Origin of the sequence: Pseudomonas sp. BN505, from assembly GCF_029873175.1 — a bacterium.
Classification (GTDB): Bacteria; Pseudomonadota; Gammaproteobacteria; order Pseudomonadales; family Pseudomonadaceae; genus Aquipseudomonas; species Aquipseudomonas putida.
Map to the genome: position 1 here is coordinate 54,840 of NZ_SSOI01000042.1, position 56,837 is coordinate 111,676.

The following is a 56,837-nucleotide window of genomic DNA, read 5'->3' on the forward strand; positions in this document are numbered from 1 at the left end:
GGCCAGACGGTGACTGCGCCAGTGAAATATCAGTGAGTGCACCGCTCCCACAGAAATCACGCAGCTGCGGCTCTGTGAAGTTTCTGTGGGAGCGGGCGTGCCCGCGAAGGGCTGCACACCATCGAGGACCCTATCATGCCTGGCTCATGGCGTTTCCTGCTGGTACTCGCGGTATTTGCCGCCAGCATCCCGTTCTGGCCACTGCAGCCGCAACAACCTGTGGCCGAAAAAACCGCAAGCCCATGGGGCGCTGACTACTTTCCCAACATCCCCCTGCTCACCCAGGACGGCGAGAAGCTGCATTTCTTCGACGACCTGATCAAGGACAAGGTGGTCGCCATCAACTTCATCTTCACCGGCTGCACTGACTCATGCCCGGTGGAAACCGCGCGGTTGCGCCAGGTGCAAAAGATTCTGGGTGACCGGGTTGGCAAGGACATATTCCTCTACTCCATCAGCATCGACCCCTACAACGACACCCCCGCCACCCTGAAACGCTACGCCGAAAAGTTCGGCATCGGCCCTGGCTGGACGCTGCTCACCGGCGAGCCCGACGACATCGAGCAATTGCGCCGTAGCCTGGGTTTGTGGATAGACGGCCTGGAAAACGGCCGCTCCAAAGACCACAACCTGAGCCTTATCATCGGCAACCAGGCCACCGGTCGCTGGATGAAGGCCTCGCCTTTCGAAAGCCCGTACATCCTCGCTGACCGGCTGGGCAACAGCTTGCACAACTGGAAGCAGGCCAGCGCCATGAACAATGATTATGCCCAGGCCCCCGAGATACGTTCGCCCAGCAGTGGCGAGCAGATTTTCCGTACGCGTTGTTCTTCCTGCCATACCTTGGGCAACATCGAGCCAGGCCAGCCAGGTATCGGCCCCGACCTCCTGGGCGTAACCCGCCAGCGTGACGCCAGCTGGCTGACCCGCTGGCTGAAGGAGCCCGACCAGATGCTGGCCGAGAAAGACCCGCTGGCCATGCTGCTGTATGAGCAATACAACCGCCTGGCCATGCCCAACATGCGCTTGGGCGATGCCGAAGTCAGCGCATTGATGAGCTATATCGAGGAAGAAACCGCGCGCCTGCAAACACCCTTCGCGAATAGGGAAAACCCTTAGAGGCGATTAGCCATTAGTCATCAGCCTGTCATCTCCTTGTCGTATTTTTTGAGCATCACCCAGGGTCGGGAACTGTCAGCAGTGATACGCCGTTCGCTTTCATCCGCCAGCCTCCTGCGACTGCTGATCCTGATGCTCTGTGCGGCCACCCTGGCCTTTCTCTGGGGGCTGCACATCACGCAGAAAGCCGCCGCCCGCCAGGACGCGTTGTCGGCCAAGGCCGCCGAGCACCTGAACCTCGCCAGCATCGTCGGTGAAAGCCTGCGCCAGCTGGTCGACCGCGCCCAGGCCGTTGGCCGGGTCACCCAGGACGACATGAAGGTGCTACGCCAGGGCAACTTCAGCCTGGCGCGGATACTGGCCGAGGACCCGGTGTTCAAACGCATGAGCCTGTACGACCGAAAAGGCCGGCTGTTGTCAGCCAGCCATACCGACGAAACTTCCGCACTGCCCGATGACTGGTTACGCCAGCTGCAACGGCACGTTGCCCGCTATGGTTTCAAGCCCTTTCTGCCCAGCGTGCAGGCGGCGGACCAGCAGGCCGCCCTGCCCAACTGGCGCCTGCCGTTTCTGCTGCCGTTGACCGACCTGCCAGGCCGCGAAATCGAAAACATCCTGGTGGTGCAACTGGACATCGGCTACCTCGCGGTACTGTTCCAGCATATCGACCTGGGCAGCAGCGGGCTGGTGCGCCTGCTGCAGGATGACGGGCTGGAGCGGCTGCGCATAGATACCAGCGGCGTGGTGGTGGCCGGCGACGGGTTGCAGCCTGAACTGCCGGATACCGGCAGCGACGCGGGCATGCTGACCCAATACGCGGCCGGCGACGCGTACCAGAGCCTGTACCGACATGTGCCAGAGCGCGGGTTCAGCGTAGTGGTCAGCCAGCGCCAGGATGAAATCCTCGCGCCTTCGACCCTGGCCTATTCCCGGCAATTCTGGTTGAACCTGAGCATGACGCTGATGATCATCGCCAGCCTGCTGTGGACCTTGCGTCTGCTGCGCAAGCGGCAAGAGGCCTTCAGCGCCCTGGAACATGCCCAGCAGGTCAATCAGCAGCTTATCGGCCGCCTTGAGGACGAACACCGGCGCAGCAGCCATGCCGCCGCCACCGATCACCTCAGCGGGCTGCACAACCGCCGCCAGTTCGTCGAGGTGGCCGCCCAGGCGCTGACCCGCCAGCGTGGCAAGCGCCGGTTGATGGCGATTCTGTTCATCGACATGGACCGCTTCAAGTCGATCAACGATTCGCTCGGGCACAAGATCGGCGACCTGCTGCTGCAGGCCGTAGCCGGCCGCATCCAGCGTTTGCTGGAGCTCGGTGACGAGGCTTCGCGCTTTGGCGGCGACGAATTCGTGGTGCTGCTGGCGGGCGAGCGCAGCGAAGACCAGATCAATGCCTGGGTCCGTGAACTGGTCCAACGCTTGTCGGCCACCTATGCCCTTGACGGCCAGGAGGTCAACACCAGCCCGAGTGTGGGCGTGAGCATCTGCCCGCGCGACGGCCAGGACATCGACAGCCTGATCCGCAGTGCCGATGCCGCAATGTATTCGGCCAAGCAGGCCGGCCGGGCCCAGTACCGCTTCTTCGACCCCTCGCTGAACCTGGCCGACATCCAGGCCTTTACCCTTGAACAGGCGTTCGGCAGCGCCTTGGCCGAGCGCCAGTTCGTGCTGCACTACCAGCCGCAGATCCGCCTCGACACTCAGCAGGTACTGGGCTACGAAGCGCTGGTGCGCTGGGACCACCCCGAGTTCGGCCTGCTGTACCCGGACCGCTTCATCGACCTGGCAGAGCGCAGCGGCTTCATTGTCGATCTGGGCTGGGAGGTGTTGCGCCTGGCCTGTGAAGCCTTGGCCGGCTGGGACGTGCAGGGCCGGGAAACGCGGTTGGCCGTGAATGTATCCGCCCTGCAACTGCGCCAAGGGGACTTCGCCATGCGGCTGCTGAACGAACTGCAAAGGTATGCCATCGCCCCGCAGCGGCTGGAGCTGGAAATTACCGAAACCACCATCCTCGACCCCGAAGGCACGGCCGTGGAGCACCTGCATACCCTGCGCGGCGCTGGCCTGGGCATCAGCCTGGATGATTTCGGCCGTGGCTACGCCGGCTTCGCCCATCTGCATTCGCTGCCATTGAGCAAGCTGAAGATCGACCGCTCGCTGATCGCCCCGCTGTCCAACAGCCCTGATGACAGCCCGATCGTGTCCTCCACCATCATCCTGGCAAAGCGCCTGGGCCTGGAAGTGGTTGCCGAAGGCGTGGAAACCCGCGAACAGGTGGTGTGCCTGAAGCTTGCCGGTTGTGATATCGCCCAGGGCTACCACTTCAGTCGGCCACTGTCGCCGGCGCAGTTACGCGAGTACCCGCCGTTCAATGGTGTCGAGGAGAAAGCATGCGTGTAATGCGAACACTGGCGCTGCCCCACTGCCCCCCAGCTGACAACCTGGGCCCGATTCGCGCGCCATCGCGACACAAGGCCGCTCTACAGAGACCGCGCTGGCATGCAATATCCCTTGATTCGGTTTATGGTGTGCCCATTACCCATCGACACCCGTACCATGACCGATATCGAGCGCTACCTTCGCGCCGCCACCCGTGACAACACCCGGCGCAGCTACCAGGCTGCCATCGAGCACTTCGAAACCCACTGGGGCGGTTTTCTCCCGGCCACTGCCGAGAGCATTGCCCGCTACCTGGCCGACCACGCCGACCAGCATGCCGTCAGCACCCTGCGCCAGCGCCTGGCTGCGCTCAGCCAATGGCACGTCGCCCAAGGCTTCCCCGACCCGACCAAGGCGCCCCTGGTGCGGCAGGTGCTCCGCGGTATCCGCACCCTGCACCCGACGCCGCCCAAGCAGGCAGCCCCGCTGTTGTTGCAGCACCTGCAAACTGCGGTGACCTGTTTTGAAGAGGAGGCCCGCCAGGCACGTGAACATCACGACCTGGCCGCCCTGCGCCGGGCCCGCCGTGACAGTGCGCTGCTGTTGCTGGGTTTCTGGCGTGGCTTTCGTGGTGATGAACTGGCGCGCCTGCGCATCGAACATATCAAGGCCGAAGCGGGTGTCGGTATCACGTTGTTCCTGCCGCGCAGCAAGGGCGACCGAGAAGCCCTGGGCGTGCAACATCGCACCCCTGCGCTGAAAGCCTTGTGCCCGGTCACGGCCTACCTGCAATGGCTGGAGGTTGCCGGCATTGCCCATGGGCCGGTGTTCCGCAAGCTCGACCGCTGGGGCAACCTCGGTGACAGCGCGCTCAACAGCAACAGCCTGGTCGGCCTGCTGCGGCGCATGCTGGAGCGTGCCGGGGTACCGGCGGCGCTGTATACCGGCCATTCGCTACGGCGTGGCTTCGCCACCTGGGCAACCGCCAATGGCTGGGAACTGAAATCGCTGATGAGCTACGTGGGTTGGAAAGACGCCAAGTCGGCCTTGCGCTATATCGATTCGGCACAGCGCTTTGGCGAATTGGCCGTTTTACCGGCCAGCCAGATGCAACGGCTTATTCCTTGAAGCTGTGCCTGGCAACGCCGCCAGTTTCCGGGCGGATGGCATACAGGTCGCCAGCATCGGGGTAATGGTGCAGCTCTTCAGGGCTCATGTCGAAGCGCGCGGTGCTGATGTACAAGGTGTTCCAACCCGGCCCACCAAAGCAGCAACTGGTGGGGCACGGTACCGGCATCAACACCTGGTCGGTCAGGTGGCCGTGGCGGTCGTAACGCAGCAGACAGCTGCCATGGTACTGGCACACCCACAGCCCGCCTTCGCGGTCCAGCGCCAAGCCATCCGGCCGCCCCAGTTCGGCGGGGGTTTCGGCAAACAGCGTCACCGCACCCAGTCGGCCTTCGACGAGGTACTCGGCGCGGTAGATGGCGCGCGCCGCCGAATCGACGAAGTACACCGTATGGCCGTCCTGCGACCAGGCAAGCCCGGTGGGCAAGGCCATGTCGTCGTGGATCACCTGGTCGTTCAACTGCCCGTCGAAGCGGAACAGCGCCCCGGTATTGCCGCTCAAGGCTTCGTCCATCAGCCCGGTAACGAAGCGTCCTTGCGGGTCGCAAGCGCCGTCGTTGAAGCGGTAGGTTGAACGCGGGTGGACAGATGCAGAATGCTGGAGCACCTTGCGCGCCGGCACATCGAAGATGGCCACGCTGGCATCTTCTGTGAAAATCAGGTTGCCCCGGTCGGTCAGCGCCAAGGCGCCAATGCGCGCGGCTGACGCGTAAAGGCTGTGAACTTCGCCATCCGGCGTCAGGCAGTTGATGCGCCCGCCAGAAATATCGACGAAGTACAACGCGCCGCTGCGCTCATCCCAGACCAGGCTTTCACCCAGGTCCGCGCGCGTGTTGGCGACTTTGACCGGCACGTAGTTGCATTCCTTGATGCGGTTCCAGCGCTCGGCCACTTCGGCCAGGTCGGCGGCCTGCACACGGCCCAGGTCACGGGGGTAGCTGACGCCGCTGTTTTCGTTGAAGCGGGTGGCGGTGAACTGGCCGTTGCTGGCGCGCAAGATGTAGCCGGTGTCATGGCACAGGGCACTGGCCAGGTACAGCACGCCAGGCGTAACCCACTCGGGCTTCAGCTCTTCTGGCGGTTGGCTGATGCCCCACATGCGGGTCTTGGCCACCGGCGATATGGCATTGACCAGGATGCCGTGCTCCTGGCCCTCCATGCTCAGGGCGTTCATGATGCCGACCTGGGCCATCTTGCCGGCGGCATAGGCCACCAGCCCAGGCTGCGCATAGCGCTGGTACATGGCACGGTCCGAGGTGGTCAGCACTACCCGTGGCGCTGCGGAGCGCTTGAGGTGGGGCCAGGCATGCTTGGCCAGCCACACGGGCGCATGCACATTGATGCCCAGCGCGCGTTGCAGGAAGGCGGATTCATGATCTTCGATGCGCTGGTAATCGACCCAGCCGGCATTGTGGATGAGGATATCCAGCGCGCCAAACTGCTCGATGGCCAACTCGACCAGTTGCTTGCAGGCACCCTCGTCCTCCAGTTGCCCGGCGTGCCCAACCACCGCAAAGCCTTTGCCACGCATGGCCGTCAGTGCGTGTTCGAGTGTCGAAGCGTCCTGCCCTTGCCCCGATCGGTCGGTGCCCAGGTCGCTGATGACGACCTGCGCACCACGTTCGGCCAACGCCATGGCATAGGCCAGGCCCAGGCCTTGTGCGGCACCGGTGATGACCGCAACTTTATTGTGAAAAGGGTCTGTAACGGGCATTTCTGGCTACCTTCAATTCTCCTTTTTACGATATCAACAAACAAATCTATGACTTAATATTAAAAGCATGCACCTTTGATATCTCATGGATATCACCGACGAGTAGCCACGCTGCAGGAATAGTGGATGATCGAAACACGTTTGCTCAGGCAGTTCATCGCTGTGGCCGAAGAATTGCACTTTCACAAGGCCGCCGAGCGCCTGCACATGGCGCAACCACCGCTGAGCCAGGCGATCAACCGCCTTGAAGAAAAACTGGGCTTCAGCCTGCTGCTGCGCAACAAGCGCGGGGTGCGCCTGACCGCAGCGGGTGCGACGTTTCTCGACACGGCCTACCGCACGCTGGCTGAGCTGGAACAGGGGATCGAGTACGCCCGCAGTGTGTCTGCGGGGGTCAGCGGCAAGCTGACCATCACGGCCATTTCCATCGCCTATTACGATTCGCTGCTCAGCAGCTTGCGCCGTTTTCGCGAGACTTATCCGAACGTGCAGTTAACCATCCGCGAGATGCCATCGGCGTCACAGGCCAAGGCTTTGCTGGCCGGTGAGGCAGATATCGGTTTCATGCGCAGGCTGCCGCTGCCGGCTGGCACCCTTGAAGCACGGTTGTTGCTTGATGAACAGATCGTCATGGCCTTGCCCGCCAGCCACGCGAAAGCGCAACAGGGGGAAGTCGACCTGCGCGAGTTTGCCGATGAGGATTTCGTATTCACCCCGCAAGCCTTGGGCGGTGGCTATCACGCGCAGTTGCTTGCGCTGTGTGAGGCGGCGGGTTTTTACCCCCGGGTGGTGCAGGAAGCTGCGCAGATTCACACTTTGCTGGGCCTGGTGGCATGCGGTTTTGGCGTGGCCCTGGTGCCGGCCTCGTTCGTCGGTTCCACTGCGCGTGAGCGGGTGCAGTTTTGCCCGATCCGGCCGATCGATAAGCAACCCGCACCCGGGATCGGCCTGTACATGAAATGGAACGCCCAGAACGCTTCGCCAGCACTGGCCAACTTCATTGCCATGTTCGAGACGCAGGAGTGAAGCTTTTGTAAGAGCGGCCTTGTGTCGCAAAAAGGTTGCATAGCAGCCCCTGGATTTCTGCATTGACGCCAATACGCCTGGGTCTGCTACGCAGCCCTTTCGCGACACAAGTCCGCTCCTACACGATGTTCAGGCTCGCTTTGCAACGCACCACAGCCGACCAATGTCACAAGCCCGCGCCTGCAGCAACTGCGCAGCATTGGCACAAGCCTGCTGCAGGCTCATCGGCCCGCTGGCCAACGCAAATGCAGCATCGACCCCATGGGCATACAACTGCTGATAACCCTCACCCAAGGTCCCGGCCAGCACCACCACCGGCACGCCATGACGCTTGGCTACCCGGGCCACACCCATCGGTGTCTTGCCACGCAGTGTCTGGGCATCGAAACGGCCTTCACCAGTCACCACCAGATCTGCCCCCTGCACCAATTCATCGAGGCCGGCCAACTCGGCCACTACCTCCACCCCAGGGCGGAACTGTGCGCCCATGAAGGCCCGGGCAGCGAAGCCCATGCCACCGGCAGCGCCGCAACCTGGGTAGTCGCGCACATCCTTAGCCAGCACCTGTGCACAGATATCGGCAAAATGCCCCAGTGCCTGGTCCAGCGCCTGCACTTGCTGCGGGTTGGCCCCCTTCTGCGGGCCGAAGATCGCCGAAGCACCATTGGCGCCACACAGCGGGTTGTCGACGTCAGCCGCCACTTCAAATTGCACTTCGGCGAGCCGTGGGTCGAGGTCGCTGGCGTCGATGCGGGCCAGCTTGGCCAGGGCCAGGCCGCCCTCCTCCAGCGCTTGCCCGTCAGCGTCCAGCAGGCGCAGGCCAAGTGCGCGCAACATGCCGCTGCCGGCATCGTTGGTGGCGCTGCCACCGATGGCCAGTACTACCCGCTGCGCACCGGCGGCCAAGGCGGCTGCAATCAGCTCGCCTGTGCCCCAGGTGCTGCTGCGGCAAGCGTCGCGCTGGCCGGTCGGTACCAGTTGCAGGCCACTGGCCTGGGCCATTTCGATGATTGCCGTACGGCTTTGTGGCAACCAGCCCCACCCGGCCTCCACGCTCTGCCCCAGCGGCCCGCGCACGGTCTGGCGGCGCAATTCGCCGTGGCTGGCGGCAAGGATCGCCTCCATGGTGCCTTCGCCGCCGTCGGCCATCGGGCACTCGACCAGTTCAGCGTCCGGCCACGCCTCGCGCAGGCCCACGGCGATAGCGCGGGCGACACCGGCAGCGTCGAGGCTGTCCTTGAACGAGTCGGGGGCAATGACGATCTTCATGGGGATTCTCCTGTCCTGATGAGCGGCATGCTGACAGCTGTTCGCCAACGGGGCCTCAGTCAAATGCACAAAACGCCGGACGGGTTGTTTGGGCGGATGCCTTCTTGCCTGCACTGGCCCTATCGCCGGCAAGCCAGCTCCCACAGATGCGACACAGCCCTGAGGGCAGCATGCATCCTGTGGGAGCTGGCTTGCCGGCGATAGGGCCAGTGCAGGTGAATACTTCAGGCTGCTGGCAACAGCTGTAACCCTAGATACAAGCTAAGCATCCCTTCCATGCGTAGCGGGTCGACCTCGCCCAGTTCGGCAATCCGCTCCAGGCGATAGCGCAGGCTGTTGCGGTGGATGCCCAGGGCATCGGCACAGGCCTGGCTCTGGCCGTCATGGGCACACCAGGCGCGCAGGGTGGTGAGCAGCTGGCCGCTGTTGTCCCTGGCGCGAATGCGCTGCAGCGGCTCCAGCAGCTCATCCAGCGCATCATCATTGCGGTGGCGCCACAGCAGCGCCGGCAGCCGGCAGCGCTGCAGGCTGAGCAAGCGTTCGGCAGGCAATACCTCGCGGCCATAGGCCAGCAAATCGCGTACCCGGCGGTAACCCCGGCGCAACTGCTCCAGGCTCTGCGCGGCACTGCCCAAGGCCAGCCGCTCCACGTCCCAACCGTGACGTTGCAGGCGCTCCAGCAGGCGCGGTTCATCCAGTGCCACGCTGGCCGGCCGGCACCACAGCAATGACTGGCGTGCCGGGCTGACACACCAGCTGTCCGGGTACCGGCTCATCAACCACGCCGACAACGCCTCGGCGGGTGGCCCCGAGGCCAGTTCAAACAGGCAAGGTACCCGCGGCAGCTGAGGCTTGAGGCCCAATTGCCGGGCTTCGTCGAGCAGCCGAGGTGAATCACCGCTGCCGCCCAGCAACAGTGCCAGCAAATCATCACAGCGCTGCCGTCGCCATTGCTGGTCGGCCTGTAGATGGCGCTGGGCCAGCAGCATCTCGGCAGTCATGCGTACCAGCTCACCATAGGTGCGCACCTGCTGCGGGTCCCCGGTCAGGCCCAGTACACCCATCAGCCGGCCATCAAGCATCAGTGGCAGGTTCACCCCGGGCTGCACACCCTTCAGGCACTTGGCCGCGTCAGTGTCCAGTTCGACGATCCGGCCATTGGCCAAAACCAGTTGCGCCCCCTCGTGACGGGTGTTGATGCGCTCCGGCTCGCCGCTGCCCAGGATCAAGCCCTGGCTGTCCATGACATTGACGTTGCACGGCAGAATGGCCATGGCCCGGTCAACGATATCCTGTGCCAGGTCATGGTCGAGTTCGAACATTGCGTGGTCCTTTAGGTGTTAGGCTTTTGGGCTCGGGCACAGCAGCCCGGGCCGAGCGCTGTGCAAAAGCACAAAGACAGGCTAGCCGCAGTCCCCGAGACTCGTCAGGGCGAGCGCCGGAACAGGCGACGCGGCAAAAACCATAACAAAAGAGAACCCGATCATGGCACACAGCCCCGCCCCTGACCAAGGCTCGGACACCACCCGCAACGCGTTGTACCGGCGCATCACCCTGCGGCTGATTCCGTTCATTTTCATCTGCTACCTGTTCAACTACCTGGACCGCGTCAACGTCGGCTTTGCCAAGCTGCAGATGCTCGACGCCCTGAAATTCAGCGAAACGGTGTACGGCCTTGGTGCCGGCATCTTCTTCATCGGTTACGTGCTCTGCGGCCTGCCGAGCAACCTGGCACTTAACCGCTTCGGCCCGCGGCGCTGGATTGCGCTGATGATGATTGCCTGGGGCAGCCTCTCCACCTGCCTGCTGTTCGTCACAACCCCCATCGAGTTCTACGCCCTGCGGCTGCTTACCGGCGCTGCCGAAGCCGGCTTCTTTCCGGGCGTGGTGCTGTACCTTTCGCGCTGGTTCCCGGCCGCCCGTCGCGGCCGCATCATGGCCCTGTTCATGTCGGCAATCCCGGTGTCGGGCCTGCTCGGCGGGCCGTTCTCCGGCTGGATCCTCCAGCACTTCGCCGCTGGCCAGCACGGCCTGGCCGGCTGGCAATGGATGTTCCTGATCCAGGGCCTGCCCACCGTTGCCTTGGGTGTGCTGGCGGTGTTCCTGCTCAGCGACGGTTACCAGAAAGCCGCCTGGCTGAGCCCGGCCGAACGCCAGCTGATCGCCCACGACCTCGAAGCCGACGCTGCGGGTAAGCCGAAAACCACGGGCGATGGCGTGCTCGCCGTGTTGACCAACCCGCTTATCTGGACCTTTGGCTTCATCTACTTCTGCATCCAGAGTGGCGTGTACGCGATCAACTTCTGGTTGCCGTCGATCATCAAGAACATGGGCTTCGACAACCCGCTGCTGATCGGCTGGCTCAGCGCCATCCCGTACCTGCTGGCCGGTGTGTTCATGATCCTTTGCGGCCGCTCGGCAGACCTGCGCAACGAGCGCCGCTGGCACCTTGTGGTGCCGATGCTGATGGGCGCCGTTGGCCTGCTGATTGCGGTGAACTTCGCCGGCAACCCAGCCATTGCCATTCTGGGCCTGTCGATTGCCACCATGGGCGCGCTGACCGGGCTGCCGATGTTCTGGCCAATGCCAACCGCCCTGCTCAGCGCCGGTACAGCAGTTGCCGGGCTGGCGATCATCAACTCCGTGGGCCAGATGGCCGGTTTCCTCAGCCCGTACCTGGTGGGGTTCATCAAGGACCAGACCGGTTCCACCGATGCCGCGCTGTATTCGCTGGCGGCGTTGATCGTGCTGGGTAGCCTGGTGGCCCTGCGTGTCACTCGGTCGGGTGCGCTGAGTTCTGCACGTGCCAGTTGAGCCTGTTCGCGGGTAAGCCCGCTCCCACAGGCGTGCCACAGCCTTCGAGGCTGTGGTGATCCTGTGGGAGCGGTTTCACCCGCGAAGAGGCCCGCCAGGCCACCCTACATTTCCCTCCTCCACCGATCGTCGGTTCAACGCATCCCCTCCCTACCCCAGGCGTCAAATGGTTCCAAAGGCCCCTTTGGAGAACCCCATGACCCAGCACGCCGTGGCCCGTCTGGCCCAGCTCGACGAACATCGCCCCTTGCGCGTCCAGGCCGGCAATGAAGAGCTCATCCTCATTCGCCAGGGCGATCAGGTGCATGCCTACCAAGGCAACTGCCCCCACGCAGGTGCCCCACTGGATGAAGGCCTGGTCTGCGGCGGCCTGCTGGTTTGCCCTTGGCACAAGGCTGCATTTGCCGTCGATGACGGAGTGGTCTGCGAACCCCCGGCGCTGGCTGACCTGCGCCGCTACAAGGCCTGGGTGAAGGACGATGAAGTCTGGGTCGACGACCAACCGCTGCCCGCCATCGCACCCCCCAGGCACAGCGATGCCCGCTGCTTCGTTGTGGTCGGCGCTGGTGCGGCCGGCAGCGCCGCGGTAGCCACCTTGCTGGCCCATGGCTTCGCTGGCCGGCTGGTGTGGATCGACCAGGAGCGCCAGCCGGCCTACGACCGCACCGCGCTGAGCAAATTCGTGATTGCAGGGCAGATGACGCCCGATGAAGTACCGGCGTTGCTCGAACCCGACGCCCTGCGCAAGGGCCAGTTGGAGCGCAAGCACGGCAAGGTGCGCACCCTGAACAGCCAGAAACGCCAGATTACGCTGGTCGATGGCCAGCAGATCGGTTACGACGCCTGCCTGCTGGCCAGCGGCGGCAAGGCACTACGCCCTGATATCCCCGGCGCCGACTTGCCCGGCGTGTTCACCTTGCGCTCGCGGGAGGATGCCGCACAGCTGCTCGACGCAGCCGAACCCGGCCAGCCGGCGGTGATCGTAGGCGACGGCTTCATCGGCCTGGAGGCGGCCTCGGCCCTGCGCAGGTACGGCGTTGAGGTGCACGTGGTGACTCGCCATGAAGTCCCGCTTGCCAGGCAGTTAGGTGATCGCATCGGGCGCAGTATCCGCGAACTGCATGAGCGCAAAGGGGTCACCTTCCACGGCCCTACGCAAGTCCAGCGGTTCGAAGGCCGGGACAAGGTCGAAGCGGTGCTGCTGGCCAACGGTGAACGCCTGGAGACGCCACTGGTATTGCTGGGCACCGGCGTGATACCGGCCACCGCTTTCCTGCAGGGCGTGCAGTTGAACGAGGAAAAGTCGCTGCGGGTCGATGCAGAAATGCGCGCCGCTGACGGTTTGTGGGCTGCAGGCGACATCGCCACGTTCCCGCTCTCGGGTCGCCCTGTACGCATCGAGCACTGGCGCCTGGCCCAGCAACACGGGGTGATCGCTGCCGCCAACATGCTCGGCGAGCAGCGCCGCTACGCCGATGTGCCATTCTTCTGGACCTACCAGCACGGCCGAACCTATGAAGTGCTCGGCCAAGCACGGGAGTGGAACCGGATCGAGTTTGTCGGTGAGCCGGAAAAAGGCGATTTCATTGCCTTTCAGTGTGTGGGTGAACAGGTCGAGGCCGTCATCGCCAAAGGTTACTCCGGTGCCATGGCGGCGCTGTCGCAGCGCCTGAAACGCCCATTGAACCTGCAGGAGGCGATCACGCTGCTTGACTGACAGCCGCCTTTCAAAGCGCCCCGGTTGTGTGTAAAACAGGTGGATCAGCCGACTGCAAAAGGACCCACGCGCATGATCTACCGCCCTCTCGGCCACAGTGGCCTGCAGGTTTCCGCCCTTACCCTGGGCAGCATGATGTTCGGCGAGCAGACCAGCACCGAGGACGCCCTGCGCATCATCGACAAGGCCTGGGACCAGGGCATCAACTTCATCGACACCGCCGACGTGTACAACGCCGGGCGCTCGGAAGAAATCGTCGGAGAAGCAGTGGCGCGCCATCGCCAGGACTGGATCGTTGCCAGCAAGGTCGGCTTCGGCCCGGCCGACGGCCTGCCGAACCGCAGCGGGCTGTCACGCAAGCACATCTTCAACGCGCTGGAAGCCACCCTGACGCGCATGGGCATGGACTATCTGGATATCTACTACCTGCACCGCGAAGACCACAAGGTGCCGCTGGAGGAGACCGTACAGGCCATTGGCGACCTGCTGCGCCAGGGCAAGATCCGCTACTGGGGCGTGTCCAACTTCCGTGGCTGGCGCATTGCCGAGGTCTGCCACGTTGCCGAGCGACTGGGTGTGCCCAAGCCGGTGGTCAGTCAGCCGCTGTACAACATCGTCAACCGCCAGGCCGAACCCGAGCAGCTCGCTGCAGCCGCCGCACACGGTCTGGGCGTGGTGCCATTCAGCCCATTGGCCCGGGGCGTACTCAGTGGCAAGTATGCGCCGGGTGCCGTGCCCGATGCCGGCAGCCGCGCCGGGCGCCAGGACAAGCGCATCATGGAGGTGGAGTGGCGCCAGGAGTCGTTGGCCATCGCCCGGCAGATCCAGGCTTATGTAGAGGCAAAGGGTATAGGCATTGTCGAGTTTGCCATTGCCTGGGTGTTGAACAACCAGTGGGTGAGTTCGGCGATTGTCGGGCCGCGTACCGAGGAACAGTGGGATACCTATGGTGGTGCATTGGCGGTGAAGATCACGACGGAGGATGAAGCGTTCATCGATTCGCTGGTGACGCCGGGGCATGCGTCGACGCCAGGGTTCAATGATGTGGCCCACTATGTGAGCGGGCGGTTGGCCCGTAGCTGATTGTTCCCGTACCGGCCTCTTCGCGGGTAAACCCGCTCCCACAGGATCTGCGATGGTTTCAAGGCAAACACAACCCCTGTAGGAGCAGCCTTGTGCTGCGAAGAGGCCGGTACTGACAACGCCATTGGGGAGCCCTGCGCCGGGCTTCCGGTCCCCCCTTTCCCCAATCATCTCGGTATCGTGCGCACCATTGGTTTTCACCTCTGGAGCTGCAATGAAACTCTTCCAACCCCTGCAAATCGGCCCGCTCACCTTGGCCAATCGGGTGTTCATGGCCCCCCTCACCCGCCTGCGCAGCCTCGAGCCGGGCGATGTGCCGACCACCATGATGGCCGAGTATTACCGCCAGCGTGCCAGCGCCGGGCTGATCATCACCGAAGCCACCCAGATCTCCTTCCAGGCCAAGGGCTATTCCGGCTCGCCCGGTATTCATAGCGCCGAGCAGATTGCCGCCTGGAGGCACATCAACGAAGGCATTCATGCCGACGGTGGCCACAGCGCCGTGCAGGTGTGGCACACCGGCCGGGTGTCGCACACCTCGTTGCAACCCGGCGGCGAAGCGCCTGTGGCGCCCTCGGCGCTGCCGGCCGGCGCACGTACCACCCTGCGTGACGAGCAAGGCAACCTGGTACGTGTAGAAACCTCCGCACCGCGCGCCCTGAACGAGAACGAAATTGCAGGCATCGTCGCCGACTTCGGCCAGGCAGCGGTGAACGCCCGCGAAGCCGGCTTCGACTTCATCGAACTGCACGCTGCCCACGGGTATTTGCTGCACCAGTTCCTTACCCCGAGCGCCAACCAGCGCGAGGACCGCTACGGCGGTAGCGTCGAAAACCGGGCGCGCATCGTGCTGGAAGCAGTGGACGCGGCAATTGCCAACTGGAGTGCCGAGCGCGTGGGTATCCGCGTGTTCCCGCTGGGCGGGTTCAATGGCGTGGAGAATGGCGAAGACCAGGAGGCCGCAGGGCTGTACCTGATCCGCGAACTGGCCAAGCGCAACCTCGCCTACCTGCACCTGTCCGAGCCGGACTGGGCCGGCGGCAAGCCGCTGCGTGACGAGTTCCGCCAGGCGATCCGCGATGCCTATCCGGGGGTTATCATTGCTGCGGGTGCCTACACCGCCGAGAAAGGCGAAGACTTGATTGGGCGCGGTTTGATCGATGCCGTAGCGTTCGGGCGCAGTTACATTGCCAACCCGGACCTGGTACAGCGGCTGCGGGTGCAGGCGCCTCTGAACGAACATCGGGCACAGTTCGATTACGCCAATGGGCCCGAAGGCTATACAGATTATCCGTTTCTGCACCAGGCCATGGGCGCTGGTGAAGCTTGGGCTCACCGATAATCAGGGTATTCACCGGGTACAGACGGCCATCCTGCCCCTGGATCTGAAAGACAAAAAACGGAGCCCTCCAGGGGCTCCGTTTTCCAGTGGCCGGGCACGCCTTAGCGTACCAGTCCAGGCATCTTACTCGGCGCGCACTTGCGCAGCCTGCATGCCCTTCTGGCCCTTTTCGGCAACGAAAGACACTTTCTGGCCTTCTTTCAGCGACTTGAAGCCGTCCGATTCAATGGCTTTGAAGTGGACGAAAAGGTCGTCGCCACCGCCGTCGGGAGTGATGAAACCGAACCCCTTCTCATCGTTGAACCACTTGACCGTTCCTGATTGTCTGTTGGACATACTCTAAATCCTCTAATGCTGGCTGGTGCGTTACGTGGGTAGCTGAGCCGCCAGTCGATCGACTGGCATCTTCACACTCCATCTTGGGCGATATGAAGCCAACTAGCCACTCACACTTTTACCAGTACACAAAAAAGTCGCCGATGCCAGCGATAAACCCAGATACAGGCTCGGCATGGGGGCCTGATAATCCCCAATCAGTGCTCCCAAGGCCCGCCCGATTCCCAGCTGGCGACCAACAAGTCGATGAAACCACGTACCCGAGGGGACAGGTGGCGCTTGCTCGGGTACACGATGCGAATCGGGTCCGCCGGGGGCCGGTAGGCGTGCAGTACTTCCACCAGGGCGCCAGCGCGCAGGTCGTCACCGGTGATGTAGGTGGGCAGGTGAATCAGCCCGAAGCCGGCCCGGGCGCCGTCGAGCATCGCCTCCGAGCTGTCGATGTTCAACCGGCCAGGGTCTTCGCACAGGTGCAGGCCTGCTTCAGTGTCAAAGCGCCAAGGCATGGCTTTCTCGCCCGCGAGGAAGGCAATCTTGTCGTGACCATAAAGGTCGGCAGGCACCAAGGGAATACCTCGCGCTTCGAGGTACGCGGGCGAAGCACAGGTGACAAACTGCTGCCAGGCCACCGTGCGGGTCAACAGCTGCGAGTCTTCCTTGGGTGCGCCGATACGCACCGCAACGTCCACGCCTTCCTCGACCAAGTCGACGAAACGGTCGGTGAAGCGGATGTCTGCGCGCAGTTCAGGCCACTGCTTGAGGTACTGATCCAGCACCGGCAGCACATGGCGCTGGCCGAGCGACAGCGGCGCAGTCAGGCGCAAGGTACCGGTGGGCTTGCCGCGGCGCTGGGCCATGGCACTTTCCACCTCGTCCAGGTCATCCAGTATCTGTCGCCAGCGATCGAATGCCACCAGGCCTTCATCGGTCAGGCTCAGCTTGCGCGTGGTGCGATTGAGCAAACGCACCGCCATGCGGGCCTCCAGCCGAGCAATGCTCTTGCCCACCGCCGACCGGGTCAGGCCCAGGCTTGCGGCGGCGGCAGTGAAGCTGCCGGCCTTGGCGGCGCTGACGAAGGCGGCGATATCGCCGAAGCGGTTGGGTTCCATGGACGGTTCCTGAGTGTGATGCGGCCGGTTTAGATGGGTCTGGATCTGTGAATTGCAAGCGCCAGGAACGGCAAGCCTCACGACAAGCCTTTGATCACGAGCAGATGCACGGGATAGAACAGGTATCCCCACCGCCCTACGGCAGGTACCTGCCAAGCATCATGGCGCAACAACAGCCACCCGACAGGCACTGCCAGCACAGCAGCAACCAGCGTCAGTAGGGTAATTGGCGCCAGAAAGTGCTCGCGCAGCCAGTTGTTGGTCAGGTTGCCACCGATGGCCATCAGGCAGGGTAGCAACCAGGCCAATCCGCCCTGCCTGCGTGCCACCAGCCAGGCGCCAGGTAGCAACACCCCCGCCAGCCCGTACATCAACTGATCACTGAACAACCACCCCGCCAGCAGGCCTGCAAGGCCAAGCACTCGCGCCGACCGCAATGGGTGGTGCACACCCCAGGCAACCAGCAATCCCAGTACCAGTGTCGGCATTACACTGAACGTCTGCGAACCACTGTCCAGCCAACGATAGGCAGGCTCCGAGAGCACCGCGAACAGCAGCATCAGCGACAGATAGCGCAGATTGGCGCGGGTATGGAACAGCTCTGCCCTGGCGCGCCCCACATTCACCGCAATGGCCAGGCAAAACAGCGGAAACGCCAGGCGGCCGAGCACGAACAAACCCTCGGCCTCCGGCCATATGAAGCGCAGGTGGTCGGCAACCATGGTCAGTATCGCTGTCCATTTGACCAGGTCCAGCCCGGCCGAACGCATGCCTCAGTGCCCGCGCTCGACCGCACCTGCCCCCAGGTACCGGTCGGTCCAGGCAGCCAGGGGCAAAGGTGGCTGCTGGTCGACGATACGACGCCAGATCAACACCAGGTCATTGCCGTTGAACATTGACCCGGGCCCGGCGCCGTCCCACGCCGAAGGCACATCGACAATCCAGTGGCCCTGGGTGTCGCGGTGCGCCATGTTGAAACGGAAGGTATAGTTGCCCGGGATGCCCATGCGCAGGTCGGTGACCACCAGCGCATCGCCTATCTGGTCATACCGCAGCCAGTCGCCGGTGAACCAGCGCAAGCGCTGGTGCAAAGGGTCGCCTGCCAGCGCGTTTGCCAGTTCCAGGTTACGCGGCAAGCGTTGCATTTCCGGCGCCTGCCGGTCGAACCCGCTGCTGATGCCTTCGTAGTAGTCACCATTTTGGGTCTTGGCCATTACCCGCCAGACCAGGCTGTTGAACGCGATAGGCACGGCGCGAACCTCGCTCACGACGATGCCTTGCTGGTCCAGTGCCGCCTGGAAGCGTTGCTCGGCTGCCATGCGCCCGGCAAGGCCGAAACCCAGGTAAGCGGTACTGAACACCAGTGCAAGGGTCAACAGGCGTGTAGCCCGGCCGGTAACGCCCTTGATGCTTGTGTAGATGACCGCCGCCAGCAGTGGCAAGGTATAGACCGGATCAATAATGAACACTGCGGCCCAGCTTTGGGGGGTGGGTTGCAGTGGCCAGAACAGTTGCGTGCCATACACGGTAAAGGCATCCAGCAACGGGTGGGTGACGAGTACCAGCCAGAAAGCAAGGAACAGCCTGGGCAAGGTGTAGCCTTTGCCGGGCCAGCATTTATTGACCAGCCAGGCCAGCAGCAAAGCCAGCCCGGTGAGCACGAACAGCGAGTGCGAGAAGCCACGATGGTAGGTCATCTGCGACACAGGGTCTGCATAGCGGATGATCACATCGAGGTCGGGCAGCGTGCCCAGGGCGGCGCCATACAACAATGAGCGGCGGCCCTGGATGCGGCCAAGCACCGTGCCTTGCAGGGCAGCGCCGAGTACGGCCTGGGTAATGGAGTCCACGGATAGCATCCCTGAATGGTGGTTCCTGAAAGCTACCCCCAACCTGTGCCGATACGCAATTCCTGTGTAGTAGCGGCGAAATGCTCGTGATTTTGTGTATACCTTTCAGAACAACTGCCAGGTGTACACCAGGGTCAGCCGGTTCTCGTCGATATCGCTGCGGTAATTGGAACGTGCCATGGCGTTTCTCACCCGAATCCCCAGCCCTTTCAGTACCCCGCTCTGTACCGCATAACCGATGTCCAGGTCGCGCTCGCGATCACGGCCTTCATAACCCAGCCCGGTATCGACATTGTTACCGGTGATGTAGCGCACGGTCGCCGTCAGGCCTGGCACGCCCATGGCGGCGAAGTTGTAGTCGTAGCGCACCTGGTACGAGCGTTCGTCTGTGTAAGCGAATTCATAGGTCGGCACCTCGTTACCCAGCGGCGAAATATTGGCGAACACCCGTGGGAACGGGCTGTCGCCATAGATGCCCTGGTAGCCCGCATGGAAGCTGTGCCCGCCATGCCGGGCGGTGAACATCGAGAAGAACGCCTGGTTGTCGATGTTGCCCAGCAACGCCTCGCCATCCTCGCGCGCGGTGAAGTAGCCCAGATTGGCACTGAGCACCCAATCGCCCACTGGCTTGCTGTGCTTGAGGCCGACAGAGCCCTGTTCGTAGATATCCTCCAGTTGCCCGTACCACAGGCTGACGCTGCTCTGGTTGGCATTGAACGCATAGTCCCCGCCCACGTAGTTAAAGGCATCGCTCTCGGCCTGGCGCATCGGCACATGGCCGAGCATCGCGTTCATCTTGCCGTCGCCGCCTTCGTTGCGCAGGTGGGTGCTTTTCAGATGCCCGGCCTGCACGGTCAGCCCGTCAATTTCAGACGAGCTCACGCTGGCGCCCTGGTAGGTCGGCGGCAGCAGGCGGATGTCGCTGAAGGTCAGTACCGGAAGGTTCGGTTGCAGTTCACCGACGCGCAGTTCGGTCTTCGACAGGCGGGCCTTGAAGGTGGGCGCAAGGCGGCTGTACTCGTCGGCAGCACGGCCGTCACCATGCACCGGCAGCAGGCCGGTGTTGGTGCGGTCGGGGCTGCTGTCGAGCTTGATGCCCAGCAGGCCCAGGGCGTCCACGCCAAAGCCCACCGTACCGGGCGTGTAACCGGACTTGAAGTCGAGGATGAAGCCCTGTGCCCACTCCTCGGCCTTGGACTGCTTGTTGGCCCCGACAATGTCGGAATAATCACGGCTGAAGTAATAGTTGCGGGCGCTCAGGGTGGCCTTCGAATCCTCGAAGAAACCGCCTTCGGCGGCCAGTAATGGTTGGCTGAGCAAAGTCAGGCCCAGGGCTACGCAAGGGGTGTTGTTCATTCCGAAGCTCTCTTGATCTTGTTTTTATGGATAAAGCGTTGGGAACACGGCAGTTCATCTGGTGCGGCGCAGCACCTCCCCGGCACGCGGCTGGCGCAGCCTGAGCAGTGCATGGGCCAGCAGGCCGAACAGCAGCCCCCAGAACGCTGCCGACAGGCCAAGGAAGGCTACCCCCGAAGCGGTGACCAGGAAGGTGAACAGGCCTGCATCGCGCTCAACCGGTTCTGCCAGGCTGCGGGCCAGCGCCTCGTTCATGGCGCCGTACAGGGCCAGCCCGGCCAGGGCCGCGATCAGTGCGGCGGGAAAGGCTGCGAACAGCGACATCAGCGTGGCACCGGCAATGCCCAGCAGCAGGTACAGCGTGCTGCCAGCCACTGCCGCCACATAGCGCCGTCGTGGGTTTTCGTGGGCCTCATGGCCCGTGCACAGGCTGGCGGTAACCGCCGCCAGGTTCAGCCCGTGGCAGCCGAATGGCGCCAGCACGGTACCGGCCAGGGCACTGGCGCTGATCAACGGGCTGGCCGGTGTGGCGTAACCCGCATTGCGCAGCACCGCCATGCCCGGCATGAACTGCCCGGTCAGCGCCACCAGCACCATCGGCAGCGCCAGGCTGAATACCGCTGGCAGGCTGAACTGAGGGGTGATCCACTGCGGCGAAGCCAGTTCCAGTACCAGCGCCTCGCTACGGAACGCACCGCTGGCCACGGTCACCAGGGCGCCCACGCACAGCACCGCAGCCACTGCGTAACGGGGCTGAACCCGGCGCATCAGCACGTAGGTGACGAACATCGCCAGTACCAGCAACGGCTGCACTGGCAAGGCGCGGAACACTTCGATACCAAAACCGAACAGGATGCCAGCCTGCATGCCAGCGGCGATGGACCCCGGCAAGCGCGCGATGATGCGGTCGAAGGCCCCGCTGATGCCGATCAGCAGCAGGACCAGGTTGGCCACCAGGTAGGCACCTACGGCCTGTTCCAGGCCGAGTTGCGGCAAGGCAGTGACCAGCAGCGCGGAGCCGGGGATCGACCAGGCGATCACTACCGGCACGCGGTAGCGCAAACTGAGCAGCGCACCAAGCACGGCACTGCCCATGGACACGGCCCAGACCCAGGATGACAACTGCTGGTGAGACAGCCCGGCCGCTTCGGCGGCGTGGAAAATGATCACCAGCGGGCCGGCGTAAGAGATCATCGTGGCGATGCAGCCCGCGACAATGGCGGACAGTGAGCTGTCATTGATCAGGGTTTTCATGGCGCATCCCGCAAGGCAGTGGCCGGTCTTTGTGGCTGGCTCTTGTTCTGTGTTGGCTTCTTCGCGGGCGTGCCCGCTCCCACAGGTCCAGTGCAGTGCACCGACTGCGCGCAATCCTTGTGGGAGCGGGCAAGCCCGCGAAGAAGCCAACGCGGTGTAGCCTGGCCTTGTTCTTTTCGGGTCATGCCTGCGCCGCGATGGCCTGGGCTTGCCGACGGCCGCTGGCCAGGTGCACGGCCATGGCCAGGGCGGCAATCGCGCCTGGGATGGCGAAGGCGATGAAGTTGAGTTGCAGGGGCAGGTTGATGCCCATCAGTGCGCCGCCCAGCAAGGGGCCGACGATGGCGCCGTTGCGGCCGATACCCGAGGCCCAGCCAAGCCCCGTGGAACGCACCGACAGCCCATACATTTGCGCGGCGCCGGCATACAGCAGGATCTGCGTACCAATGGTGGTGGCGCCGGCAATGAAGATCAGCAGATACAGCACCGGCATCGGGCTATTGACGCCCAGCAAGCTGATCGACAGCGCGGCGGCAATGAAGAACGCCACCTTTACCTTGACCAGGTTGTAGCGATCACCCAGCCAGCCGCCGAGGACGGCCCCAGCCATGCCGCCGAAGTTCAACGCCAGCAGGAACGACAGGCTGGAACCCAGGCTGTAGCCAGCGTTGGCCATCAGTTTCGGCAGCCAGGAGCTGAGTGCATAAACCATCAGCAGGCAGCAGAAGAACGCCAGCCACAGTGCCAGGGTGCGGATGGCGAGGCCGTTGCGAAATAGCTCCAGCACTGACGCCCCGCCACCCGCTTTACGGTCAGCCGCCTGCAGCACGTCATCGGCCTGCACGTCGCATTGCGGGTCGAGTCGTTTGAGCAACGCCCGCGCTTCCTCGGTACGCCCCTTGCGCACCAGAAAACCAATGGACTCTGGCAGGTAGTAGAGGATCACCGGCAACAGCAGCAGTGGTACAGCAGCTGCGAAGAACATCGACTCCCAGCCGAAACGCGGCAGCATGAAAATACCGACGCCCGCCGAAAGCATGCCGCCCACCGAATAACCGCTGAACATGATCGCTACCAGCGTACTGCGCAAGCGCTTGGGGGCATACTCGTTCATCAGTGCCACAGCGTTGGGCATCAGGCCGCCACAGCCCAGGCCGGCAATGAAGCGGTAGATGCCAAACTCGCTCGGGCTGCTGGCAAAACCATTGAAGATGGTCGCCACCGAGAACAAGGCGAAACAGATGGCAATGCCCTTCTTGCGCCCGATGCGGTCGGCCAGGCTGCCGAACGCCAGGGCACCGAACATCATGCCGAACAGCGCGTAACTGCCCAGCGCGCCGGCCTGCAACGGGGTCAGGCCCCACTCTTTCATGATCACCGGCAGTACCACGCCGTAGATGAACAGGTCATAGCCGTCGAAGATCAACAACAGGCCGCACCAGGCCATGACCATCCAGTGAAACGGGGTAAAGCGCGCGTTATCGATGATCGGGTGTACGTCAAGGGTTCGCATGGCATCTGTCGCTCTTGTTTTTGTTGTGATGGAAAGCTGTTGCCTTGGGGTGTTGCTCAGCCGAGGTCGCCGCCCCCTACCGGCAGGGTCACGCCGGTGATGTAAGAGGCCTCGTCGGAAGCGAGGAACAGGATCGCCCCCACCTGCTCGTCGATGCTGCCGTAGCGGTGCATCAGGCTGCTGTCGAGGGTCTGGTCGACGATCTGCTGGTACCAGCGTTTTTCCTGTTCGCTTTGCTCGGCGCTGTTGCGTGGCACACGCCGGGGTGGCGCTTCGGTGCCGCCGGGCGCAGTCGCGTTGACACGGATGCCGCGCCCTGCAGTTTCGAAGGCCAGGCATGCGGTAAGCGCGTTGACGCCGCCCTTGGCTGCGCCATAAGGCACCCGGTTGACGCCACGGGTGGCGATGGAAGAAACGTTGACGATGGCGCCGCTGCCGCGCTCAAGCATGTACGGCAGCGCGGCATGGCAGCACCACAGGGTGGGGAACAGCGAACGGCGCACTTCGGCCTCGATCTGCTCGACTTCGTAGTGCTCGAAAGGCTTGGCCCAGATGGTGCCGCCGACGTTGTTCACCAAGATGTCGAGGCGGCCGAAGGTTTCCACCGCACTGGCCATGACTCGGGCGCAATCGGTGTGTTGCTCCAGGTCGGCGGTGAGGGTGAGCATGCCTTCGCCGGCCAGCTCGTGGACCAGTTCGGAACGGTCTACCGCCACCACTTGCGCGCCTTCGGCCTTCAGCCGCCAGCACACGCCCCGGCCGATGCCTTGAGCGGCACCGGTGACCAGGGCAACCTTGCCTTGGAATCTGTTGTTCATATGTTTTTCCTGCATGACCCGGTTAATGGCAATTGGGAGGGCTGCGCCCTCCATCGCGACGCAAGGCGGCTCCCACATGGATCGCGTTTCCCTGTAGGAGCGGCCTTGTGCCGCGAAAGGGCCGCGAAGCGGCCCCGGCGATCTGTCAGGCCGCCGCCGCAAACTTCTCGTAGTAGAAGTTGGCCGGGGTAATACCCTGCTCGCGCACGTACTGGCTGACCGCCTCGACCATCGGCGGTGGCCCGCACAGGTACAGGTCCACATCGCCGTCGTTGAGGTGGCGTGGCTCGATGTGCTGGGTCACGTAGCCCTTTTGTGGGTACTGGCTGTCCGGGTTGGCCACACAAGCGCTGTAGGTAAAGTTGGGGATGCGCGCCGCCAGCGCTTGCAGGCGGTCGAGCTCGACCAGGTCGAAGTCGTTGGTCACGCCATAGATCAGGTGCAGCGGGTGCTCACTGCCCTGCTCGGCGATTTTCTCCAGCATCGCGGTGAACGGCGCCAGGCCGGTACCGCCAGCCAAAAGCAACAGCGGGCGCTGGATCGGCCGCAGGTAAAAGCTGCCCAGCGGCCCTGCCAGGCTCATGCTGTCGCCGGCTTTGGCAAGGTTGGTCAGGAAGCTGCTCATCAACCCACCTGGTACGTTGCGGATCAGGAAGCTGACTTCGCCGCCCTTCTGCAACGAACTGAACGAATAGGCGCGGCTCTGCTCGCTGCCCGGGACCTTGAGGTTGACGTACTGCCCCGGCAGGAAGGCCAGGCGGCTTAACGCCTCACCCTTGATCGACAGGGCAATGGTGCTGGCCGACAGTTGGCGCACATCGCTGATGGCGGCCTCGAAGCTGGCCTGTTCGGTCTTGCACAGCTGCGACGAAGCAGGGATGCGGATGACGCAGTCGCTTTCAGCCCGCATCTGGCAGGTCAGTACGTAGCCTTCGGCAATTTCGTCTTCGTTCAGGGCATCTTCGATGAAGTTGTCGCCCAGGTCATAGCGGCCGGATTCGGCCTTGCACTTGCACGTACCGCAGGCGCCGTCGCGGCAGTCCAGCGGGATGTTGATGCCCTGGCGGTAGGCAGCGTCAGCCACGGTTTCATGGCCGGTAGCCTCGATGAAGCGGGTAACCCCGTCTTCGAAATTCAGTGCGATCTGGTAGCTCATGTTGCACCTCGCAGGCGAGCCGGCCCACGGCGCGTCGCAGGACGCACCGGGCAGTACTCGCAAAAACCTGTATCAGATGTGGTAGATGTCGATGACCTGGCGCACGTAGTCGTTCTTCAGCACCACCTTCTTGGCCTTGATCAGCGGCTGTTCGCCGCGCAGGTCGAGGGTGTAGAAGCTGGTGCCGAAGTAACTGTCCGTGGTCTTGTAGCGGAAGCTCAGGGTATGCCAGTTGAAACGCACCTGGCAGCTGCCCTCGGCCTGCTCGACGATCTCGATGTTGCTGATGTTGTGCGAAGTACGAGTGTCGGGCACGGTCGCACTGGAGCGCTCGGTCTTGATGCGGAACACGCGGTCTTCCAGGCCGCCACGGTTGCCGTACCAGATCAGCGAGATTTCGCTTTGTGGGTCTTCGGTGAGGGTGTCGTCATCGTCCCAGCTCGGCATCCAGAAGCTGGCATCGCTGGCGTACAATTCCAGCCACTGGTCCCACTGGGCGTCGTCCAGGTAGCGCGCTTCGCGGTAGAGGAAGTCGCGCACGGTTTCATACAGGCTCATTGCACGGCCTCCACAGGGATCAGCTGCTGTTCGTCCTTGAGGGCCTGGATCATGGTGTCCTGCCAGTACTTGTGCTGCAGCACGAACAGGCCTTCGTCTTCGGTACGCACGCCAGACAGCAGGGGTTCGAGGTCAATCTCCCTGGCTGCCTCATCGGCGCCTTCGACCCAGTGCTTGGCGCCACGGGACATGTCGTTCCAGCCAGTGCCGCCGCCATAGCCGGTCTGGCACGAGCGGAACTCTTCCAGGTCGTCCGGGGTGGCCATGCCGCTGACATTGAAGAAGTCTTCGTACTGGCGGATGCGCTTGGCACGGGCATCGGCACTCTCGCCTTTGGGGGCGATGCAGTAGATGGTGATTTCGGTCTTGTTCACCGAAATCGGCCGGGCAACGCGGATCTGCGAGCTGAACTGGTCCATCAGGTACACGTTCGGGTACAGGCACAGGTTGCGCGAGTTCTCGATCATCCAGTCGGCACGCGCCTGGCCGTAGTCGGCAGCCAGCTGGTCGCGGCGCTCATAGGCCGGGCGGTCTTCCGGGTTGGCCCAACGGGTCCACAGCAGCAGGTGGCCGTGGTCGAAGGAGTAGAAGCCGCCACCCTGCTTGGCCCAGGCACCGGCGCTCATGGTCTTGATCTCGTCGCCCGCCTCGCGCTGCTTGCGCTGGTTCTGGGTAGCGGCGTAGTTCCAGTGCACGGAGCTGACGTGGTACCCGTCGGCTCCGTTTTCGGCGGTGAGCTTCCAGTTGCCTTCATAGATGTACGAGCTGGCACCGCGCAGCACCTCCAGGCCCTCAGGCGACTGATCGACGATCATGTCGATGATCTTCGCTGACTCGCCCAAGTGTTCGACCAGCGGTTTCACATCGGCATTCAGGCTGCCAAACAAAAAGCCCCGGTACGACTCGAAACGCGCCACCTTGGTCAGGTCGTGGGAGCCGTCGCAGTTGAAGCTGTCGGGGTAGCCGGCGTTGCTCGGGTCTTTCACCTTCAGCAGTTTGCCGCTGTTGTTGAACGTCCAGCCGTGGAACGGGCAGGTGTAGCTGGCGCGGTTACCGCGCTTGTGTCGGCACAGCATGGCACCGCGGTGGCTGCAGGCGTTGAGGAAGGCATTGAGCTCACCGTCCTTGTTGCGCGCGATGAAAATCGGTTGGCGCCCCATGGTCAGGGTGAGGAAGTCATTCTTCTCGGGGATCTGGCTTTCGTGAGCCAGGTAGATCCAGTTGCCCTCGAAGATGTGTTTCATTTCCAGGTCGAACAACCGTGGGTCGGTGAACATCTCCCGCTTGCAGCGGTAGATACCCTTTTCACGGTCGTCCTCGAGCATGGCATTGAGGTAGTCGAATCCCAGGGACATGGCCAGGGTCTCCCTTGTTATTGTTTAGACCTGGTCAGGTTAGGGAGACGACTGGCGGGGGGCTATCCGGATTGTGCAGAACGTTATCCAGTTTTGCCGGGATCTCGTACTTTTGGGACCACTCGTCCGGGATCATGGAGCCAGCTGATGGCACTAGGGGTATCTTTGGCTAGTTTCATCTTTTCGTATAGCGGACCGAGCACGCCGATCGCCTCGCTTAGTCGATCCTGCGAACTGATGGGTGCTGCAGCTTGGCTGACTGTCAAACCAGCTTCCCGTTTCAAGTTCTCTCCATAGTTGCTAATCAGTTTCTGTGTTGTACCTTCCACGAGTAACAACTGTGGACCAGACCAATCCGCCGATGTCATTATTCGGCTCAACTGGCTCCCGTAATCACGACCTAGTTCATTAACCGTTCTCACGACAGGCTCGCTTACAGCTGGAGAAACCGTCTTTTCCCCTTTAAAGTCTGGATTTCGCATGCGAAACCCTGCCTTGGGGCGAACGCTCCACAACCTCACTTGGGGAAGCAACATGTGTCCGCTCGGATCAGTATTGTTCACCGGATCCCCACCGCAATAGGCGTAACAATTGATTCCCCCAGCCCCCATTGGGCTCAAGCTGTCAGGGCTATGAAATCTCATCAAAACCGGATTGAACGCACGGTATCCATTCCCCAGCAAGTAGTGCCCTGTGGCCGACTCTTTCCGCTGCCCGCTGAAGCGCAGCAGAGATGCGCATTGCTCCCCCCCATCACGGCCATAAACGGTGTATTGCAGTGCACAATAAGAAATCTGCGATGTCGACATGGTGACCACCCTGTACCCGAAATAAGGCAGATGGTGGGCTGTGCATGAAATGCCAGCAACTGGCAGAAATATCAGGTGGCCTCGTCAGCGCGCCTCATCCCGACGCTTGAACGTCTGCGAAGGCAACTCGCCAAATTGCTGCCGATACACCTCGGAAAACCGGCCTAAATGAAAGAAGCCGTAATCCAGGGCAAGTTCGGTCACACTGCGCACACCGCAAGTCGGGTCGCTCAGGCACGCATGCACCCGCTCAAGCTTGCGCTGGCGCACGTAATGCTTGGGCGTGGTGCTCAGGTGCTGTTCAAACAGCGCATACAGCGAACGCAAACTCATGCAGGCCTGCTCTGCCAGCACCTCAGCCGACAGCTCCAACTTCAGGTTGCGCTCTATGTAATCGAGAATGCGCTCAAGGCCGGCCTGCGGTGCGCTCAGGCTTTCGCGGCGGATATTGGTGGTCATCAGGGTCAGCAACTTGCTGGCGACAATCTGGCTGTAGTGCCCCTGCACCCTGGGCAGCGACTCGCTCACTTCCGCCTCATGGCAAACCATGGCCAGCAGGTTGACGAAGCCATCCAGTTCATCCAGCCGGTAATGATTGCGCAAGAACCGCACGCCCCCATCCGGCCGCTGCCAGCGCTGTTCATCGCAGATCGAGTCCAGCAGCCGGGTCGGCACCTTGAGGATGAACTTCTCGCAATCTTCCGAGTAGGTCAGGTCAACCGGGTCATCCGGGTTGATCAGCAACAACTCGCCCGGCACCAGACGCTGCTCGTGCTTATACCCACGCCACAGGCAGTTGCCGTTGAGCAACACTTGCAGGTGATAAATGGTTTCCAGTGCTGGCGAAGTCACGCGAACGCTGCCGCCGTAGCTGATGCGGCACAGGTCGAGCTCGGCAAACTTGCGGTGGCTGAGGCTGGCCTGGGGATGGGTGGTGCGTGACAGTCCGATGCAATGCTGGCCTACATGCTGGTTCACATAATCGGACACAGCATAAGGGTCGGCGTGGTGAAACACGCTACTGCGCTCGCTCAGCAGGCGGCTTTCCATAGGCAAGGCACTCGGTATCGTTATTGTTCTGGTCGCCGCTTCCTACAGCCTTTTGGGCGGTGGTCGCGGTCGTCACGGTCATTCTATCGGGTCGGTTGCGGATAGCGGGGGCAGGCGACAACCGGTGAATGGCCACACTACAGCAAAAAGGCTGCGGTTGAGCAATGCGGCGATGGGATTGGATGGGCGGATAGCGGACAAGCCAGATGCAGCTGGCGTTCGTTTATCGAACGGTATTTTCCTGTACCGGCCGCTGCGAGAGTAAACGCGCGCGAGGCCGGTAATATTCCATTTCTTCCAGAAACAGCTTGCAACCAAACCATCCTGCCATTCGGTCACTTTTTCAACACCCGGCGCAGTGCTTCTGCTAGAAAGCGCACATGCCTACCCTCTTCCTTACCCACCTGCGCCGCCGCTGGCGCACCTGGTTGTGTGCCACCTTGCTGGTTATTGGCTTACCCTCCAGCTGCGCCATGCTGCAGCACAAGGAGCGCGAACTGGTGTTCCGCATCGAACCTGGCCAAGCCAGCTGGTTCCGCGGTTTGCCCAGCGACGTGCAGGAGCTTGACCTGCGCCCGCGCAGCTTCAGCGATAACCAGAGCCTGCACGCCTGGTGGTGGCCGGCCAAACGCGCCAATGCCCCGGCGGTGCTCTACCTGCACGGCGTGCGCTGGAACCTTACCGGCCAATTGTTCCGCATCGAGCAGCTGCATGCCATGGGCTACTCGGTGCTGGCCGTGGATTACCGTGGCTTTGGCCAGAGCCGGGGCGACCTGCCATCCGAGGCCACGGTGTACGAAGATGCCCGCATTGCGTGGGAGCGCTTTGCCCAGCTGCAGCCGGATGCCGGCAAGCGCCTGATATTCGGTCATTCGCTGGGCGGCGCAGTGGCGGTGGAGCTAGCCAGTGAACTGGCCCGTGAAGCGCAGCAAAGCGGCGTTGGGGCGCCGGCACGCGGGTTGATCCTTGAGTCGACCTTCACCTCCCTGGGCGATGTCGCGGCAGCGGTGGCCAATACCTCCCTGCCGGTGCGCTGGTTGATGTCGCAGAAGTTCGACTCGCTGGACAAGATCGGCAACATCGGCCTGCCAGTGCTGCTGGTGCATGGAACGAATGACCGTTTTGTACCCCCGCGCTTCAGCCAGCAGCTGTTCGACGCAGCCCGGCAGCCCAAGACATTGCTGCTGGTGCCGGGGGCGACCCATAACAACAGCATGAGTCTGGCCGGGCAGCGTTACAGGCAGGCAATACAGGCGCTGCTCTGAACCGTCCAATGGCCTTGGGTGGCTGAAATCCTGGGGCCGCTGCGCGCCCCTTTCGCGACACAAGGCCGCTCCTACAGGGCCTGCACAACGGCTAAGGTTCACTGCACCGGCAGGAAATTCATCAACAGCAGACTCTGGGCGTAATTCAAACCAATCCGCCGATAACGCTCATCCAGCAACTCGGCTAACAGGTCCAGCCGCGCAACGATCTTGCCAAACTCCACGGCAAAACTCAGGTTGCTGCCCTCTTCCGAAATCTCGTTGGAGAACAGCAGCAACACCCCATTGGCGTCCTGCCGCTGGCTGAGCATCCAGGTAGCCCTTTCGATATTGCGCGCCGCATTGTTGATGAACAACGGGTCGATGGTATCGGTCATGTAGAAATCGGTACGCCCGCCGTGCGCGGTAATCAGCATGCTGCCGATGGCGTAGATGAAAGCACCCACCCGATCACCACGAAACTCCGGGCTCAGGGCGTAGCTCAATGCCGCCAGGTCACGACGGTTGCCCAGTTGCGGCAGTGGCTGACGATGTTCGATGGCCATGCGGATCTGCCGCTCGGCCGTGGCAGCGTCCACATAGCCCGACATCTTCCACTGGTTGGGGTTGCGCAGGTACAGCTTGTTCATCAGCAGGTACAGGCTTTGCAAGTTGTCGCGCATCGATAGCGTGGCCAAGCGGTCGACGCTGGTCTGGAACAGCTCGCTGGGTTTGCCGTTGCCGAACTGGCTGACAATATCGCGGCCTTGCTCCTGGGTGCAGGCGCACAGGCATGTGAGGGCGCCTGCCAGCAGCAGACGCGGGAAGAAATTCGGGTAACTTGCAACCATCGGCACCGGGTCGATCTTCGGCGGCTGCATTGGGGATCAGAGCAGCCTGGCCAAGGATAGAGCCCGGAAATCGTAAAAAGTGCAGTGATCGGGGATAGGTGGCTCACATGGCGTGGCGCAACATCTCTACCATCTGCGCATGCAGCGCCGGGTCACCACAGGCCACAACGCACCCGCCATTCTGTGCACTGCTGCCGTCCCAGGCAGTGATCACCCCACCTGCCCCTTCAATGATCGGCATAAGTGCCTGCACGTCATACGGCTGCAGGCTCGCCTCGACGATCACATCGACAAACCCCGAAGCCAGCATGCAGTAGGCATAGCAATCGCCACCGTAGCGCATCAGGCGCACCTTGCCGGCAACGGCCTCGAACGCGGCCTTGCGCTCGGCGGTGTCGAACATGTCCGGCGTGGTGCACATCAGTGTGGCCGACGCCAGGTCGGCACAGGTACGGGTCTGCAATGGCGTGCCACTGCGCCAGGCGCCTTCGGGGGTGCCGACAAAACGCTCGCCGGTGAAGGGCTGGTTCATCACCCCGACCACTGGGCGCGTGCCGTCGTTAAGGGCAATCAGCGTGCCCCAAAGCGGCAGGCCGGTGATGAAGGCGCGGGTGCCGTCGATCGGGTCGAGTACCCAGGTGAGCGGGCTGCTGCCCACGGCCACCCCGGCTTCTTCACCCAGGATGCCATGCTCGGGGTAACGCGCCTGGATCAGCTCGCGCATCGCGTCCTCGGCAGCCTTGTCGGCAACCGTCACCGGGTCGTACAGGCGCCCGCCCTTGTCCTCGACATCAAGGCTGGCGCGAAAATAGGGCTTGATCGCCACAGCGGCAGCGTCGGCCAGCTGCTCGGCGAAAGCGCAAAATTCGCCGATCTGTTCAGCGCTCAGGGACATGGGACAGGCCTCGTGACAATGATGGGGCACGCATCATACCCGACACATGGCGCTAGCCGCACTCGAGCAGCCGCAGGTGGAAAAAGCCTGATCGGTTTTACCGGGCGCACACAGGTCTAGACTGAACAGAACCAGCTAACCGGGGGGCTGCCACACGTGGAGGTGTGAGATGAGCCAGTTCAAGCGCTTGTTTGTCATGCTCGGCCCGCAGATGCGCCATACGCCTGCGCTGCAACGCGCGGCGGCGCTGGCGGAGTCCAGCGGTGCACTGCTGGATATCAACGTTTTCGTCGACGATGTCGACACCTTTGGTCTGATGAGCGATGGCCGCGAGCGTGAGCGGCTGCTCAGTGACAACCGCCAGTGGCTGGCAGATGAGGCTGAACAGTTGGGCAATGCTGGCCTGGACGTGTCTACCGAACTGTTGTTGACTCGCGACCCGCTGGGCAGCGCGCTGGAGCGGGTCGAACGGCAAGGCTGCGATTTGCTGGTCAAGGACGTGCAGCACGAACCCGTGCTCAAACGCCTGCTGGTCACGCCACTGGATTGGCAGTTGCTCAAGGACAGCCCGGTTGCCGTGCACCTGGTCAGCGATATCCGCCTGCCCCTGCCCCGGCAGATTGCTGCGGCAGTGGACCTGAACAGCCACGGTGCTGGCGAGCACCTGGACGAGCAGGTGATCCACTGCGCCCGTGCCCTCGCCCTGCAATGCAACGCCGAGTTGCACTTGGTGCATGTGTGCGACGCGGCCAAGACCCATATTGCCGACTTCGGCGCCGGTACGGTGACCATGCCCGGCTTCGACGGCAGCGTGCGCACTGCGCAGCGGGCGGCGTTCAACCGACTGGGTGACCATCAGCAGATCCCGCTGGAGCGTCGGCACTTTCTGGAAGGCCCAGCTATCAGGGCCATTGCCCAGTTTGTCGGCCACAGCCGGGCAGATGTGATCGTGATGGGCAGCCATCGGCATGACGCCATGCAGACCTACCTGGGCGGGACCACAGCGCATGTGCTGGAACACCCGCTGTGCAATGTGCTGGCGATCAAGGCCGTTCGCTGAGTGTTGGCATGCCTTGGCCGGCCTCTAGGTGGTTTGATCCGCGAGGATGCTGGCAACGATCCGGCATCTACGCCGACCCGGGAGCACCTCGGACGGTGCAGGCCGGGTTTCGTATACGTATTGAAAGGCTGGGGCCGCACTGCGGCCCCCTGCTTCAGAAACCTTTGCTGTAGAACAGCGAGTAGGACTCAATACCGTCGTTTGGCTGCTTGATTCCCGCATTGGAATAATGCATCGCGCGAATCCCGACTTTCTGCTCACCTGGCAACTTCAGACCGAAACCGATGCGGTCTTCGAAGTTGACCGCCGACCCCATGCGCTGGTCACCCACGTCGGTCTTGGAAAACGCCGCCAGGCCAATACCGGCCTCGATGTACGGCGTGTAGGTAAAACCGCTGAACTCGTAAGTGAACACCGGGCTGAACGACAGCGAGTGCGCACCACTGGCGTCACCGCCCTCCCAATAGGTGTAGGCAGCATCCCAGTAACCGGTCACATAGCCGGTACTGCTTTCCAGCCATTTCTTGTCCCAGTCGAAGGACAAGCCAATACGGTAGGTCATGTCACCTTGGCTGGTGGCGCCAACGGCGCCGGATACCTGCGCGGCCTGGGCCAGATTGGCCCCTGCAAAGGCCAGCACTGCAGCGGCCAGCGAAGCTGCGAGACGGGTTTTCATCAATGACTTCTCCTGATGGTCTATAGAGCAAGCGGGGGCTTTGGCCCCTCGATTTTTAGAGTGAACCGGTGCATCCAGACCGGTCACACGAAGTAATAGTTTTTTGATTATTGTCCAGATGATCAGAAAGTTGAAAGTGTATTGCCACTATTGGCTAAATCGCTTGCTCAAGATGTGCCTTCTCGTGCTCCGCGCCTCAGTCGTATTCCGCCTCTTCATGTTCGCCTAGCAAGCGCCTTTGCCGGGGCGTTGCCTCTTCCAGCACCTGAGGGTTGAAACGCCAGTTCAAGTACGGCGAGAACTTCTGCGCGACCATGCGCCTGCCGTAATGCACTTGCAGCATGTCGCGCTCGCGAGCCTGGCTGCGATTGGCTCCGCCGCTGTGCCAGACATCGCTGCGAAAGACCAGCGCATCTCCTGCCTTGCACAACATTGCCAGCGCTTCACGCCCTTGCCATTGATTCTCGCCAGCCAGTGGTGGCCGCGCCGCGCGGTGGCTGCCGGGTACGATCCAGGTCGGCCCGATGTTGTGGTCGATGTCGCTGAGGTACAGCTGAGCAGTAAGTATTTGTGCAGGCTGGGTGAAATCGCCCTTCGCGCTTAGCCAGTCGGGCAGCTGCATGGGCAGGTGATCGAGGTGTAGCGCCATGCCCGCGTAACCCGGGTGGCTGCGCCACGCAGTTTGTCCGATCACGTGGCAGTCAGTGCCTAGCGCCGCTTCAGCCAGTGCTATCAAGGGTGGCAGGTCGAGAAAGGGCAGCCAAAGCGGGTTGCGGTTGAATACGCACTTGTAGTGCTCCAACAGCCCCTGGTAGTCCCAGTGAATCGGCTGCAGGTCATCGATGGCGCAACGCAACAGGGCGATGCGCAGGGGTTCGAGCACACCGGGAAGTAACACATAGCCCTGCTCGTTCAACATCTCCAGCTGAAGATCCAGGCTCATGGCGATGCGCTCCTCTCAGGCAGGAGTACATCCGTACTCCTGCCGTATTTTTTTGATCAACGCCAGTTAAGGTTCACGGTCGCGGGGCCCTTGCCGTTCACGGTCACCAGTTGCTGCACCGTCTCACCTTGGGCATTGCCAGTGACCTTGTACTTGCCGGGAGGCAACTGCACATACAGCAGCGGCCCGGCATCTGTGACGCTGAGTACGGGCTGGCCTTGTGCATTCTGAATGTCGACTGTGGCACCACTCTGGAACTTGCCTTCCGGGCCAGTGGAAAGCTCCACGTGCAAGTCATAGCCGGTGGTTTTGCGTAGCGCATTGGCCTCATCCTGGCCAATACCACCTTGCAAATAGCGCACGCCGTTCTGCTCCTGCGGTTGCAACCGCACGGCCTGCATGTCGATGGGGGCATTGAGGTCGGCGGCAGCAGCCAGGGTCCATGGCATGGCCAGGGTGATCAGCAACGCCGCGCCGAGGGCATAGTGATGGTTACGCATGGTATGACCCTCCTTTAGAGGATGGCTTACCTATTATCTGATCCTCCCGGGGTATTGGTGTTCTGGCTGATGCATGGTCGTCATCGTGACATTCGGCACTAACCCATCAATCGAATGTAAATTTAGATACTGATCAAGAGGTTGTACGACCTTCCTCAAGGAGTTTCACGAACATGCTCAGACTGCGTGATACCGCGCCCCGCCGCCAGACCAGCCAGGTTTTCAGGTAGCGAAAATCTTCCGACATAGGCCAGGCACTGACCGTGCTGCACCCGGGCATATTGTCGAGCATGCTGCGCGGCATCATGGCCAGGCCTGCGCCAGCGCTGACGCACGCCAACATGCCATGGTACGACTCCATCTCGTGAATCTTGCCCGGCACTGCCTGGTCCTTGACGAACCAGTTCTCGAAGTGATGGCGATACGAGCAGTTGGCACGGAAGGCGTAGATGCTCTCACCGTTCACATCCTGGGCGCGCGTAACTGGCGCATGGTTGAGCGGCGCGATGACCATCATTTCCTCTTCGAACACCGGCATGCCTTCCAGTGTCGGGTGCAGCACCGGGCCGTCGACGAACGCGGCCACCAGCCGGCCAGACAACACGCCTTCGAGCATGGTCCCGGATGGCCCGGTGGACAGGTCAAGGTCTACCTTGGGGTAGCGCTGGTTGTACGCCGCCAGCAAAGCCGGGATGCGCACCGCTGCCGTGCTTTCCAGCGAACCGAGGGCAAAGGTGCCCTGCGGGTCTTCACCGGCGACGGTAAGGCGCGCCTCGTGCACCAGGTCGAGGATGCGCCGGGTGTATTCAAGAAAATTCCAGCCTGCAGGCGACAGGCGCAGGCGGCTTTTCTCGCGAATGAACAGCTCCACGCCCAGGTCTTCTTCCAGTTGCTTGATGCGCGTGGTCAGGTTGGACGGCACCCGATGGATGTGCTGCGCGGCGGCGCTGATGCTGCCCTGCTCTGCCACCGCCTTGAAGATCTCCAGTTGCACCAGGTCCACAGCCTTTCTCCAAACGTGAATGTTTCGCTCATTATTATTCAGTTTTCATTAAAGCCATAGCCCACTAGTCTGGCGTCACTGATTAACAACAACGAGAGTGTCCCGCCATGAGCGCGATCAGCAGCCTGACCCACGCCATCTCCCTCGACCCGTACAGCGGCGAGCAGATCGGCGCCTACCCGTTCGACACCGACGCCGCACTGGAAGCGGCGCTGCAACGTGCCAAGGTTGGCTACGGCCAGTGGCGCCAAGTGTCGCTGGGTCAGCGCAGCGAGTACCTGCTCGCCCTGGCCAGCACCCTCGAAGCCAAGGCCGAAGCCTTTGCCCAGATGATCAGCCGCGAAATAGGCAAGCCGATTGCCCAGGCCCGTGGCGAAGTCAGCAAGTGCGTCGGCCTGTGCCGCTGGTATGCCGAACACGGCCCGGCCATGCTTGCCGCTGAGCCGACCCAGGTTGAAAAAGCCCGTATCGAATACCGCCCGCTCGGCCCGATCCTGGCCGTGATGCCGTGGAACTTCCCGGTCTGGCAGGTACTGCGCGGCGCCGTGCCAGCGATCCTGGCAGGCAATACCTACGTGCTCAAGCACGCGCCGAACGTGATGGGCAGCGCCTACCTGCTGGGCGAGCTGTTCAAGGATGCCGGCCTGCCGGATGGCGTGTTCGAAGTGCTGAACGTGACCCCGGATGGCGTCACCCGCGCCATCAACGACCCGCGTATCGCCGCCGTGACCCTGACCGGCAGCGTGCGTGCCGGCATGGCGATTGGTGCCCAGGCCGGTGCGGCACTGAAGAAGTGTGTACTGGAGCTCGGTGGCTCTGACCCGTTCATCGTGCTGGCCGACGCCGACCTGGATGCCGCCGTCAAGGCCGCAGTCATTGGCCGTTACCAGAACACCGGCCAGGTCTGCGCAGCGGCCAAGCGCCTGATCGTGGAAGACAGCATTGTCGAGGAGTTCACGCGCAAGTTCGTTGAAGCAACCCGCGAGCTGAAAGTCGGCAACCCACTGGAAGACGACACCTACATCGGCCCGATGGCCCGTTACGACCTGCGCGACGAGCTGGACGGCCAGGTTCAGGCGACCCTCGCCGAAGGCGCCACCCTGCTGCTGGGCGGCAACAAGGTCGAAGGCGTGGCCAACTTCTATGCGCCGACCGTGTTCGCCAACGTCACCCCGCAAATGACCGCATTCAAGCAGGAGTTGTTCGGGCCAGTGGCTGCGATCATCACTGCACGTGATGCCGACCATGCGGTGGAATTGGCCAACGACAGCGATTTCGGCCTGGCCGCGACCATCTACACCGCCGACTATGCGCTGGCCGAGCGCATGACTATGGCACTGGATACCGGTGGCGTGTTCATCAACGGCTACTGCGCTTCCGACCCCCGTGTGGCGTTTGGTGGCGTGAAGAAGAGCGGGTTCGGGCGTGAGCTGTCGCACTTTGGTGTGCGCGAGTTCACCAATGCCCAGACGGTGTGGCTGGACCGTAACTGATTCAAAACTTCTGGGGCTGCTTTGCGGCCCCAGATGCCTCAATCCCGAACCTGGTCCTTGACCCAGTCCAGCATCCCCCCCGGCACGATCAGTTCATGCCGCGCCCGCGAACAGGCGGTATACAGCCCCGCCAGCATCCGCGCCCGCTCATTGCGGTTGCCCGCCACCTGCGGCGCCACCATCAGCTCCGGCGACACCATCACCCGGGCGAACTCCATGTTTTTCACATCCCGCACCCGCCCCAGGAACAACTTGGGCGCCTTGTCCCAGCGGTAACGGCTCTTGGCTTTGGCAAAATGCTCCGGCGTATAGCCTTTGCGCAGCATGTTGGCCACGGCAAAAAACGCCTTGTCATCGCCCTTGTCCTGCTCCAGCGCCTGCCAACTGGCGTAGCGGAACAACATCGGGTGACGCGGTCGAGTGCCAAAGCGGTATAGCTCGATGCAGTCCTCCACGAACAGCTCGAAGTCCTTGCGCGCGCTTTTCAGCAATACGAACGGCACACTTTGGTGCGTCAGGCGCTGGAACCAGCCAAACAGCCCCCATTCATCATCGACGATCAGCGCCGTGGGCTGTTCCGGCACGGTTACCGTATCGAAGAAACTGACCCGCGTGTAATGCTCGGCGCTGCCACTGAAGGCTGCCTGGATCGCCGCCGGGTGCGCCTGGATCAGCGGGTTGAGCACATTGTCCATCGCCGGCCCGGCACGCAGGGAATGGTCGATGTAGCGTTGGCGGATGAAGCTGCCATGGTGCGGGCTGAGGCCGTTGAGGTTCTGCAACTCGTCGCCCAGCGCAATGATCGACTGCGGGCTGCGGTCCAGTACGGCAAGCATCGGTGCCGACAGCTCGTGAGCCTCGTCGACGATCACGTGGGTGTAGCGGCTATCGATCACATAACCGGTCAACGACAGCAACTTGACCCGGTGGTAGTCGCGCACCGGCAGCTGGACTTCCCGCGCGGACGGGCGAATCAGCTCTTGCCAATACAGGCGGGCCTTTTCCAGCAGTACCTCCTGATCCAGCGGCGAAGTACCCGGCCCGGCCCAGGGCAAATGGTGCAGCTGAAGCTGGGTATCGGCACTGTGGCAGAAGGTGCGCACGGCGCGGACGCACAAGGCAACCACATCGCGCGCGGCGAGCGGGCCGATGTCAGGGATGGCCAGCCAGCGTACAACCTGCTCATTCTGCGGGCGCCATGACAATTTGGTGCGATACGGGTCGCGCAGACGCCAGCCGTTGTTGGTGAGGTCGCGGTTGAGCAGCTCGTCAGCCAACTGACCGAAAGTCAGCGCGGTGTAGGCGGCAGCGTCCTTTACCCGCGCCTGCAAGGCGCGCAACTGGCTTTCGGTCAAAGCCAGAAGCAACGTGCGCTGTGGTTCCAGCAGGCGGGCGAACTGGTGAATCAGGAAGGTCTTGCCAGTGCCAGCAAAGCCCTGCACCGCCACTGACTCGTCGATACCACTGAGAAACTCGCGCAGCAGGCGGTTCTGCTGGTCGCTGAGCATCAGATCAGTGGCCAGCGACGGCAGGTACACCGGATGCAGCGGTGTGGCCCGCTGGCGGTAGGTGTCGGCGAACTGGAAATTCCACTGGCCTTCGGTATCCAACAGTTCGTCTAGCGCGTACTGCACCTCGGCGGACAGCAGAGCAATGCCGTTTTCGCCCAGCATGCCCAGGCCCATGGCAAAGGCTTCACGATCGAAGTGCTGCGCTACCTGGCCTTGAAAGCGACCAGGCGCGGCGCTTTCAACTTCGTTGGCGATGCGTACGATTTCGGCGAAACGGCGCTCTTGGGCGTCGGCCGAGGCGGTGGCGGACTGGCGCGGCAGGTTTTGCGCGAACAACACTGCGGCGGCTTCGAGGACGCTGGCAGTGGTGAAAAAGTCGGTTTTTGGTTCGCTGGCGAGGCGGTCGGCCTGGTCGCTGGGCAAAGGCAGGTAGAACATCGGCACCTCGGTTTGGATCAGGGCGGCACGATAGCAACTTTCGGCGTGAGATGCTGAGTTCAGTGCTGGCTGGGCCGGCCTCCTGGCGGGCGCGCCCGCGTCCACAGGATCGCCTCAGGTCCCTGTGGGAGCGGGCAAGCCCGCGAAGAGGCCAGCAGCTTTTTCGCTACCTTAGCCCCTGCTCCGCTTCAAGGTCTCGCTCGGAAACTCCTTGAACAATTGCCGGTAACTCTCTGAAAACCTTCCTAAATGCCAGAATGACCAGCGCATCGCGACCTCGGCCACGGTCGCCCTGCCATCGCGTAACAGATCGCGACGGGCGCCATTCAGCCGGCGCAAGCGTAGCCACTGGGCAGGCGGCATGCCGGTAAATGCCTTGAACGCCTGCTGCAACTGGCGCAACGAGACCCCGGCAACATCTGCCAGCTCCACCAGGTTCAACGTCTCTTCTGGGCAGTCCGCCGCCCACTCGCTGACCCGGCGCATGATCGCCCGCTCTTCGTCGCGCCGCCCCAAGGCTATGCCCTGCAGGCGCTGGCTGGCGTTATCGAGAATGAACAGGCAATCCTCCAGCAGTTGTTCCGCCAGGGCCTGCCCCTGCAATGGGCAGTCGGCCTGCCCTAGGCGGGTCAGCGTGGCACTCAGCCAACTGCCAAACAATGCGTTTTGCCCACTGCCCAGCGGCACCATGAACAACCCTTCGAGGCGTTGCGGGTCCAGCCCATGGCGGGCCAGGAAGGCTTGGTCGAACACCACTGCCACTTCCTGGTAGTTCTCCGGGGTGATCCAGATGTTGCGGCTTTGCTCGTTCAGCAGGTACAGGCTGTTTTCGCTGCGGTCGAAGCAGAACGCCAGTGAACCGCTCGGCGCACGGAAAAACTGTTCCACGCGGGTGTTCAAGCGCTCCTCGTACACCTCCACGCCATCCATCCCCAGCCAGCGCAGCTCACCGCTGAAATGCCCCGGCGACATCTGCCGGTACTGCTGCTGCCAGCCGGGGGTAGCACGCACCTGCTCGGAGACGTCGGTGGTATGGAAGGCCTGGACTTGCAGCGCATTGGGCGTTGTCACGCGAGATCCTAGTTGCACTCTTTTGGTGCATTGCTTGCCGAAGAAAATGGATAGATCGGCCCGGGGGGCTGCGACCAAGATAGTCTCCAGTGCGTCACCTGGGAAGTACAACGCCTTGTTCGCCTTGCCATGGCTTTCGCGAGCAGCATTGCTCCCACACTAAAACCCAACCAAGAGGTCTGTATGAACGCCCCCTTCGATCAGCTGTACACCTGGCTGAAAGAACACCGCATCACCGAAGTCGAATGCGTGATCAGCGACCTGACCGGCATCGCCCGCGGCAAGATCGCGCCCACCGCCAAGTTCCTCCACGAGCGTGGCATGCGCCTGCCCGAAAGCGTGCTGCTGCAGACGGTCACCGGCGACTACGTTGACGATGACATCTACTACAACCTGCTCGATGCCGCCGACATCGACATGGTCTGCCGGCCCGATCCCTCCGCCGTTTACCAGATCCCGTGGGCGATCGAGCCCACCGCGATCGTGATCCACGACACCTTCGACAAGCAAGGTAACCCCATCGAACTGTCGCCGCGCAACGTGCTGAAGAAAGTGCTCAAGCTCTACGCCGACAAGGGCTGGCAGCCGATCGTCGCGCCTGAGATGGAGTTCTACCTCACCAAGCGCTGTGAAGACCCGGACTTGCCATTGCAGGTGCCGCTGGGGCGTTCTGGCCGTGCCGAAAGCGGTCGCCAGTCGTTCTCGATCGATGCCGCCAACGAATTCGACCCGCTGTTCGAGGATGTCTACGACTGGTGCGAGATCCAGGGCCTGGACCTGGATACGCTGATCCACGAAGACGGCCCGGCGCAGATGGAGATCAACTTCCGCCACGGCGACGCGCTGGACCTGGCCGACCAGATCACCGTATTCAAGCGCACCATGCGCGAAGCTGCACTCAAGCACAACGTGGCCGCCACCTTCATGGCCAAGCCGATCACCGACGAGCCGGGCAGTGCCATGCACCTGCACCAGAGCGTGGTCGACATCGCCACCGGCAAGCCAATTTTCGCCAATGAAGATGGCAGCATGAGCCAGCTGTTCCTGCACCACATCGGCGGTTTGCAGAAGTACATCCCCAAGCTGCTGCCGATGTTCGCGCCCAACGTCAACTCGTTCCGCCGCTTCCTGCCAGATACCTCGGCACCGGTGAACGTTGAGTGGGGTGAAGAAAACCGCACCGCCGGGCTGCGCGTGCCTACCTCCAGCCCAGAGGCAATGCGGGTGGAAAACCGCCTGCCGGGCGCCGACGCCAACCCTTACCTGGCCATCGCTGCCAGCCTGCTGTGCGGCTACCTGGGCATGGTCGAGCAGCTTGACCCCAGTGCACCCGTACAAGGCCGTGCCTACGAGCGGCGCAACCTGCGCCTGCCGATCACCATCGAAGACGCCCTGCAGCACATGGAAGACTGCGAGACCGTGCAGCAGTACCTGGGCAAGCAATTCGTCCAGGGCTATGTGGCGGTCAAGCGTGCCGAGCACGAGAACTACAAGCGGGTCATCAGCTCCTGGGAGCGTGAGTTCCTGATGATGAGCGTCTGACCCACCCCGGGGCGCTTTGCGCCCCCGTACACCGAACTCGAAGAACAAAACCAACGAGGTGTCCCCATGCGTCATCTGCAAGCCCTGATCCCCGCTGCGTTCACCCTGCTGTTCGCCACCACCACCCAGGCCACGCCCTCGGTCAGTGTGTACAACTGGACCGACTACATCGGCGACACCACCCTGGCTGACTTCCAGGCCAGCAGCGGGATCAAGGTGGTCTATGACGTGTTTGACTCCAACGAAACCCTCGAAGGCAAGCTACTGGCCGGGCGCACCGGCTACGACGTGGTGGTGCCGTCCAACCACTTCCTCGCCCGCCAGGCCCAGGCTGGCGCCTTCCTGCCGCTGGACCGCAGCAAGCTGCCGAACTGGCAACACCTGGACCCCAAGCTGCTCAAGCAGCTTGAACAGAACGACCCCGGCAACCAGTACGCGGTGCCCTACCTGTGGGGCACCAACGGCATCGGCTACAACGTCGACAAGGTCAAGGCGGCACTGGGCGTCGACCATATCGACTCGTGGGCGGTGCTGTTCGAGCCCGAAAACCTGAAAAAGCTCAAGCAGTGCGGCGTGGCCTTCATGGACTCGCCCGACGAATTGTTCCCGGCAATACTCAACTACCTGGGCATGGACCCGCGCAGCGAAAAGCCGGCGGACTACGCCAAGGCTGAAGCACGCCTGCTCGAATTGCGCCCCTACATCACGTACTTCCATTCATCCAAATACGTGTCCGACCTGGCCAATGGCGACGTCTGCGTGGCCTTCGGCTACTCCGGTGACGTGTTCCAGGCCGCCAACCGCGCTGTTGAAGCGAAGAACGGCGTAAAAGTCGCCTACAGCATTCCCAAGGAAGGCAGCAACCTGTGGTTCGACCTGCTGGCCATCCCCAAGGACGCCAGCAACCCCGACCAGGCCCTGGCCTTCATCAATTACCTGCTCGACCCGAAAGTGATCGCCAAAGTCAGTGCCACGGTCGGGTATGCCAACGCCAACCCGGACGCCAAGGCCTACATGGATGCGTCGCTGGTGCACAACCCCGAGATCTACCCACCCCAGGACGTACTGGACAAGCTGTACATCTCCAGCACCCCGAGCCCGAAGATCATGCGTGTCATGACCCGCTCCTGGAGCAAGATCAAGTCCAACCGCTGAGCCGAGAACGCCCATGTCTTTCGATTCCCAACACACTGCTTCGTACTACGCTGCCACGGCACGCAACGCGGCGCCCTACCCCAGCCTGGACGACGAACTGACGGCCGATGTGTGCGTGGTCGGCGGCGGGCTGACCGGCGTCAACACCGCCCTGGAACTGGCTGAGCGCGGCTTGTCGGTGGTGCTGCTGGAAAGCCGGCGCATCGGCTGGGGCGCCAGCGGGCGCAATGGCGGCCAGCTGATTCGCGGCATCGGCCATGACGTCAGCGGCTTTACCCGGCATGTCGGTCAGGACGGCGTGCGCTACCTGAAGCAGGCCGGCATCGATTCGGTGGCGCTGGTGGCCAGCCGCATTGCCCAGTACGGCATTGCCTGCGACCTGCGCTGGGGTTTCTGTGAACTGGCCAACACAGCCGAGCAGTTCGCCGCTTTCAAGGACGAGCAAGATGACCTGGCAACGCTTGGCTATCGCCCTGAAACCCGTCTGGTAGGCCCCGGGCAGTTGCACGAAATCGTCGCCAGCGACCAGTACGCCGGCGGCCTGGTAGACATGGGCTCGGGCCACCTGCACCCACTGGATCTGGTCCAGGGCGAAGCCCGTGCCGCGCATAGCCTGGGCGTGCGCATCTTCGAACAAAGCCCCGTACTGCGAATCGAGCACGGCCCCCGCGTGACCCTGCACACGGCCCGTGGCAAGGTGCGGGCAGACAGCCTGGTGCTGGGCTGCAATGCCCACCTCGATGAGCTGGAACCGCGGCTGAGCGGCAAGGTGCTACCGGCCGGCAGTTACGTAGTCGCCACCGAACCCTTGCCCGAAGCACTGGCTGCGACCCTGATCCCGCAGAACATGGCGCTGTGCGACCAGAAGGTCGGCCTGGACTATTACCGCCTCACCGCAGACCGCCGCCTGCTGTTCGGCGGTGCCTGCCACTACTCCGGCCGCGACCCCAAGGACATCGCCGCCTACATGCGGCCCAAGGTGCTGAAGGTATTCCCGCAACTGGCCAACGTGCGCATCGACTACCAGTGGGGCGGCATGATCGGCATCACAGCCAACCGCTTCCCCCAGGTCGGGCGCCTGAGCCAGCACCCAAACGTTTACTACGCCCAGGGCTATTCCGGGCACGGGCTGAACGTGACGCACTGGACGGCGAAACTGCTGGCCGAAAGCATCGCCCTGGGTCACAGCCAAGGCCTGGACGTTTTCAGCGCCGTGCCCCACCTGACATTCCCCGGCGGCAAGGCCCTGCGTTCGCCGCTACTGGCAATGGGCATGCTGTGGTACCGGTTGCGCGAAGCGCTGGGTTGAGTTCACCGCAAACCACGCGGCGCCTGGGAGATCGGGCGCCGCCACTTTTTGCCTTTTCCACAGGGGATTGAACTCGCCCACTGGCCAACTGCGGCGCAGCTGCTAGCGTTGTTCTGGCCGACCTCTCATGGATACGCCTTCATCATGAAATCACTGCCTCGCATTACCCTGTTGTGCGCCGCACTGCTTGCCGTGGGCGCCTGCTCCAGCAATCGCGTGGACCCCAAGGATTACTCCGGCTTCCTCAAAGATTACAGCCGGTTGCAAGAAGCCAAGAGCCCGTCGGGTGCTCCGGTAATGCGCTGGATCGACCCCAAGGTCAACATCAACCAGTACAGCCAGGTGTTCATCGAACCCAGCCAGTTCTACCCCAAACCGCAGCCCACCCCGGTCATCTCCGCGCAGACACTGGGGGAAATCACCCGCTACTTCAACGAAGCGCTGCGGCGTGAAATCGGTGGTGTCATGCCGCTGGCCAACGGGCCTGGCCCCGGCGTGATCGTGGTGCGGCCGGCGATCACGGCAGTGTCTACCAGCAACGAGGGCCTCAAACCCTATGAGGTGATCCCCATCGCGCTGATTGCCGCAGGCGTGAACACCGCCGCAGGCGGCCGTGACCAGGACGTGGACGTCGGCGTGGAGGCGGCGTTCCTCGATGGTGCCAACCAGAAAGTACTGGCTCAGGTGGTACGCAAAGGTGCGGGTCAGGAGCTGGAGAACGACACCCAGAAGCTGACCTTGAATGACGTCAAGCCGGTGCTCGATGGCTGGGCCAAGGACATGCGCGCAAGCTTCATTGAAGCCAAGCAGAAAGCTCGCTAAGGGCCGCCCGAACACAATACTTGTGGGAGCGGCCTCGCGTCGCGAAAGGGCTGCGAGGCAGCCACAGGATTCAAGCCTTGATGTACAACTTGATGTACAAAGTGCTGGGGCCGCTTTGCGGCCCTTTCGCGACGCAAGGCCGCTCCCACAAAAGACCGCATCGGCCGGTGAGTTTTCCTAGCACTCGACAAAGGCGACTGCCAGGCCGCCGCGCGAGGTCTCTTTGTAGTTGGCATGCATGTCCGCCCCGGTATCACGCATGGTGCGGATCACCCGGTCGAGCGAAATGTAGTGCTCGCCATCGCCACGCAACGCCATCTGCACCGCGTTGATCGCCTTCACCGCAGCAATCGCATTGCGCTCGATACACGGCACCTGCACCAGGCCGCCAACCGGGTCGCACGTCAGCCCCAGGTTGTGTTCCAGGGCAATTTCGGCCGCGTTTTCCAGTTGTGGCGGCGTCGCCCCCAACACCTGGGCCAGGCCGGCGGCAGCCATCGAACAGGCCGAACCCACCTCGCCTTGGCAGCCTACCTCTGCCCCCGAGATCGACGCATTTTTCTTGCACAGGATACCGACGGCCGCTGCCGCCAGCAGGAAGTCGACCACATCGGCATCGCAAACGGTCGGGTTGAATTTCATGTAGTAATGCAGCACTGCAGGGATAATGCCTGCGGCACCATTAGTGGGCGCGGTGACCATGCGCCCGCCGGCGGCATTCTCTTCATTCACCGCCAGGGCGAACAGGTTCACCCACTCCATGGCGCTGAGCGTCGAACCAATCACGTTGGGCTTGCCCAGTTCCTGCAAGCTGCGATGCAGCCGGGCAGCGCGGCGCTTGACGTGCAGCCCGCCAGGCAAGATGCCTTCGTTGCGCAGTCCGTTATCCACGCACTCACGCATGGCCGCCCAGATGCGCAGCAAGCCTTCACGTATTTCCGCTTCCGGGCGCCAGGCCTGTTCGTTGGCCATCATCAGTTGCGCCACGCTCAAGCTGTGTGCTTTGCACAAGGCCAGTAACTGGGCAGCACTGTCGAACTCATAAGGCAGCACAACGTCATTGGCTTTGGCTGCAGGGGCATCAATTTCGCCCTGCTCGACGATAAAGCCGCCGCCAACCGAATAGTAGGTCTGCAGCAGCAGGCTGCTCTCCCCGTCCATGGCCTCCAGGCTCATGGCATTGGGGTGGTAAGGCAGGTTTTCGTCGAGCAGCAACATGTCCCGGCCATACTCGAAGACCAGCGGGTGGCTGCCATCCAGCATCAGGCAATGCTCCTGCAACACTTGGCCAATGCGCGACTCGATGGTGGCCGGGTCGATGCGGTCCGGCCACTGGCCCATCAGGCCAAGCAGGCAGGCGCGATCGGTGGCGTGGCCAACCCCGGTGGCCGACAGCGAGCCATACAACCGCACTTCGACGCGCGTTACCCGCGCCAGCAGCCCCTGCTCACGCAGGACCTGGGCAAACATCGCCGCTGCCCGCATGGGCCCGACGGTGTGGGAACTGGACGGGCCGATGCCGATTTTGAAAAGGTCGAAAACACTGATAGCCATGCTAATGCCTGACCGTGCCCTGATATGAATCCACAGCACGGTTATCTGATGAAATTGAGCGATAGTGCGATTTTGCGCGATACTGACGCGATGGCTCATGAATGACCAACGAAACTTTCTAAGCAAGCCTTTAGCAGGACTAAACAATGCGACGGCAACTCAATGGGCAGATGTTCGTCTGGCTGCATGTATTCGCCTGTGCAGCCCGGCATCTGTCCTTTACCCGATGTGCCGAAGAGCTGCACATCACCCCCGGCGCGGTCAGCCAGCAGATGCGCCAGCTGGAAGAACGCCTGGGTTACCGGCTGTTTCTGCGCCGGGCGCGCGGAGTGGAGCTGAGCGCCGAGGGGCAACGCCTGGCCCAGACGGTGGCCGAAGCCTACGGCAGTATCGAGGCTGAACTGTTGCGCCTGGACGCCGGTGAAATTCGCGGCACCTTGCGTGTGCGCTCCATTCCGTCGTTCCTGGCCAAATGGCTCACCCCGCGCCTGCCGCGCTTTCAGCAGCGATACCCGGACATCGAGCTGCGCCTGGTGGCCGAAGACAGCGCCCAGGCATTGACCCCGGGCGACTTCGACCTGGCTATCGACCTGAACGATGGCAGCTACCCTGGCATGCTTTCGACACCGCTGCTGGACGAACAGATTTTCCCGGTGTGCTCACCCACCTTGCTGCGGGGGCGCCCGCCACTGCATGGGCCGGCAGACCTGGTGCACTACCCGCTGCTGCATGACATCACGGCCTGGCGTGGCAGTTCGGAGTATGCAGAATGGGAGTTTTACCTGGAGGGGATTGGCGCCGCTGGCCTGAATGTGCGGCGTGGCCATACCTTCAACCGCAACCACCTGACCATCGAAGCTGCAATTGCCGGTATTGGTGTAGCGATCGCCCGGCGGACACTGCTGAATGACGAACTGGAGCGCGGCGCGCTGATCGTGCCGTTTGGCGTGGCGATCGCCAACCACAAACGCTACGTGGTGCATTACCCGCCAGGCGGGTTGAATCAGCCGGGAGCGCGGGCGGTGCATGACTGGCTGGTGGAGGAAGCGCGGGGGTTCAGGGAATTGCATCCACTGAACAAGGTGTAGGAGCGGCCATGTGCCGCGATGGGGTGCGAAGCGGCCCCGGCAAGGCCGCTCCGACAGGGGGCTTGCGAGCGTTCGATGATTAGTAAGCCTGCTTGCCGGTAAACGCATTGAGGGTGCGCACCAGAATCACAAAGTCCAGCCACAGCGACCAGTTGTTGATGTACTCGATGTCCGAGTCCACCCGCTGGATCATCTGCTCGATGTCCTTGGTCTCCCCCCTGAAGCCGCGCACTTGCGCCAGGCCAGTCATACCCGGCTTGATGTTGTGGCGGGCAAAGTAATCGACGATGTCCTGGGAATATAAAGTGTCATGTTGCAACGCATGTGGCCGTGGCCCAACCAGCGACATCTCCCCGGTCAGCACATTGAATAACTGCGGCAATTCATCGAGGCTGGTGCGGCGGATGAAGGCACCAATTTTAGTCAATCGCGGGTCATTCTTCTGCGCCTGTTTGACCACGCCATTGTCCGGCTGATGAACATGCATGCTTCTGAACTTCCAGATACGGAAGGACTCGCCGGTCCAGCCCGTACGCTCCTGGCGGAAGAACACGGGCCCGCGGCTGGTGAATTTGATTGCCAGTGCAACGCCAATCAACACAGGCGATGCACACAGCAGTATCAATGCCGCCAATACCCGGTCCTCGATATTCTTCAGGAACAGGCTCATGCCCGTCAGCGGGGTTTCAGACAGGGTCAGCACAGGAATACCGGCAATCTCCCGCACGCTGTGATTGATCAGGCGCAACGAGAAAATATCCGGCACCCAGTTCACGGCAATGCACTTGTCCAGCAACTTGAAATACACGTCGTTGATAACCTCGGAGCCCCCCAGCGGTGTCACCAGGTACACGGTGCGAATGCCATACTGGGCAACGATTTCATCAAGGTCTGCAATGTGACCGAGCACGGGCAGGCGCTGCTTGCCCTCGGCACCTTCGTACGCCTGCTCGCCAGCCTTGTCGGTCAGCACACACCCCAGAACCCGTTCGCCAAACCAGGGGTTGTTACTGATTTTCTGATAAAGGAAATTGGCCAGGTCGCCGTTGCCGATAATCAGGGCATTGTCCAGCCGCGCATGCGCGGTAAAGCGTTTTTGCAGTTCACGAACCGCAAAGTGCAAGAACAACTGGGCAATGTAACCAATGATGAACAACTGCACGACCAACAACCGTGAGTACGTTTCACTCTGTTTAGTGAGAAAGGCCATGACCACAAGAAAACAGAATGTTGCCGACCACGCCTTGAACAGGCGGAAGGCCTTGATCGAAAGGCCGACGTTAGTGCGGTAGATTGCATAATGGTCGTAGATGACGGCCAGTGCGCCAATCAGCAACAGCAGCATGATTACATAATCAGAGGTAATGTAACCAAACTGGTCATAGATGAGATACCAGGCAATACCGATTACTGCAATGCCATCGAGCCCCGCCTGAATGGCGTTACTTACGCTGCTTCTTCTTTGGAGTAAGGAACGACTGCTTCTGGGTTCGAAAACCATTTCAGACCTCATCTATTTGAGCGTAGCAAGTGCCGTCCATCAAACATCAAGTCTTGAATACAGCTTATTCAACGCCAGTGAAGCAGGATCGTGCAGCCCCCAAGCCACTGCTTTCACTGTAGCAGCCACCCGCCATCAGCGCGGATTTTGGCCGATTCATACGGTGCCCCTGGCCGAATCGGCTGCCTTGCGGCACAGCAGGGTGCGCAGCAAGAACAACGGGTTGCCTACCACATAACGCATGAACAAACGTTTCGGCTCGCGTAACAGACGGTAGGCCCACTCGCCACCCACATGCCGTAACCATTGCGGTGCCCGGCTGACCTTGCCGCCGAGGAAGTCCAGAATCGCCCCGCCGCACACGATCAGGCACGGCCCACCAACGGCTGCCAACCTGGCCGCCACCGCTTCCTGCTTGGGCATGCCCATCCCCAACACGATCAGTTCCGGTTGCTGTTCCTTGGCCAACTGCAAGTAGGTGTCGATGCTGGCAAAGCCATCGTGGACCGATACCGGCACCACGCCAAACAAGGCTTCGCTGCGCCGCACCGCCTGATTCAGGTACGGTTGCTGCGTGCCCCAGAACGCAACCCGCCGCCCGCGGTATGCCTCCATGAGGCTGGGTATGAAGTCGGTGCCATTCATGTTGAGCCCAGGCTCCAGCCCCAACCGGCGATAAAGGATCGCCATGCCAGAGCCGTCGCGCAACAGCACATCGGCCGCCGACAACGCCTGACAATACTCACCGTCGTGCACCACCAGGTTCATTGCATGGGCATTGACGAACCCCAGCACGGTTGCAGACTTCGGGGCGGCAAGCCGGTCGAGCAGGCACTGCGCCGCGCTGCTGTCAGGCACCACCTCAAGCGTGTCGATAATGCGCTTCCAGCGTTTCTCCCACTGCCACTGAGCCATCAGTCATCATCCCGTTTGGAGCGCACCCATTCGACCTGGCGCTTGATCAGGAACCCCAAATACAAGGGGATCTTCCTTGCGGCGTAAAAAGGCGCGTACAACAGCACGGAAAAAGGGATCAGCTCACGGCAGAAGCGCGCCCACGCCAGCACAACGGCAAGGCCGAGCATGACCAGCGCAGCCAGTGCGATCCACGCAGGCGCCGCATGGCCTGACAGCAGGTAAGCCAGCCAGGTCACCAGGTTGAGCCCCAGCAGCGCCAGCACCAGTAGCGCCAGAGGTGGCACCAACAGGTCCAGGGTCATGGCCAGCAGGCTACCGTTGCGCTGGCGGATGGCGGCCAGCGCACGCTTGGGCGCATCCGCCAGCATCAAGCCCAGGTGGCCGTGCTCCCAGCGGGTGCGCTGGCTGTTCATGCCTTGCTGGCTGGCAGGAAACTGGCTGGTGACCAATGCCTCGGGGCAAAACACCGGCGGCTTGCCCTGCTGGCACAGGTCCAGGCCCAGCTTCACATCTTCCACCAAGTGCCCATTGGCCAGGTTGATCAAAGCCAGGTCGTGCCAACCGAATGCCATGCCTGCCCCCATCAGCTGGCACGGTAGCCCCAGCCGCGCCCAGCCACGCGGGCGCACCAGGTTCTTGACCCGCCAGGCAAACTCGGCCACCTGCACCTTCAGCCCGCTACCGGCGGGCGCGCGCATCAGGTACAGCGCCTGCACCGGGCGTTGGGCCTGGTGATAACGGCGTGCCAGGCAGTCAATCGCGCCCTCGGCTACCTGGCAGTCGGCATCCACCACAATCACCACCTCGGGCGGCTGCAGGGCCAGGTGTCGTACGCCGAAGTCCAGGGCATAGCCTTTGCCACGCAGCACCGTATCAAACCGCTCTACCACCTCGGCGCCGGCCTCGCGGGCAAGCCGCGCCGTGTCGTCCGTGCAGTTGTCGGCCACCACCAGCAAGCGGTCGCCTGGCAGCAACTGCGGGGTTACGCTCGCCAACGTTGCACGAATGATCGCAGCCTCATCATGGGCCGGTACCAACACTGCCACCCGCGGACGCACGCTGACGCCCAAGGGCCGCGAGCGCGGCGGCAGGCAAGCCAGCAACATCTGCAGGAAGAAAACGGACACAGGCACAAGGGCGATGACCGCCAGCAGGCCCAGTAACCAACTCAATACACTCATCATGCGGATGCCTTGAAGTAGCCGGCCAGCTTGGCCGCCTCGGTGTCGATGTCATGCCGTTGCAGCACGCGCTGGTAAGCCGCCTCGCCCATGCGCTGCAGCACTTCGGCGGGTTGCGCAAGGCACTCGCCCATGGCCTGGGCCAGTTCGTCCACGGCGCCAGCGGGGAACAGCCAGCCGTTCTCGCCCTGACGCACCAGCTCCGGGATACCGGCCACATAGGTAGTCAGCACCGGCCGGCGCAAGGCCATGGCTTCCATGATCACCACCGGCAGGCCCTCGGCGAAGCTCGGCAATACCAGCGCGCGGGCGGCAAGTATTTCCTCGCGCACCTGTGCACTGCTGATCCAGCCGGTGATGCGTACTTGCTGCTGCAAGCCATGCCGGGCAATCAAGGCCTCGACCTGCTGGCGCATCTCACCGTCACCCGCCAGCACCAGTTCGAAGGCGATCGACTGCGCCGCAAGCTGGCCCGCCGCCTCAAGCAACAACAGTTGGCCTTTCTGTTCACAGAGCCGCCCGACGCACACCAGCCGCGGCACTGCCGGCACACCGACTGGCGCCACCTCATGAAACCCTCGCTCCAGGCCGCAATGCACCACTTTCACCTTGGCCCAATGCTCGTGCGCCACCCAACGAAACAGCTGGCTGCGCCCGTAAGAACTTACCGCGGCAACAAAGGCGGCACGCCGCACCTTCTCGCCCATGTGCAGGAACTGTGGTTTGTCGAATTCTTCCGGCCCATGCACGGTAAAGCTGTAGGCCGGACCGCCCAGCAAGTTGGCCAGCATCACTACCTCGGTAGAGTTGGTGCCAAAATGGGCATGCACGTGTTTGGCCTCCCCGGCCTGCAGCCATTGCAACACCTGGCAGGCCTCGGCCAGGTACACCAGGTGGTAGGGCCACGCGCGGTCGGCGCGCAGGCCAAGGCGCATGGCCACCCGCAAGGCCTGGAAAAAACGCCGCGGTTGCGCACGCAGCACCTGCAACGTTGGCGTCAGCAACCCCTTGACGCCGCCTTGCAACACATACCGGGTCCTGGCCCGTTCGCTCGTGTCCTCGGCGTCCTGCAACTCGGCGTCCCACCCCCGCAGGGCAATGCGTTGTACCTCTATGCCCTGGCGCTCCAGCGCCAGTATCTCGCGGCGGATGAAACTGTGGCTGACCTTCGGGTACTGATTGATGAAGTAAGCGATGCGCATACGAATCCAGATCCAAACCCGCTTGATGACCCACCTCCCCTGCCAACCTTCACTTCAGGCTGTCGACTACGGGCGGTCGGTCCACTGCCGATGCACTCACAGCAAATGCATCCCCCTGTTTTCCTTGTAGTCCAAGGTTGTGACTGCTGCTTGGCAATGCGGCCTGCAAGCGTGAGAAAACATCGTCGAGCATCGCTTGGCGGCGGCGGTACATCGCCCGTTTCTTCGCTGGAATGTCTGCTTCTGCCCGCTGCGCCTGGGCAAGCGGAAGACTGAAGAAATCCGCAAAATTCGATGCACTGGCACCGTGTTCATGCCAGATGACGTCATAGTTGGCGGCAAGGTCCTGACCCTTGTCGCTGCCAAAATACGCATGCCGATGGTGCCGGCAGTCATCGCTGACCGCATACAGGTGCGTGACACCCAGCGCCCGGGCCAGGCACTTCAGCGCTTCGAGCACCAGGCTGCGCGGGCGCAGGCCTTCGAAGTCCTTGGTCAGGTCGCGGTAGATAGCCAATGAGGTTTCGCTGTCGATGCCTTTGTGGATGCCCTGCACGGCCCCGATGAACAGGCACAGTTCGCCCTGGCTGCGGCACAGGGTGAACGCCAGTGAAGCCACGCGCAGGTCGCCCTGGAACAGGTTCAGCACCAACTCGCCTTCGCGTTTGAACCAGATCGGCCGGTCCAGCACCAGGCGGCAGCCCGGCGAATGGCTGGCCAGATCGCACAGCGTCAGGCTTTCGTCCCGCTCCAGCAGCAACAGCGCCGGAAACTCGCCGGCCAGCACCTCATAGTGCGAAGCGACCACCGCCAGGCGCTGCGGGGCTTCCCAGCATTTGCTGAGGTAAGGCCACTGCACCACACCGATGCAGTCCACACCCAGCCGCCGCACGCCTTGCTCGCCAAGTGCCGCCGTGATGCGCTGCATGAAACCATTCAACTCAGGCCATTGCCTGGCAATCTGCAGCATCAACTTGTACTTGTTGTTCAACGCCCGCAACGAGTAGCCCGGTTGCAAGGTAAACACGCTTTTCACGAGGGTGCCGAGCATCATGGTCATCTCTCATTTGTACTCGATCAACGCTGATTTGCCGGCCGCGAAGCGGTGGCGCAAGAACTTCAGCTGGCCGAGCATTTCCGGGAATTTGCCCAACACCAGGAATACCGCCTGCAGCCAGTTTTCGCGCGCCGACTTGCCACCGCGGCGAGCCAGGCGCACGGCCTGCAACGGGTAGATCAATAGCAACAGCAAGCCCCAGCCACCCAGCAGCAGGCAGGCCAGCACGATCACCAAGGGTATGCCCAGGCCCCATAGCCAGGCCCGACGTGACTCGCGCAACCAGTGCCGCTCGGGCGGCTGGCCATGCAGGTAGGCCCCTTCGGCATAGGCGTGGCCGGCACGCAGGCTGCGCCGCCACCACTGGCTGAACCGGGTCATGGCAGCGTCGTGCAAGGTCATTTCGGCGGCCAGGCGCCAGACCTTCCAGCCCTTGGCGCGCAAGCGTACGCACAGTTCAGGCTCCTCACCGGCAATCAGCTCGGCGCGAAAACCACCGACGGCGGCAAAAGCGTCTGCCCGCATCAGCGCATCGCCACCGCATGCCTTGGTTTCACCGATGGGGGTGTCCCATTCCAGGTCGCAGAGCAGGTTGTACACTGAGCGCTCCGGGAAGCGCTCCCGTCGGCGACCACACACCACCGCCACCTCGGGGTGCTGGTCGAGAAACACCTGCGCCGTGGCCAGCCAGTGGGCATCCACCTCGCAATCGCCATCGACAAACTGCACCAGCTGCATCGAAGGCAGCAGCCGCTGCAAGGCGCTGAAGCCTTCGTTGCGCGCGCGCGCGGCGGTAAACGGGATGGCCATGTCCAGCGCCAACACCTCCACCCCGAGGCTGCGGGCCAGTTGCAGCGAGCCGTCGGTGGAGCCCGAGTCGACATACATGACCTTGCCCGCACCGTTTACCAGCGAACGCAGGCAGCGCTCCAGGCGCGGGCCCTCGTTGCGGCCAATGACCACCACACCGGTTACTGCCGCCATGGGCCTCACTCGGCGGCGGCCGTGGCGGCTGGCTGCCTGGCCTTGATGGTGGCTGGCACCCCTACTGCCAGGCAATTGTCCGGAACATCCACCAGCACCACGGCATTGGCGCCGATGATCACGTTGTTGCCAATGCGGATGCTGCCCAGCACCTTGGCCCCGGTGCCGATATCGACATTGTTGCCGAACACCGGGGCAATCGGTTCATCGACGTTCTTCAAGCCCACCACCACACCGTTGCGGATGCGGCAGTCATCGCCAAACCGGGCATAGCCACTGACGACGATGCCACCAAAATGGTCGATGACGAAGTTGCGGCCGATCACCACTTCGCACGGCAGTTCGATACCCGTGATGATCTGCACGAACTTGAACAGCACCTTGTAGACCAGCGAGAAGAGTTTGCGCAGCAGTGCCGGGCGCACGGTGTAGCGCCAGCGGCCGAAGCGATACACCAGCAGTACCCAAAAGCCCTGCGCGCCCCAATCTCCGCCATGGGCGCGCAGGTCGGCACGAATATTCTCGAACATGGCTTTACCTACCTTGTCGGTTGGCTGGCGTACCGGGTCCTGAACAACAGTGACCAGGTCGCCCGGCAATGACGCCAGCAGGCCTGAATCGCGCCCCAGCCGCGTCGTTTCAACAGCGCCTTGAGTGCCAGCACCAGGTCACCCAGGGTGACCAGCGCCATGTGCAGGGCAAGGCCCGCCACCCCGTGATGCTTGCGGAAATACAACAGCTCGCTTTCGATCTGGTAGGACGAGATCTGCCGGCTGGCCGCCTCCAGCTCTGCCACCGACTTGGAGCTTTCGCCCCCGATGTGCACCACGGTGGTATGCGGGTAGAACACGACTTTCCAGCCGGCTTCCTTCACCCGCTTGCAGTGGTCCACTTCTTCGTAATAAAGAAAATAACGCGGGTCGAACAGGCCCACCTTGTCCAGCACTTCGCGGCGCACCAGATAGAAGCAACCCGGTAACCAGTCACACTCGCGCACCGAGGCGTGGTCCCAGGTCATTTCATCGACCATCTTCAGCCCCGGGAAAAACCGCCCCAGCCCGGTACGCCCGACAAAGACGTTGAGCGGCGTTGGGAAGTAGCGGCAGCTGGGCTGCAGGTCACCGTCGCGGCCTTCCAGGCGCACCCCTAGCACGCCGCACTCCGGATGAGCGTCCATGTAGTCGAGGGTTTTTTGCAGGGAGTCGGCGGCAACGAAGGCATCGGTATTGAGCAGCAAGGCGTACTTGCCCTGCAGGTGCGCCAGCAACTGGTTATTGGCCCGGCCGAAGCCCACGTTCTGCTTGTTACTCAGCAGCAGTGCCTCGGGGCACACCTGGGCCATGCGCTGCACCGAGTCATCGCGCGATGCGTTGTCTACTACCAGGTAACTGGCCAGCCGCTCGCTGTCGGCCCGGCGCAGCGCATCGAACATCGGCTGCAGCAGCCCGGCGGTATTGAAGTTGACCACCATGACATCCACAGGTTTGCTAGCCATTGTTGCCGTCCCCGAAGAAGTACTGGCGCCTTTGCGCCATCAACAGCGGTTCAACTTCCGGGTCGTAAGCGCCGTTGCGCTGTTTTACCAGTTCGATCCACGGGTAACTTTCGCAACGCGCCTCGACCCGTTTGATCAACTGTTCGGTGGTGCAGATGAACTGCGCCGGGTTGCCGCCAAACACGGTGCCTGGTGGCACGTCCTTGGTCACCACCGCGCCTGCGGCCACAATCGATTCCGGGCCGATGGTCACGCGGGGCATGATGATCGCGCCATGGCCGATGAAGCAGTTGTCCTTGATATCGATGAAACCGACCGAATCCAGGTGCTTGCCAAAGCGATGTTCGATCAGCAATACCACCCCGTCATGACCGATCAGCGTGCAGTCGGACAAGCCCACGCTGTTACCAATGCGAACCAGCGAAGGGTCGAGAAACTTGCAGCCGGTATTGACGAAGAAGTTGCTGCCGACAGAGTGGAAGTTCCCCCATCGGGCGAGGTAGGCACCCCATTCAAGACCAGAAGGGTTGCAGAACCTCCTGTAGAACTTGCCCCCTCGCCCGGTTGCATGGGCGTAGTGCGC

General features: G+C 62.5%; 51 protein-coding genes and 1 pseudogene (2 of these 52 cut by a window edge). 17 read left to right on the forward strand and 35 right to left on the reverse strand.

From position 1 onward, the window contains the following. The 4 genes from E8E78_RS12645 to E8E78_RS12660 all read left to right on the forward strand — a co-directional run. On the forward strand, positions 1–36 hold the 3' end of the coding sequence (locus E8E78_RS12645; protein WP_197864018.1) for an Ig-like domain-containing protein. The gene continues 3,360 nt to the left of window position 1, outside the view; the window shows 36 of its 3,396 coding nt (coding positions 3,361–3,396); the start codon falls outside the window, past its left edge; it ends in the stop codon at positions 34–36. A gap of 99 nt (positions 37–135) precedes the next feature. Then, positions 136–1,119, forward strand: a complete 984-nt coding sequence (locus E8E78_RS12650) for an SCO family protein (RefSeq protein ID WP_049274682.1) — start codon at positions 136–138, stop codon at positions 1,117–1,119. A gap of 81 nt (positions 1,120–1,200) precedes the next feature. Continuing rightward, complete coding sequence (locus E8E78_RS12655; protein WP_049274681.1) at positions 1,201–3,525, forward strand: EAL domain-containing protein; 2,325 nt, start codon at positions 1,201–1,203, stop codon at positions 3,523–3,525. 99 nt (positions 3,526–3,624) lie between these two features. Further along, the gene (locus tag E8E78_RS12660) at positions 3,625–4,632 is read left to right on the forward strand and encodes a site-specific integrase (RefSeq protein ID WP_016499630.1); all 1,008 of its coding nucleotides are present in this window, start codon (positions 3,625–3,627) and stop codon (positions 4,630–4,632) included. On the opposite strand, the gene E8E78_RS12665 is transcribed toward E8E78_RS12660, so the two are convergent. Both E8E78_RS12665 and E8E78_RS12670 read right to left on the reverse strand, forming a co-directional pair. After that, positions 4,622–5,731 carry an SMP-30/gluconolactonase/LRE family protein gene (locus E8E78_RS12665; protein ID WP_239669857.1) on the reverse strand — a complete coding sequence of 370 codons (1,110 nt, stop codon included), beginning with the start codon at positions 5,729–5,731 and terminating at the stop codon, positions 4,622–4,624. The genes E8E78_RS12660 and E8E78_RS12665 overlap by 11 nt on opposite strands. 57 nt (positions 5,732–5,788) lie before the next feature. After that, a pseudogene (locus E8E78_RS12670) lies at positions 5,789–6,346 on the reverse strand (SDR family oxidoreductase); the annotation flags it as partial. A gap of 126 nt (positions 6,347–6,472) precedes the next feature. Between E8E78_RS12670 and E8E78_RS12675 the strand changes: the two are divergent. Continuing rightward, a complete protein-coding gene (locus E8E78_RS12675) occupies positions 6,473–7,372 on the forward strand; it encodes a LysR family transcriptional regulator (protein WP_049274679.1) in 900 nt (299 codons plus the stop codon). A 129-nt stretch (positions 7,373–7,501) separates the two neighbouring features. Here the strand turns inward: E8E78_RS12675 and E8E78_RS12680 are convergent, their stop codons facing one another. Next, entirely contained in the window at positions 7,502–8,641 is a 1,140-nt protein-coding gene (locus E8E78_RS12680) for a glycerate kinase (protein WP_049274678.1), read from the reverse strand. A 224-nt stretch (positions 8,642–8,865) separates the two neighbouring features. Further along, on the reverse strand, positions 8,866–9,963 hold the full coding sequence (locus tag E8E78_RS12685; protein WP_049274677.1) for a sugar diacid recognition domain-containing protein: 1,098 nt from the start codon (positions 9,961–9,963) through the stop codon (positions 8,866–8,868). Positions 9,964–10,126: 163 nt separating this feature from the next. Between E8E78_RS12685 and E8E78_RS12690 the strand changes: the two genes are divergently transcribed. The 4 genes from E8E78_RS12690 to E8E78_RS12705 all read left to right on the forward strand — a co-directional run bounded on the left by E8E78_RS12690 (position 10,127) and on the right by E8E78_RS12705 (position 15,597). Next, positions 10,127–11,455 (forward strand): MFS transporter, encoded by a 1,329-nt coding sequence (locus E8E78_RS12690; RefSeq protein WP_049274676.1) that lies wholly within the window; start codon positions 10,127–10,129, stop codon positions 11,453–11,455. 196 nt (positions 11,456–11,651) lie between these two features. Then, a complete protein-coding gene (locus E8E78_RS12695; RefSeq protein WP_049274449.1) occupies positions 11,652–13,172 on the forward strand; it encodes an FAD-dependent oxidoreductase in 1,521 nt (506 codons plus the stop codon). A gap of 72 nt (positions 13,173–13,244) precedes the next feature. Then, entirely contained in the window at positions 13,245–14,255 is a 1,011-nt protein-coding gene (locus tag E8E78_RS12700; RefSeq protein WP_016499623.1) for an aldo/keto reductase, read from the forward strand. 214 nt (positions 14,256–14,469) lie between these two features. After that, a complete protein-coding gene (locus E8E78_RS12705) occupies positions 14,470–15,597 on the forward strand; it encodes an alkene reductase (RefSeq protein WP_049273821.1) in 1,128 nt (375 codons plus the stop codon). 123 nt (positions 15,598–15,720) lie between these two features. Here the strand turns inward: E8E78_RS12705 and E8E78_RS12710 are convergent, their stop codons facing one another. From E8E78_RS12710 to benR, 13 genes are all read right to left on the reverse strand, one after another. Then, positions 15,721–15,933 (reverse strand): cold-shock protein, encoded by a 213-nt coding sequence (locus E8E78_RS12710; protein WP_016499620.1) that lies wholly within the window; start codon positions 15,931–15,933, stop codon positions 15,721–15,723. A gap of 197 nt (positions 15,934–16,130) precedes the next feature. Then, positions 16,131–17,042, reverse strand: coding sequence for a LysR family transcriptional regulator (locus tag E8E78_RS12715; protein WP_049273818.1), 912 nt, complete (start codon positions 17,040–17,042; stop codon positions 16,131–16,133). Between the two features lie 77 nt (positions 17,043–17,119). Further along, positions 17,120–17,812: a TraX family protein gene (locus tag E8E78_RS12720; RefSeq protein WP_049273816.1), complete on the reverse strand. Its 693-nt coding sequence runs from the start codon at positions 17,810–17,812 to the stop codon at positions 17,120–17,122. Between the two features lie 3 nt (positions 17,813–17,815). Continuing rightward, positions 17,816–18,892, reverse strand: a complete 1,077-nt coding sequence (locus tag E8E78_RS12725; protein ID WP_041168022.1) for a metal-dependent hydrolase — start codon at positions 18,890–18,892, stop codon at positions 17,816–17,818. A 105-nt stretch (positions 18,893–18,997) separates the two neighbouring features. Further along, entirely contained in the window at positions 18,998–20,248 is a 1,251-nt protein-coding gene (locus tag E8E78_RS12730) for an OprD family porin (protein ID WP_049273815.1), read from the reverse strand. A gap of 54 nt (positions 20,249–20,302) precedes the next feature. Continuing rightward, positions 20,303–21,502: a benzoate/H(+) symporter BenE family transporter gene (locus tag E8E78_RS12735; protein ID WP_049273813.1), complete on the reverse strand. Its 1,200-nt coding sequence runs from the start codon at positions 21,500–21,502 to the stop codon at positions 20,303–20,305. Positions 21,503–21,683: 181 nt separating this feature from the next. Beyond that, positions 21,684–23,015: an aromatic acid/H+ symport family MFS transporter gene (locus E8E78_RS12740; protein WP_059394916.1), complete on the reverse strand. Its 1,332-nt coding sequence runs from the start codon at positions 23,013–23,015 to the stop codon at positions 21,684–21,686. Between the two features lie 56 nt (positions 23,016–23,071). Next, positions 23,072–23,833: a 1,6-dihydroxycyclohexa-2,4-diene-1-carboxylate dehydrogenase gene (locus E8E78_RS12745; RefSeq protein ID WP_016499613.1), complete on the reverse strand. Its 762-nt coding sequence runs from the start codon at positions 23,831–23,833 to the stop codon at positions 23,072–23,074. A 145-nt stretch (positions 23,834–23,978) separates the two neighbouring features. Continuing rightward, positions 23,979–24,989 carry a benzoate 1,2-dioxygenase electron transfer component BenC gene (benC, locus tag E8E78_RS12750; protein WP_016499612.1) on the reverse strand — a complete coding sequence of 337 codons (1,011 nt, stop codon included), beginning with the start codon at positions 24,987–24,989 and terminating at the stop codon, positions 23,979–23,981. Between the two features lie 72 nt (positions 24,990–25,061). After that, the gene (benB, locus tag E8E78_RS12755; RefSeq protein WP_016499611.1) at positions 25,062–25,547 is read right to left on the reverse strand and encodes a benzoate 1,2-dioxygenase small subunit; all 486 of its coding nucleotides are present in this window, start codon (positions 25,545–25,547) and stop codon (positions 25,062–25,064) included. Then, the gene (benA, locus tag E8E78_RS12760) at positions 25,544–26,902 is read right to left on the reverse strand and encodes a benzoate 1,2-dioxygenase large subunit (protein WP_049273846.1); all 1,359 of its coding nucleotides are present in this window, start codon (positions 26,900–26,902) and stop codon (positions 25,544–25,546) included. Before benA ends, benB begins: the two co-directional genes overlap by 4 nt. Before the next feature lie 83 nt (positions 26,903–26,985). After that, complete coding sequence (locus tag E8E78_RS29090; RefSeq protein ID WP_080983652.1) at positions 26,986–27,711, reverse strand: RHS repeat-associated core domain-containing protein; 726 nt, start codon at positions 27,709–27,711, stop codon at positions 26,986–26,988. An 84-nt stretch (positions 27,712–27,795) separates the two neighbouring features. Continuing rightward, positions 27,796–28,761 carry a benABC operon transcriptional activator BenR gene (gene benR / locus E8E78_RS12770; protein ID WP_049273848.1) on the reverse strand — a complete coding sequence of 322 codons (966 nt, stop codon included), beginning with the start codon at positions 28,759–28,761 and terminating at the stop codon, positions 27,796–27,798. Positions 28,762–29,141: 380 nt separating this feature from the next. Between benR and E8E78_RS12775 the strand changes: the two genes are divergently transcribed. Next, on the forward strand, positions 29,142–30,026 hold the full coding sequence (locus E8E78_RS12775) for an alpha/beta hydrolase (protein ID WP_049273850.1): 885 nt from the start codon (positions 29,142–29,144) through the stop codon (positions 30,024–30,026). 98 nt (positions 30,027–30,124) lie between these two features. Here E8E78_RS12775 and E8E78_RS12780 read toward each other — a convergent pair whose 3' ends face one another. Both E8E78_RS12780 and hisN read right to left on the reverse strand, forming a co-directional pair. Beyond that, the gene (locus tag E8E78_RS12780) at positions 30,125–30,856 is read right to left on the reverse strand and encodes a hypothetical protein (RefSeq protein WP_059394935.1); all 732 of its coding nucleotides are present in this window, start codon (positions 30,854–30,856) and stop codon (positions 30,125–30,127) included. Positions 30,857–30,959: 103 nt separating this feature from the next. Next, a complete protein-coding gene (gene hisN, locus E8E78_RS12785; RefSeq protein WP_049273852.1) occupies positions 30,960–31,751 on the reverse strand; it encodes a histidinol-phosphatase in 792 nt (263 codons plus the stop codon). Between the two features lie 169 nt (positions 31,752–31,920). Between hisN and E8E78_RS12790 the strand changes: the two genes are divergently transcribed. Next, positions 31,921–32,811: a universal stress protein gene (locus E8E78_RS12790; protein WP_049273853.1), complete on the forward strand. Its 891-nt coding sequence runs from the start codon at positions 31,921–31,923 to the stop codon at positions 32,809–32,811. Positions 32,812–32,965: 154 nt separating this feature from the next. On the opposite strand, the gene E8E78_RS12795 is transcribed toward E8E78_RS12790, so the two are convergent. The 4 genes from E8E78_RS12795 to E8E78_RS12810 all read right to left on the reverse strand — a co-directional run bounded on the left by E8E78_RS12795 (position 32,966) and on the right by E8E78_RS12810 (position 35,933). After that, the gene (locus E8E78_RS12795; protein ID WP_049273855.1) at positions 32,966–33,487 is read right to left on the reverse strand and encodes an acyloxyacyl hydrolase; all 522 of its coding nucleotides are present in this window, start codon (positions 33,485–33,487) and stop codon (positions 32,966–32,968) included. Positions 33,488–33,683: 196 nt separating this feature from the next. Further along, the gene (locus E8E78_RS12800) at positions 33,684–34,430 is read right to left on the reverse strand and encodes a phytanoyl-CoA dioxygenase family protein (RefSeq protein ID WP_049273857.1); all 747 of its coding nucleotides are present in this window, start codon (positions 34,428–34,430) and stop codon (positions 33,684–33,686) included. Positions 34,431–34,486: 56 nt separating this feature from the next. Next, positions 34,487–34,930: a hypothetical protein gene (locus E8E78_RS12805; RefSeq protein ID WP_049273858.1), complete on the reverse strand. Its 444-nt coding sequence runs from the start codon at positions 34,928–34,930 to the stop codon at positions 34,487–34,489. A 133-nt stretch (positions 34,931–35,063) separates the two neighbouring features. Continuing rightward, positions 35,064–35,933, reverse strand: a complete 870-nt coding sequence (locus E8E78_RS12810; protein ID WP_016499597.1) for a LysR family transcriptional regulator — start codon at positions 35,931–35,933, stop codon at positions 35,064–35,066. Between the two features lie 107 nt (positions 35,934–36,040). Between E8E78_RS12810 and E8E78_RS12815 the strand changes: the two genes are divergently transcribed. After that, positions 36,041–37,426, forward strand: a complete 1,386-nt coding sequence (locus tag E8E78_RS12815; protein WP_049273861.1) for an aldehyde dehydrogenase family protein — start codon at positions 36,041–36,043, stop codon at positions 37,424–37,426. Between the two features lie 38 nt (positions 37,427–37,464). Here E8E78_RS12815 and E8E78_RS12820 read toward each other — a convergent pair whose 3' ends face one another. Then, positions 37,465–39,375: an AAA family ATPase gene (locus tag E8E78_RS12820; protein ID WP_059394920.1), complete on the reverse strand. Its 1,911-nt coding sequence runs from the start codon at positions 39,373–39,375 to the stop codon at positions 37,465–37,467. Positions 39,376–39,546: 171 nt separating this feature from the next. Further along, positions 39,547–40,446, reverse strand: coding sequence for a helix-turn-helix domain-containing protein (locus E8E78_RS12825; RefSeq protein ID WP_016499594.1), 900 nt, complete (start codon positions 40,444–40,446; stop codon positions 39,547–39,549). A gap of 183 nt (positions 40,447–40,629) precedes the next feature. Here E8E78_RS12825 and E8E78_RS12830 point away from each other — a divergent pair, with 183 nt between their 5' ends. From E8E78_RS12830 to E8E78_RS12845, 4 genes are all read left to right on the forward strand, one after another. Continuing rightward, the gene (locus tag E8E78_RS12830; RefSeq protein WP_016499593.1) at positions 40,630–41,988 is read left to right on the forward strand and encodes a glutamine synthetase family protein; all 1,359 of its coding nucleotides are present in this window, start codon (positions 40,630–40,632) and stop codon (positions 41,986–41,988) included. A 66-nt stretch (positions 41,989–42,054) separates the two neighbouring features. Continuing rightward, positions 42,055–43,143, forward strand: a complete 1,089-nt coding sequence (locus E8E78_RS12835) for a polyamine ABC transporter substrate-binding protein (protein ID WP_016499592.1) — start codon at positions 42,055–42,057, stop codon at positions 43,141–43,143. A gap of 13 nt (positions 43,144–43,156) precedes the next feature. After that, a complete protein-coding gene (locus E8E78_RS12840; protein WP_059394921.1) occupies positions 43,157–44,452 on the forward strand; it encodes an FAD-binding oxidoreductase in 1,296 nt (431 codons plus the stop codon). A 144-nt stretch (positions 44,453–44,596) separates the two neighbouring features. Then, positions 44,597–45,274: a DUF3313 domain-containing protein gene (locus tag E8E78_RS12845; protein WP_049277509.1), complete on the forward strand. Its 678-nt coding sequence runs from the start codon at positions 44,597–44,599 to the stop codon at positions 45,272–45,274. A gap of 177 nt (positions 45,275–45,451) precedes the next feature. Here E8E78_RS12845 and E8E78_RS12850 read toward each other — a convergent pair whose 3' ends face one another. Then, entirely contained in the window at positions 45,452–46,828 is a 1,377-nt protein-coding gene (locus E8E78_RS12850; protein WP_049277510.1) for an L-serine ammonia-lyase, read from the reverse strand. A gap of 146 nt (positions 46,829–46,974) precedes the next feature. Here E8E78_RS12850 and E8E78_RS12855 point away from each other — a divergent pair, with 146 nt between their 5' ends. Further along, positions 46,975–47,916, forward strand: coding sequence for a LysR substrate-binding domain-containing protein (locus tag E8E78_RS12855; RefSeq protein ID WP_016499588.1), 942 nt, complete (start codon positions 46,975–46,977; stop codon positions 47,914–47,916). 79 nt (positions 47,917–47,995) lie between these two features. On the opposite strand, the gene E8E78_RS12860 is transcribed toward E8E78_RS12855, so the two are convergent. The 9 genes from E8E78_RS12860 to E8E78_RS12900 form a co-directional block, all read right to left on the reverse strand. Then, positions 47,996–49,417 (reverse strand): undecaprenyl-phosphate glucose phosphotransferase, encoded by a 1,422-nt coding sequence (locus E8E78_RS12860; RefSeq protein ID WP_049277511.1) that lies wholly within the window; start codon positions 49,415–49,417, stop codon positions 47,996–47,998. Positions 49,418–49,573: 156 nt separating this feature from the next. Further along, positions 49,574–50,332 (reverse strand): WecB/TagA/CpsF family glycosyltransferase, encoded by a 759-nt coding sequence (locus E8E78_RS12865; RefSeq protein WP_049277512.1) that lies wholly within the window; start codon positions 50,330–50,332, stop codon positions 49,574–49,576. Continuing rightward, positions 50,332–51,519: a glycosyltransferase family 2 protein gene (locus E8E78_RS12870; RefSeq protein WP_049277514.1), complete on the reverse strand. Its 1,188-nt coding sequence runs from the start codon at positions 51,517–51,519 to the stop codon at positions 50,332–50,334. The genes E8E78_RS12865 and E8E78_RS12870 overlap by 1 nt, the downstream gene beginning before the upstream one ends. Then, the gene (locus E8E78_RS12875) at positions 51,516–52,718 is read right to left on the reverse strand and encodes a glycosyltransferase (protein ID WP_016499584.1); all 1,203 of its coding nucleotides are present in this window, start codon (positions 52,716–52,718) and stop codon (positions 51,516–51,518) included. The genes E8E78_RS12870 and E8E78_RS12875 overlap by 4 nt, the downstream gene beginning before the upstream one ends. Positions 52,719–52,767: 49 nt before the next feature. Beyond that, positions 52,768–53,772, reverse strand: a complete 1,005-nt coding sequence (locus tag E8E78_RS12880; protein WP_049277516.1) for a VirK/YbjX family protein — start codon at positions 53,770–53,772, stop codon at positions 52,768–52,770. A gap of 9 nt (positions 53,773–53,781) precedes the next feature. Further along, complete coding sequence (locus E8E78_RS12885) at positions 53,782–54,759, reverse strand: glycosyltransferase (RefSeq protein WP_049277517.1); 978 nt, start codon at positions 54,757–54,759, stop codon at positions 53,782–53,784. Positions 54,760–54,764: 5 nt separating this feature from the next. Next, a complete protein-coding gene (locus tag E8E78_RS12890; protein WP_016499581.1) occupies positions 54,765–55,289 on the reverse strand; it encodes a serine acetyltransferase in 525 nt (174 codons plus the stop codon). An 8-nt stretch (positions 55,290–55,297) separates the two neighbouring features. Next, positions 55,298–56,254, reverse strand: coding sequence for a glycosyltransferase family 2 protein (locus tag E8E78_RS12895; RefSeq protein ID WP_049277520.1), 957 nt, complete (start codon positions 56,252–56,254; stop codon positions 55,298–55,300). Then, on the reverse strand, positions 56,247–56,837 hold the 3' portion of the coding sequence (locus E8E78_RS12900; RefSeq protein ID WP_016487256.1) for an acyltransferase. Its footprint extends 27 nt past the window's final position; the window shows 591 of its 618 coding nt (coding positions 28–618); its start codon lies off the right edge, out of view; its stop codon occupies positions 56,247–56,249. The genes E8E78_RS12895 and E8E78_RS12900 overlap by 8 nt, the downstream gene beginning before the upstream one ends.

Excerpts from the sequence above, each read along its gene's own strand:
- E8E78_RS12830 (WP_016499593.1), top strand. The coding sequence starts at position 40,630 with ATGAACGCCCCCTTCGATCAGCTGTACACCTGGCTGAAAGAACACCGC.
- E8E78_RS12800 (WP_049273857.1), bottom strand. The coding sequence starts at position 34,430 with ATGAGCCTGGATCTTCAGCTGGAGATGTTGAACGAGCAGGGCTATGTG.
- E8E78_RS12880 (WP_049277516.1), bottom strand. The coding sequence starts at position 53,772 with ATGATGCTCGGCACCCTCGTGAAAAGCGTGTTTACCTTGCAACCGGGC.
- benC (WP_016499612.1), bottom strand. The coding sequence starts at position 24,989 with ATGAGCTACCAGATCGCACTGAATTTCGAAGACGGGGTTACCCGCTTC.
- E8E78_RS12695 (WP_049274449.1), top strand. The coding sequence starts at position 11,652 with ATGACCCAGCACGCCGTGGCCCGTCTGGCCCAGCTCGACGAACATCGC.
- E8E78_RS12895 (WP_049277520.1), bottom strand. The coding sequence starts at position 56,254 with ATGGCTAGCAAACCTGTGGATGTCATGGTGGTCAACTTCAATACCGCC.
- E8E78_RS12790 (WP_049273853.1), top strand. The coding sequence starts at position 31,921 with ATGAGCCAGTTCAAGCGCTTGTTTGTCATGCTCGGCCCGCAGATGCGC.
- E8E78_RS12855 (WP_016499588.1), top strand. The coding sequence starts at position 46,975 with ATGCGACGGCAACTCAATGGGCAGATGTTCGTCTGGCTGCATGTATTC.
- E8E78_RS29090 (WP_080983652.1), bottom strand. The coding sequence starts at position 27,711 with ATGTCGACATCGCAGATTTCTTATTGTGCACTGCAATACACCGTTTAT.
- E8E78_RS12715 (WP_049273818.1), bottom strand. The coding sequence starts at position 17,042 with ATGGAACCCAACCGCTTCGGCGATATCGCCGCCTTCGTCAGCGCCGCC.
- E8E78_RS12710 (WP_016499620.1), bottom strand. The coding sequence starts at position 15,933 with ATGTCCAACAGACAATCAGGAACGGTCAAGTGGTTCAACGATGAGAAG.
- E8E78_RS12835 (WP_016499592.1), top strand. The coding sequence starts at position 42,055 with ATGCGTCATCTGCAAGCCCTGATCCCCGCTGCGTTCACCCTGCTGTTC.
- E8E78_RS12675 (WP_049274679.1), top strand. The coding sequence starts at position 6,473 with ATGATCGAAACACGTTTGCTCAGGCAGTTCATCGCTGTGGCCGAAGAA.
- E8E78_RS12885 (WP_049277517.1), bottom strand. The coding sequence starts at position 54,759 with ATGGCGGCAGTAACCGGTGTGGTGGTCATTGGCCGCAACGAGGGCCCG.
- benB (WP_016499611.1), bottom strand. The coding sequence starts at position 25,547 with ATGAGCCTGTATGAAACCGTGCGCGACTTCCTCTACCGCGAAGCGCGC.
- E8E78_RS12775 (WP_049273850.1), top strand. The coding sequence starts at position 29,142 with ATGCCTACCCTCTTCCTTACCCACCTGCGCCGCCGCTGGCGCACCTGG.
- E8E78_RS12705 (WP_049273821.1), top strand. The coding sequence starts at position 14,470 with ATGAAACTCTTCCAACCCCTGCAAATCGGCCCGCTCACCTTGGCCAAT.
- E8E78_RS12815 (WP_049273861.1), top strand. The coding sequence starts at position 36,041 with ATGAGCGCGATCAGCAGCCTGACCCACGCCATCTCCCTCGACCCGTAC.
- E8E78_RS12735 (WP_049273813.1), bottom strand. The coding sequence starts at position 21,502 with ATGAAAACCCTGATCAATGACAGCTCACTGTCCGCCATTGTCGCGGGC.
- E8E78_RS12850 (WP_049277510.1), bottom strand. The coding sequence starts at position 46,828 with ATGGCTATCAGTGTTTTCGACCTTTTCAAAATCGGCATCGGCCCGTCC.
- E8E78_RS12860 (WP_049277511.1), bottom strand. The coding sequence starts at position 49,417 with ATGGTTTTCGAACCCAGAAGCAGTCGTTCCTTACTCCAAAGAAGAAGC.
- E8E78_RS12820 (WP_059394920.1), bottom strand. The coding sequence starts at position 39,375 with ATGTTCTACCTGCCTTTGCCCAGCGACCAGGCCGACCGCCTCGCCAGC.
- E8E78_RS12700 (WP_016499623.1), top strand. The coding sequence starts at position 13,245 with ATGATCTACCGCCCTCTCGGCCACAGTGGCCTGCAGGTTTCCGCCCTT.
- E8E78_RS12805 (WP_049273858.1), bottom strand. The coding sequence starts at position 34,930 with ATGCGTAACCATCACTATGCCCTCGGCGCGGCGTTGCTGATCACCCTG.
- E8E78_RS12845 (WP_049277509.1), top strand. The coding sequence starts at position 44,597 with ATGAAATCACTGCCTCGCATTACCCTGTTGTGCGCCGCACTGCTTGCC.
- E8E78_RS12840 (WP_059394921.1), top strand. The coding sequence starts at position 43,157 with ATGTCTTTCGATTCCCAACACACTGCTTCGTACTACGCTGCCACGGCA.
- E8E78_RS12650 (WP_049274682.1), top strand. The coding sequence starts at position 136 with ATGCCTGGCTCATGGCGTTTCCTGCTGGTACTCGCGGTATTTGCCGCC.
- E8E78_RS12665 (WP_239669857.1), bottom strand. The coding sequence starts at position 5,731 with ATGTGGGGCATCAGCCAACCGCCAGAAGAGCTGAAGCCCGAGTGGGTT.
- E8E78_RS12730 (WP_049273815.1), bottom strand. The coding sequence starts at position 20,248 with ATGAACAACACCCCTTGCGTAGCCCTGGGCCTGACTTTGCTCAGCCAA.
- E8E78_RS12780 (WP_059394935.1), bottom strand. The coding sequence starts at position 30,856 with ATGGTTGCAAGTTACCCGAATTTCTTCCCGCGTCTGCTGCTGGCAGGC.
- benR (WP_049273848.1), bottom strand. The coding sequence starts at position 28,761 with ATGGAAAGCCGCCTGCTGAGCGAGCGCAGTAGCGTGTTTCACCACGCC.
- E8E78_RS12740 (WP_059394916.1), bottom strand. The coding sequence starts at position 23,015 with ATGCGAACCCTTGACGTACACCCGATCATCGATAACGCGCGCTTTACC.
- benA (WP_049273846.1), bottom strand. The coding sequence starts at position 26,902 with ATGTCCCTGGGATTCGACTACCTCAATGCCATGCTCGAGGACGACCGT.
- E8E78_RS12745 (WP_016499613.1), bottom strand. The coding sequence starts at position 23,833 with ATGAACAACAGATTCCAAGGCAAGGTTGCCCTGGTCACCGGTGCCGCT.
- E8E78_RS12690 (WP_049274676.1), top strand. The coding sequence starts at position 10,127 with ATGGCACACAGCCCCGCCCCTGACCAAGGCTCGGACACCACCCGCAAC.
- E8E78_RS12865 (WP_049277512.1), bottom strand. The coding sequence starts at position 50,332 with ATGGCTCAGTGGCAGTGGGAGAAACGCTGGAAGCGCATTATCGACACG.
- E8E78_RS12795 (WP_049273855.1), bottom strand. The coding sequence starts at position 33,487 with ATGAAAACCCGTCTCGCAGCTTCGCTGGCCGCTGCAGTGCTGGCCTTT.
- E8E78_RS12875 (WP_016499584.1), bottom strand. The coding sequence starts at position 52,718 with ATGCGCATCGCTTACTTCATCAATCAGTACCCGAAGGTCAGCCACAGT.
- E8E78_RS12685 (WP_049274677.1), bottom strand. The coding sequence starts at position 9,963 with ATGTTCGAACTCGACCATGACCTGGCACAGGATATCGTTGACCGGGCC.
- E8E78_RS12660 (WP_016499630.1), top strand. The coding sequence starts at position 3,625 with ATGCAATATCCCTTGATTCGGTTTATGGTGTGCCCATTACCCATCGAC.
- E8E78_RS12890 (WP_016499581.1), bottom strand. The coding sequence starts at position 55,289 with ATGTTCGAGAATATTCGTGCCGACCTGCGCGCCCATGGCGGAGATTGG.
- E8E78_RS12680 (WP_049274678.1), bottom strand. The coding sequence starts at position 8,641 with ATGAAGATCGTCATTGCCCCCGACTCGTTCAAGGACAGCCTCGACGCT.
- E8E78_RS12720 (WP_049273816.1), bottom strand. The coding sequence starts at position 17,812 with ATGCGTTCGGCCGGGCTGGACCTGGTCAAATGGACAGCGATACTGACC.
- hisN (WP_049273852.1), bottom strand. The coding sequence starts at position 31,751 with ATGTCCCTGAGCGCTGAACAGATCGGCGAATTTTGCGCTTTCGCCGAG.
- E8E78_RS12870 (WP_049277514.1), bottom strand. The coding sequence starts at position 51,519 with ATGATGAGTGTATTGAGTTGGTTACTGGGCCTGCTGGCGGTCATCGCC.